At 36.9% G+C, this 51,628-nt stretch carries 42 protein-coding genes, 1 tRNA gene and 1 pseudogene (1 of these 44 cut by a window edge); 25 read left to right on the top strand and 19 right to left on the bottom strand.

Annotation, left to right across the window (positions count from 1 at the left end):
* The first annotated feature begins 144 nt into the window (after positions 1–144).
* Positions 145–1,305, top strand: coding sequence for an LPS export ABC transporter periplasmic protein LptC (lptC, locus tag ACM03V_RS01475; RefSeq protein ID WP_414618977.1), 1,161 nt, complete (start codon positions 145–147; stop codon positions 1,303–1,305).
* Between the two features lie 128 nt (positions 1,306–1,433).
* On the opposite strand, the gene ACM03V_RS01470 is transcribed toward lptC, so the two are convergent.
* Positions 1,434–2,756, bottom strand: coding sequence for a D-alanyl-D-alanine carboxypeptidase (locus tag ACM03V_RS01470; RefSeq protein WP_414618965.1), 1,323 nt, complete (start codon positions 2,754–2,756; stop codon positions 1,434–1,436).
* 1,285 nt (positions 2,757–4,041) lie between these two features.
* Here ACM03V_RS01470 and plsX point away from each other — a divergent pair.
* The 6 genes from plsX (at position 4,042) to ACM03V_RS01440 (ending at position 9,626) form a co-directional block, all read left to right on the top strand.
* Entirely contained in the window at positions 4,042–5,064 is a 1,023-nt protein-coding gene (plsX, locus tag ACM03V_RS01465; protein ID WP_414618964.1) for a phosphate acyltransferase PlsX, read from the top strand.
* A gap of 123 nt (positions 5,065–5,187) precedes the next feature.
* The gene (locus tag ACM03V_RS01460; RefSeq protein ID WP_414618963.1) at positions 5,188–6,180 is read left to right on the top strand and encodes a beta-ketoacyl-ACP synthase 3; all 993 of its coding nucleotides are present in this window, start codon (positions 5,188–5,190) and stop codon (positions 6,178–6,180) included.
* A gap of 218 nt (positions 6,181–6,398) precedes the next feature.
* Entirely contained in the window at positions 6,399–7,286 is an 888-nt protein-coding gene (gene fabD, locus ACM03V_RS01455; RefSeq protein ID WP_414618962.1) for an ACP S-malonyltransferase, read from the top strand.
* Positions 7,287–7,350: 64 nt separating this feature from the next.
* Positions 7,351–7,989 (top strand): lysophospholipid acyltransferase family protein, encoded by a 639-nt coding sequence (locus tag ACM03V_RS01450; protein WP_414618961.1) that lies wholly within the window; start codon positions 7,351–7,353, stop codon positions 7,987–7,989.
* A 145-nt stretch (positions 7,990–8,134) separates the two neighbouring features.
* The gene (locus tag ACM03V_RS01445; protein ID WP_414618960.1) at positions 8,135–9,172 is read left to right on the top strand and encodes an AI-2E family transporter; all 1,038 of its coding nucleotides are present in this window, start codon (positions 8,135–8,137) and stop codon (positions 9,170–9,172) included.
* Positions 9,173–9,323: 151 nt separating this feature from the next.
* The gene (locus tag ACM03V_RS01440; RefSeq protein ID WP_414618959.1) at positions 9,324–9,626 is read left to right on the top strand and encodes a DUF2288 domain-containing protein; all 303 of its coding nucleotides are present in this window, start codon (positions 9,324–9,326) and stop codon (positions 9,624–9,626) included.
* Positions 9,627–9,715: 89 nt separating this feature from the next.
* Here ACM03V_RS01440 and ACM03V_RS01435 read toward each other — a convergent pair whose 3' ends face one another.
* From ACM03V_RS01435 to ACM03V_RS01415, 5 genes are all read right to left on the bottom strand, one after another.
* Complete coding sequence (locus ACM03V_RS01435) at positions 9,716–10,261, bottom strand: YdcF family protein (protein ID WP_414618958.1); 546 nt, start codon at positions 10,259–10,261, stop codon at positions 9,716–9,718.
* A 582-nt stretch (positions 10,262–10,843) separates the two neighbouring features.
* Positions 10,844–10,917: transfer RNA gene (locus tag ACM03V_RS01430), tRNA-Arg, on the bottom strand.
* A gap of 26 nt (positions 10,918–10,943) precedes the next feature.
* Positions 10,944–12,041, bottom strand: coding sequence for a tocopherol cyclase family protein (locus ACM03V_RS01425; RefSeq protein ID WP_414618957.1), 1,098 nt, complete (start codon positions 12,039–12,041; stop codon positions 10,944–10,946).
* A gap of 1,348 nt (positions 12,042–13,389) precedes the next feature.
* Complete coding sequence (locus ACM03V_RS01420) at positions 13,390–14,217, bottom strand: metallophosphoesterase (RefSeq protein ID WP_414618956.1); 828 nt, start codon at positions 14,215–14,217, stop codon at positions 13,390–13,392.
* A gap of 295 nt (positions 14,218–14,512) precedes the next feature.
* Complete coding sequence (locus tag ACM03V_RS01415) at positions 14,513–15,340, bottom strand: metallophosphoesterase (RefSeq protein ID WP_414618955.1); 828 nt, start codon at positions 15,338–15,340, stop codon at positions 14,513–14,515.
* A gap of 335 nt (positions 15,341–15,675) precedes the next feature.
* On the opposite strand from ACM03V_RS01415, the gene ACM03V_RS01410 reads away from it, so the two are divergent.
* Entirely contained in the window at positions 15,676–16,134 is a 459-nt protein-coding gene (locus ACM03V_RS01410; protein ID WP_414618954.1) for an orange carotenoid protein N-terminal domain-containing protein, read from the top strand.
* A 193-nt stretch (positions 16,135–16,327) separates the two neighbouring features.
* On the opposite strand, the gene ACM03V_RS01405 is transcribed toward ACM03V_RS01410, so the two are convergent.
* Together ACM03V_RS01405 and ACM03V_RS01400 are read right to left on the bottom strand one after the other, a co-directional pair.
* Positions 16,328–17,923, bottom strand: a complete 1,596-nt coding sequence (locus tag ACM03V_RS01405; RefSeq protein WP_414618953.1) for a GMC family oxidoreductase — start codon at positions 17,921–17,923, stop codon at positions 16,328–16,330.
* Between the two features lie 302 nt (positions 17,924–18,225).
* Complete coding sequence (locus tag ACM03V_RS01400) at positions 18,226–20,394, bottom strand: DEAD/DEAH box helicase (protein ID WP_414618952.1); 2,169 nt, start codon at positions 20,392–20,394, stop codon at positions 18,226–18,228.
* Positions 20,395–21,052: 658 nt separating this feature from the next.
* On the opposite strand from ACM03V_RS01400, the gene ACM03V_RS01395 reads away from it, so the two are divergent.
* Positions 21,053–22,150: a mechanosensitive ion channel family protein gene (locus tag ACM03V_RS01395; protein ID WP_414618951.1), complete on the top strand. Its 1,098-nt coding sequence runs from the start codon at positions 21,053–21,055 to the stop codon at positions 22,148–22,150.
* Between the two features lie 17 nt (positions 22,151–22,167).
* Positions 22,168–23,349, top strand: a complete 1,182-nt coding sequence (locus ACM03V_RS01390) for a mechanosensitive ion channel family protein (RefSeq protein ID WP_414618950.1) — start codon at positions 22,168–22,170, stop codon at positions 23,347–23,349.
* Positions 23,350–23,472: 123 nt separating this feature from the next.
* Here ACM03V_RS01390 and ACM03V_RS01385 read toward each other — a convergent pair whose 3' ends face one another.
* Positions 23,473–25,077, bottom strand: coding sequence for a mechanosensitive ion channel family protein (locus tag ACM03V_RS01385; RefSeq protein ID WP_414618949.1), 1,605 nt, complete (start codon positions 25,075–25,077; stop codon positions 23,473–23,475).
* 903 nt (positions 25,078–25,980) lie between these two features.
* On the opposite strand from ACM03V_RS01385, the gene ACM03V_RS01380 reads away from it, so the two are divergent.
* Both ACM03V_RS01380 and ACM03V_RS01375 read left to right on the top strand, forming a co-directional pair.
* On the top strand, positions 25,981–26,613 hold the full coding sequence (locus ACM03V_RS01380) for a type I restriction endonuclease (protein ID WP_414618948.1): 633 nt from the start codon (positions 25,981–25,983) through the stop codon (positions 26,611–26,613).
* Between the two features lie 134 nt (positions 26,614–26,747).
* A complete protein-coding gene (locus ACM03V_RS01375) occupies positions 26,748–27,914 on the top strand; it encodes a cysteine desulfurase family protein (protein WP_414618947.1) in 1,167 nt (388 codons plus the stop codon).
* Positions 27,915–27,992: 78 nt separating this feature from the next.
* Here the strand turns inward: ACM03V_RS01375 and ACM03V_RS01370 are convergent, their stop codons facing one another.
* Both ACM03V_RS01370 and ACM03V_RS01365 read right to left on the bottom strand, forming a co-directional pair.
* Positions 27,993–29,324 (bottom strand): ATP-binding protein, encoded by a 1,332-nt coding sequence (locus ACM03V_RS01370; protein ID WP_414618946.1) that lies wholly within the window; start codon positions 29,322–29,324, stop codon positions 27,993–27,995.
* A gap of 215 nt (positions 29,325–29,539) precedes the next feature.
* The gene (locus tag ACM03V_RS01365) at positions 29,540–30,076 is read right to left on the bottom strand and encodes a methanogen output domain 1-containing protein (RefSeq protein ID WP_414618945.1); all 537 of its coding nucleotides are present in this window, start codon (positions 30,074–30,076) and stop codon (positions 29,540–29,542) included.
* A gap of 27 nt (positions 30,077–30,103) precedes the next feature.
* Between ACM03V_RS01365 and ACM03V_RS01360 the strand changes: the two genes are divergently transcribed.
* The 6 genes from ACM03V_RS01360 (at position 30,104) to ACM03V_RS01335 (ending at position 36,202) form a co-directional block, all read left to right on the top strand.
* Complete coding sequence (locus tag ACM03V_RS01360) at positions 30,104–30,241, top strand: hypothetical protein (protein WP_414618944.1); 138 nt, start codon at positions 30,104–30,106, stop codon at positions 30,239–30,241.
* A 956-nt stretch (positions 30,242–31,197) separates the two neighbouring features.
* The gene (locus tag ACM03V_RS01355) at positions 31,198–32,655 is read left to right on the top strand and encodes an aminotransferase class V-fold PLP-dependent enzyme (protein WP_414618943.1); all 1,458 of its coding nucleotides are present in this window, start codon (positions 31,198–31,200) and stop codon (positions 32,653–32,655) included.
* 106 nt (positions 32,656–32,761) lie between these two features.
* Positions 32,762–34,036 (top strand): sulfite oxidase, encoded by a 1,275-nt coding sequence (locus tag ACM03V_RS01350; protein WP_414618942.1) that lies wholly within the window; start codon positions 32,762–32,764, stop codon positions 34,034–34,036.
* Between the two features lie 67 nt (positions 34,037–34,103).
* Entirely contained in the window at positions 34,104–34,892 is a 789-nt protein-coding gene (locus tag ACM03V_RS01345; RefSeq protein WP_414618941.1) for a sulfite exporter TauE/SafE family protein, read from the top strand.
* A gap of 167 nt (positions 34,893–35,059) precedes the next feature.
* Positions 35,060–35,275 carry a hypothetical protein gene (locus tag ACM03V_RS01340; protein WP_414618940.1) on the top strand — a complete coding sequence of 72 codons (216 nt, stop codon included), beginning with the start codon at positions 35,060–35,062 and terminating at the stop codon, positions 35,273–35,275.
* 156 nt (positions 35,276–35,431) lie between these two features.
* Positions 35,432–36,202 (top strand): SDR family NAD(P)-dependent oxidoreductase, encoded by a 771-nt coding sequence (locus ACM03V_RS01335; RefSeq protein WP_414618939.1) that lies wholly within the window; start codon positions 35,432–35,434, stop codon positions 36,200–36,202.
* 84 nt (positions 36,203–36,286) lie between these two features.
* Here the strand turns inward: ACM03V_RS01335 and ACM03V_RS01330 are convergent, their stop codons facing one another.
* The 3 genes from ACM03V_RS01330 to ACM03V_RS01320 form a co-directional block, all read right to left on the bottom strand.
* Complete coding sequence (locus tag ACM03V_RS01330) at positions 36,287–37,018, bottom strand: SIMPL domain-containing protein (protein ID WP_414618938.1); 732 nt, start codon at positions 37,016–37,018, stop codon at positions 36,287–36,289.
* A gap of 60 nt (positions 37,019–37,078) precedes the next feature.
* Positions 37,079–37,240 (bottom strand): hypothetical protein, encoded by a 162-nt coding sequence (locus ACM03V_RS01325; protein WP_414618937.1) that lies wholly within the window; start codon positions 37,238–37,240, stop codon positions 37,079–37,081.
* 138 nt (positions 37,241–37,378) lie between these two features.
* Complete coding sequence (locus ACM03V_RS01320; RefSeq protein WP_414618936.1) at positions 37,379–38,788, bottom strand: serine/threonine protein kinase; 1,410 nt, start codon at positions 38,786–38,788, stop codon at positions 37,379–37,381.
* A 287-nt stretch (positions 38,789–39,075) separates the two neighbouring features.
* On the opposite strand from ACM03V_RS01320, the gene ACM03V_RS01315 reads away from it, so the two are divergent.
* Complete coding sequence (locus ACM03V_RS01315) at positions 39,076–40,182, top strand: DUF262 domain-containing protein (protein WP_414618935.1); 1,107 nt, start codon at positions 39,076–39,078, stop codon at positions 40,180–40,182.
* Positions 40,182–40,826 (top strand): annotated as a pseudogene (locus ACM03V_RS01310) (MAE_28990/MAE_18760 family HEPN-like nuclease). Before ACM03V_RS01315 ends, ACM03V_RS01310 begins: the two are co-directional and overlap by 1 nt.
* Before the next feature lie 76 nt (positions 40,827–40,902).
* Here the strand turns inward: ACM03V_RS01310 and ACM03V_RS01305 are convergent.
* The 3 genes from ACM03V_RS01305 to ACM03V_RS01295 all read right to left on the bottom strand — a co-directional run bounded on the left by ACM03V_RS01305 (position 40,903) and on the right by ACM03V_RS01295 (position 44,825).
* Positions 40,903–41,223: a YdhR family protein gene (locus ACM03V_RS01305; protein ID WP_414618934.1), complete on the bottom strand. Its 321-nt coding sequence runs from the start codon at positions 41,221–41,223 to the stop codon at positions 40,903–40,905.
* A 209-nt stretch (positions 41,224–41,432) separates the two neighbouring features.
* Positions 41,433–43,118: a SulP family inorganic anion transporter gene (locus ACM03V_RS01300; RefSeq protein ID WP_414618933.1), complete on the bottom strand. Its 1,686-nt coding sequence runs from the start codon at positions 43,116–43,118 to the stop codon at positions 41,433–41,435.
* 381 nt (positions 43,119–43,499) lie between these two features.
* Positions 43,500–44,825 (bottom strand): ATP-binding protein, encoded by a 1,326-nt coding sequence (locus ACM03V_RS01295; protein ID WP_414618932.1) that lies wholly within the window; start codon positions 44,823–44,825, stop codon positions 43,500–43,502.
* Between the two features lie 340 nt (positions 44,826–45,165).
* Here ACM03V_RS01295 and ACM03V_RS01290 point away from each other — a divergent pair, with 340 nt between their 5' ends.
* Complete coding sequence (locus ACM03V_RS01290) at positions 45,166–45,387, top strand: hypothetical protein (RefSeq protein ID WP_414618931.1); 222 nt, start codon at positions 45,166–45,168, stop codon at positions 45,385–45,387.
* A 57-nt stretch (positions 45,388–45,444) separates the two neighbouring features.
* On the opposite strand, the gene ACM03V_RS01285 is transcribed toward ACM03V_RS01290, so the two are convergent.
* Positions 45,445–46,773, bottom strand: a complete 1,329-nt coding sequence (locus tag ACM03V_RS01285; protein WP_414618930.1) for a tellurite resistance TerB C-terminal domain-containing protein — start codon at positions 46,771–46,773, stop codon at positions 45,445–45,447.
* A 167-nt stretch (positions 46,774–46,940) separates the two neighbouring features.
* Positions 46,941–48,254: an ATP-binding protein gene (locus ACM03V_RS01280; RefSeq protein ID WP_414618929.1), complete on the bottom strand. Its 1,314-nt coding sequence runs from the start codon at positions 48,252–48,254 to the stop codon at positions 46,941–46,943.
* Between the two features lie 153 nt (positions 48,255–48,407).
* Between ACM03V_RS01280 and ACM03V_RS01275 the strand changes: the two genes are divergently transcribed.
* From ACM03V_RS01275 to ACM03V_RS01260, 4 genes are all read left to right on the top strand, one after another.
* A complete protein-coding gene (locus ACM03V_RS01275) occupies positions 48,408–48,725 on the top strand; it encodes a TMEM14 family protein (protein ID WP_414618928.1) in 318 nt (105 codons plus the stop codon).
* 132 nt (positions 48,726–48,857) lie between these two features.
* The gene (locus tag ACM03V_RS01270; RefSeq protein WP_414618927.1) at positions 48,858–49,034 is read left to right on the top strand and encodes an MGMT family protein; all 177 of its coding nucleotides are present in this window, start codon (positions 48,858–48,860) and stop codon (positions 49,032–49,034) included.
* A gap of 969 nt (positions 49,035–50,003) precedes the next feature.
* Positions 50,004–51,245, top strand: a complete 1,242-nt coding sequence (locus tag ACM03V_RS01265; protein ID WP_414618926.1) for a phosphotransferase family protein — start codon at positions 50,004–50,006, stop codon at positions 51,243–51,245.
* 136 nt (positions 51,246–51,381) lie between these two features.
* Positions 51,382–51,628 carry the start of a T3SS effector HopA1 family protein gene (locus ACM03V_RS01260; RefSeq protein ID WP_414618925.1) on the top strand. The gene runs 845 nt beyond the window's last position, so 247 of the gene's 1,092 nt are visible here — the first part of the coding sequence; the start codon lies at positions 51,382–51,384; the stop codon falls past the right edge of the window.

The raw sequence follows: 51,628 nt of genomic DNA, 5'->3' as shown, positions 1-51,628 counted from the left end.
CGTAGTAGCGCTTCAGCGCATCCGGATTCCGGATGCGCTGAAGCGCTACTACAAACTCAAAATAAATCAAAAGCACGGATAATTTTAATTTTTTCTACGTCTGTTAACAGAGTATGGCGCAAAAAACTTTCTATAATATCCAGGATGAAAAGCTTAACTCGCAAGACTTTTAGCCTCTGCCTTCTGCCCTGCGCCTTCTTTCTTCTGACATTAGTTAGTTGTGGAGGTGAGAAGCCCAATCTTGACTCCGAACCAGTTGAAGACGAATCCGTACAAGAAGACGAAAGTAACTTTACTTTCCAAGGTGTAGCTTTAGAACAATTTGATGAAAAAGGTCAGCCAATTTGGAAGGTAAATGCTAAACAAGCTAAATATACCAAAGAAAAACAAATTGGTAATGCTGAGAATCCTTATGGCGAACTGTATCAAGACGGTAAAATAGTTTACAAGATTACGGCAGACAAAGCCGATATTAGGCAAGACGGAAAGCAATTATTTCTTAAAGGTAAAATTGTTGCAACCGATCCAGAAAATGGTGTGGTATTGCGAGGTAATGAATTAGAATGGCGGCCTAAAGAAGATTTAATGATTGTTCGCAATCAACTTAACGGTACTCACAAACAGTTACAGGCAGTAGCCAAAGAAGCAAGAGTTAAAACCCGCGAACAGCGGATTGATTTTTCTGGGGGAGTCGTAGCCAAATCGTTCGATCCCCAACTGCAAATGCAAACCGAGCAATTAACCTGGATGATTAAACAGGAAAAACTAATTGGCGATCGCACCATGCAGATTAACCGTTTCGAGAATAATAAACTTACCGATCGCGGTAGGGGAGATGCTGCTGAAATTTTCTTAAAAACAAAAATTGTCAATATTACAAAAAATGCCTTTATAGAATTATTAGATCCTTTGGTGCAAATAGCTAGTAATTCCCTAACTTGGAATGTAAACGCCCAAAATATTAAAACAAATGCACCAGTAAAAGTGGTACATCGTGCTGAAAATATAACTGTAACCGGGAATCGAGGTGAATTAAAAATACCCCAAGATACAGTTTTTGTTCAAGGAGACGTTAAAGGTATCGGAAAAAAAGGTCAGTCTATTCAATCGAATAATTTAACTTGGTATTTAAACAAGCAATTAGTAGAAGCTTCTGGAAACGTAACATACGCTCAAACAGAACCTCAATTAACTTTTAAAGGTGATTCTGCAACTGGTAATTTTAATACAGAAAATGTGGTTGTTAAAGGGGGAGGTTCAAATAATCGGGTGATAACAGAGATTATTCCCAACCTCAACAATTAACAGTTATCAGTTAGCAGTGATCAGTTATCAGTGATCAGTTAATAATCGGCTAAAGCAAGAAGTAAATTGTTCCTTCGTATCGGATCGATGATAAATGTTAGCTGTTCACTGTTCACTGATAACTGAATTCAGCTTTTATACAAAATGTCATTGCGACTAGCTTTACCTAATTCTGGTATGGCTTTTTCCCCTTCAGTAGGACTAATACCAGTTGAAGCGGTTGCTGGTACTTGCAATTCTTTGAGGGTTTTTTGCAGTAACTTGTCTTGTTCGGAACGGAAACCCGGAACGTAAACACCTTTGTTGATAACTGCGAACCAAACTAAACCGCGATCTTTTGTCGGCATTACTCCTGCTAAAGCGCTGACATCTCTTAAGGTACCAGTTTTAAAGGCTGTGTTTTTAGGAATGCGTCTGGCGTAAGTTGTGCCGCGATGATCTAAGCCGGAAGTGGGGAACAAGTCAGCTACCGTCAGATTATGAGGAGTTACTAAACGTTGAATAGCCATTAACATCGCAGTGGCAGCCCTGGGAGAAATGCGATTTTCTTGTCCTAAGCCGGAACCGTTAATTAATTGAATTTCTTCTTGCGGTACTCTGGCAAGTTTGGCAGCAATTGATTGGACTACACTTGCTCCACCTACTGATTCTGCAAGCATTTCGGCCATTTCATTGTTGCTGAAAACGTTCATTTCATTGATTAACTGTGTTATGGGCAATGAACGATGACGTATCAACTCGGTTTGAGAAATTTCAATCTTGTCTTTGACTTCAACAATTCCGGTAATTGGGACTTGAGGTTTTGGGGTACCTTTGGGCATTCGCGAATACTGAGAGGCTATACCTCTATCCCAAGTAGCAAAATTGAGCGCCCTTTTCAGTGCTTGCCCTGCTAATGTGGGATTGCGTTGGAAATTCATCGCAAATTTACCAACAACGATTAAATTTCCATTGACGCGCTTTATACCCATTTTGTTGAGCGTATTGCCAATAGTTATTGCTTCTTCCCAAACAAATAAAGGATCGCCACTAGCATTAACTACTAAATTTCCTTCTAATACACCGTTTTTAACAGGTCCGGTAGCACTTATTAAAGTTTCAAATTTGTGGTCGTAGCCCCATTTATTAAGAGCAGCAAGTGAAGTTGCAATTTTCGTTAAAGAAGCAGCAGGTAAAGGTTTTGTACCTTGATGGTTAGCCATTAGTATGGGACCTGACTGCATCCAAATACCCTGAACTTCGGTTTGTTCTGGTTTAATCAGTTTTAATGCCTGTAGCTCTTTGAGATATTCACGTATTGTATTGCTTCTGGCTGGGTTTGGATCGGGGCTGAGAACTAAGCCGGTACCAGCTTGCCAAGCTAACGTATCTAAAGCCTGCATTGGCTTAACTTGTACTCCTGCCATGTCTAGCCATAACGAAATTAAACCCGAACCAAACAATTCCAGCATTCTTTGCTCCTATACAAGTAACTGCTACCTTTTTCGCTGTAATATTACGCACAAAGCAAACCCATTAGCATGCTCGTAATCATAACCGTTGATTATTGCTTCTGGAAGAGTGCCATATAACAAAGTTTTGCAATCTGCCTCAACCATTATGCTTAAATTTTTAAGTAATGGATTTTATTATCACACTTCGAGGCGCGATCGCACCAAATTGATTGCGGAAAAAACACTTATGTGGATGAACCGGGGAATAAGCCCTTCTTCGCTATTAAATATAAATTTATAGTGTTTTTATAAGTAATATGGAGGGTTTTGACAAAGTTCATAAAATATTTGATAGACAATGCTTTGAGCAAAATTTGAGCCTTGATTTAATAGATATCTAAGACAGTAGGTTCCTCTATGGGTAAGATAAGCGACAGCGACACAGTATTAATTACAAGATATATATGCTCTCAACGGTACAGTTTACCGGCAAGCAAAAACTGAAAACGCCCTTTTTAAACGGATGTCATAGGCGTAACTGTGAACCTCTTCTAGATATTTAAGAGCAGATCGGGAAAATTTGATTATTTTTTCGATTTTGGATCGGAAATAGCGGTTTATTCGAGCTTTTGTTCAGTCGATCGCAATATGAAAAAAATGAATTAATGTCGCTCTTGATTTATTTCTTAGTTTTTTAGCAGCGAGTATGCGCTCGGTATCTATAAAAAGTCCCAAGCGTTTTATAATTATCGTCTTTTTTCCCTATTTGTTCTTGTAGGAATATTTAACAGCGCATAACAAGTCGAGTACAGAATAATACTTAAAAATAGATCGTATAAAAATTAATTTTAAATTTAATTATTTTAAAAATTAATACACACACAGACCGTATGTACTACAAATTATGTTAACCTTATTTATCTCGCTTAAAGACATTTATGCAAATTTATACAAATAAAATTTGAATTTTGGATCGGATAGATAACAATCATTTTTTCCTCAATGTAATATAACTACTGCCTCGTGCAATCTATGTATTCTTGCTTTTGCCTTCGGGATGGTTTAATAGTACTTCACGCAAGGGCAGCAATGTTGTTTCGGAACGCATTCACCGCCCTTCTATTGCTCAAAACATTTACCTGTCAAGAGATGAGAGTGGAGTGATAGAGGTGAATTCATGTTATGTTGAGCAAAAGTCGAAGTTGATGCCTTACTTAAACAAGTAAGATTTGGTAGTTAAAAATCTACTGCTACTAGTAGGGGCATCTGGTAAAATTTGTAAGGTTTCTGGAAGCTCTGAGCAATGGGATCGACTGGCGTAAGAATCGCTATTGATGCAATGGGAGGAGATAATGCACCTAGCGAAATCGTGGCTGGCGCACTGCGAGCCGTCGAAGAATTAGGTGTAAAAGTATTGTTGGTAGGCTCCCCCGAAGATATTGAACGAACACTGCCATCATCAATCAAGTCAGAACAAGTTGAAATTGTCCCTGCCGAAGGCGCGATCGCGATGGATGAGGAACCTTTAAGCGGCATTAGACGCAAACCGAAGGCTTCCATCAACGTGGCGATGAGCTTAGTGAAAAAGGGACAAGCTGATGCTGTAGTTAGTGCCGGTCATTCTGGTGCAGCAATGGCAGCAGCTTTACTTCGCTTGGGAAGACTTCCGGGCATCGATCGTCCAGCAATTGGTGCAGTATTCCCGACGATGGTGGCTAGCAAACAAGTCTTAGTACTTGACGTTGGCGCTAACGTAGACTGCCGTCCTAAATTTTTAGAGCAATTTGCCGTTTTAGGTTCGGCTTATTCTCAGTATGTTTTGGGTGTGGCAGAACCCAAAGTTGGTTTATTAAATATTGGTGAGGAAGAATGTAAAGGTAACGATGTTGCCATACGCGCTCACCAAATGATTAGTAAAAATACTCAAGTCACTTTTATTGGCAATGCCGAAGGGCGCGATGTGCTTTCTGGTAACTTTGATGTGATTGTATGTGATGGTTTTGTAGGCAATGTATTATTAAAATTTGCCGAAGCAGTCGGGGATATTATGTTGCAAATTATTCGCGAAGAATTACCCCAAGGATTGCGCGGCCAGCTTGGCTGTTCTATCTTAAAACCAAACCTGAAACGAATTAAACAGCGGGTAGACTCAGCAGAACATGGCGGTGGTTTACTTTTAGGCGTAAACGGCATATGTGTAATTGGTCACGGTAGCTCCCAAGCTCCTTCAATTTTCGGTGCAATTCGTCTAGCGAAAGAAGCTGTGGACAATCAGGTACTACAACGCATTCACTCTAATAATCTGAGCGAAAAAAGCGTTTTATGAATTAGCTTTCTTAGGCAATTAATATTACTAGTCTATAGTCAGTTTTTTATACTGGCTGTAGGCTAATAATCATTATCGTAGAGATTGTTACGTCCTTCTAGCGGATAGCTGCGGAGAGAATGAGTGCAAAATTTAGGAATAGCGATGACAGGAAGTGGCTCGGCTGTGCCAGCAACCTTTCTAGATAACCAGGGGCTAAGCGGGCTAGTTGACACATCAGACGAATGGATAACCAGCAGAACGGGAATTCGCCAGCGAAGATTAGCAATGGCGACTGAATCTGTTACTACTATTGGTACTGCTGCTAGTCTCAAGGCATTGGAAATGGCACAAGTTGAAGCAAAAGATTTGGATTTGATTTTGCTGGCTACTTCCACTCCTGATGACTTATTTGGTAGCGCTAGCCAAATTCAAGCTGAATTAGGAGCAAGCAGGGCAGTAGCATTTGATTTGACTGCGGCTTGTTCTGGTTTTGTGTTTGGATTAGTAACTGCCGCCCAATATATCAGGACAGGTGTATTTCAAAATGTACTCTTGGTTGGGGCGGATATCCTCTCTCGTTGGGTGGATTGGCAAGACAGACGCACCTGCATATTATTTGGCGATGGTGCTGGAGCCGCTGTATTGCAAGCCAATAAAGAAGACCGTTTGTTAGGTTTTGAAATCAAAAGTGATGGCAGCCTTAATAGCTGTCTTAAACTTGCCTATACACCTCAATCGCAAGAACTGACAAATGGTGTAAGTATTTCAAAAGGCAATTTTGGTAATGTCTCGATGAATGGCAAAGAAGTTTATCGTTTTGCCGTGAAGCGAGTACCGGAAGTTATTGACAAAGCTTTGTTTCGTGCAAATCTGACTGTCGAACAAGTGGATTGGCTGCTATTGCATCAAGCCAACCAACGCATTCTTGATGCAGTTGCCGAACGTCTTTCTATTCCATCAGAAAAAGTAATAAGTAATGTGGCTAATTATGGCAATACTTCTGCTGCTTCTATACCAATCGCATTAGATGAAGCAGTACGAGAAGGCAAAATAAAACCCACAGATACCATCGCTGCATCAGGTTTTGGGGCTGGATTAACTTGGGGCGCGGCAATTTTTAAATGGGGAAGATAAGAGTTAGGAGTTATGAGTTAAGAGTTATGATTTGAAAGCATTCAATCAAATCAATAAGTATTTTTGAACGTTTTGAAAGCTTGGACTTGCGATTGTTTTCTCTAACAACACTGTTCGGTTCCTGACTGTGTTAATTCGTTGAAACAAATATTGGAACAAATCTAATTTCCTAACTAATAACTAACAACTATTAACTAACAACTATTAACTAACAACTAATGACTAAAACCGCATGGGTGTTTCCCGGACAAGGTTCCCAAGCGTTGGGAATGGGAATGGATTTACTGGAATTGTCAGAAGCGAAGGAAAAGTTTGTTCAAGCTGAAGAGATTTTGGGCTGGAGTGTTAGCGACATCTGCCAGAATCACGAAGACAAATTGGCTCGTACTCTTTACACTCAACCTTGCTTGTATGTAGTAGAAACTATTCTTGCCGATGTTATCCGTAAAGCAGAAAAACCGGATTTAGTCGCCGGACATAGTTTGGGAGAGTATATTGCTTTATATGTAGCAGGGGTATTTGAATGGGCTGCTGGTTTGCGTTTGGTAAAGCGTCGTGCCGAACTGATGGAAAATGCTGCTGGTGGCAAGATGGCAGCTTTGATTGGCTTTGATAAAGAACAATTGGATCGAATTCTAGCCGAAACAAACGATGCAGTTTTGGCGAATGACAACAGTTCCGCACAAGTAGTAATTTCCGGTACACCTGAAGCTATAGAAAGCGTCTTGGCTCAAGTCAAAGCAAAACGGAAATTACCATTAAACGTATCGGGAGCCTTTCATTCACCGATGATGGCAGAAGCATCTGCTGAATTTAAAAATGTATTAGCAACCGTAGAATTTCATCAAGCTACCGTACCTGTTATATCCAACGTTGAACCAGTACCCACCGTAGAAGCCGATATTTTAAAGCAACGTTTAGTTAAACAAATGACCGGAAGCGTCCGCTGGCGAGAAACAGCATTAGCACTACCAGAGCAAGGAATTGAAAGAGTTGTAGAAATTGGGCCTGGAAACGTCTTAACCGGCTTAATCAAACGTACCGCCTCCGGCTTAAAATTGGAAAACGTGCGCTCTGCTGCGGAAACGGAATTAGTTAGGAGTTAAGAGTTAAAAATTATCTTCCCCTCTCCCATGCCCAATTCCCATGCCCCATGCCCATTTATCAAATATGTCTCGAAATCGCGAACCGTTTGTTAGCCTGCTACTTTACCGCGCGTTGAAATACTCGGTAGTAAATCCGATGCTTCTCGCTTACTTCCGAGGGCGTATTTATGGAGCGGAAAATGTCCCTCGCAATGGCTCATTGGTGATAGTAAGCAATCATGCTAGTAATTTTGACCCGCCAATTGTTTCTGTTAGTGTTCGTCGTCCGGTATCTTATATGGCGAAGGAAGAATTATTTAGAATTCCCGTTTTGAAACAAGCGATTCAGCTATATGGTGCTTATCCTGTAAGTAGGGGAAGTGGCGATCGCAATGCAATTCGTAAGGCTTTGGAGTATCTAAACGGCGGTTGGGCTGTAGGTGTTTTCTTGCAAGGTACTCGCACCAAAGATGGACGAATTACAGATCCTAAGCGAGGTGCGGCGTTAATTGCAGCAAAAGCAAATGCACCAATTATACCAGTATGCTTATGGGGTACTCAGGACATTGAGCAGAAAGGTGAGGCTGTTCCTCAAAGGGTTCCGGTAACAGTCAGAATTGGCGAATTGATTTCTGCTCCAACTTCCACAACCAAGGAAGATTTAGAAGCTGTAACCCAAAAATGCGCTGTAGAGATTAATAAAATGCACGATTTGGGACGTTAAGTTGGCAATAATCAAAAATATGCTTAAAGGAAGTAGTATTAGCAGTTAAAAATGCTTAGATTGAACTTTAGACATTTTTAAGATCCTAAATTTAATCTTATTTAATTTGTCTCCTGCTTCCTTGCTTCTACTTCCTTAATATCATATGAACGATTCAGACGGCAATAATTTTTTAAATCGATTAAATAATTTTTCTTTAGTTCGCTTTTTACTTTTCGCTGCTTGCGGCTGGACAATCGTACAATTAATCGCTTATTTTGAAGCGATTATCGTTATTTTTACGTTTGCCGCAATTTTAGCTTTTTTACTTAGCTATCCCGTGCAGTGGCTGAAACACTTTGTACCTCACAGTGTCGCGGTTATTTTTATTTTCCTAATTAGTATAGTTATTCTGGGCAGTTTAGCTATCGCGGCAGGCTTGGGGCTTTTATCTCAGGGACAACAATTAATTGATAGTGCAGCAACTTTTTTAAATGATTTAATACCTTTGGTACAGCGATTAGAGGAAATTCTCAGAAACCGAAAACTTCAGATAGATTTAAGTTACTTAGAACAGGTATTAAGAGAACAAGCTATTGCTAGACTTAGTAATATTTTATTTTTATTCCAAAGTTTTATTACTAATTTTGCGACTTTCGTTTTAATTGCGGTTGTTTCCTTTTTTATGCTCCTTGAAGGAGAACAACTTTGGGATTTTATTTTGAAAATAATACCTAAACCTCGACGTACAAAGTTTGAAAAAGTTATCAAACGAGCTTTTCTTGGCTTTTTTCGAGGTCAGTTATTATTAACATTGTTTCTTACAGTCTCAACATTCTTTGTTTTTGTACTGTTGCGAGTACCTTTTCCTTTAGTATTATCTGTAATCGTTGGTTTTATTGATATTATTCCAGGTATTGGTGCAACTTTAGGAATTGGTTTAATCACCTTAATAGTATCGTCTCAAGGTGTATGGTTGGGACTTAAGGTATTAGGAGCCTGTATTGTACTTCAACAAATTCAAGATAACTTAATTGCACCTAGAGTAATGCAGGATGCACTTAATCTAAATCCGGTTGTAATATTTTTTGCTTTACTAATAGGCGCTAGAATTGCAGGTTTATTAGGTATTTTTATCTCTATTCCCATTGCAGGAGTCATTGTTTCATTATTTGAAATTGATGCAATGAAAGCTGAGGTTTAATCAGTATCTATGAGTAAAATAATCCAACCCATAATATTTTATGATGCAGGCGGAACCCGATCTTTTTAGCCAAACTAAGTTTTTGAATTTTCACATTCACAAATAATTTAAAATTGTTATATATTAATTATTGAAGAATAAATAATGACTGATGACAAATCAAGATTTAAGAGCGCAATTAGATCAAAACCTTGATGAAGCTGAATGGGAATGGTTGATTCCTCACGCCCAAAAAGATTCTGTAATTATAGTAGCTTCTGAATTAGATTTATTAGATGTAGGTGAAGCTATAGCTGGCGATAAAGCCTCTGAAGTTCAAAATTGGATTGATGAAGCGTTGATTGCTAAACCTTCAGCAGTACAAATTGGAGAATGGAATATGCAGCGAAAAAAACTGTTTAACGCTTTGATCGTGGAGCCTTTTGTTTTGGTGCAAGAAAAAGCTGCGGCGTAAATTTTAATTTTTAATATTTATTTGCGATTATTTTTTGGTGTTAGGGAGTAGGGAGTAGGGAGTAGGGAACAATAATTCTTCCTCCGCTTCTATTTCTCCCCACCACCCAAACCAGTAGCAACCCACACGATTGATCTAACTCCGTCGCGGATAGACTTTTCTACTGGTTCGGAATTATTTTGTGAAGGCACGGATACTGTTTTAAAGTCAATTCCTCGACTACCTAAAACAATCTCGCCAACTACGCTAGCACGAGGCATATGGTAATCGGAAGTGACTAAATATAATTTCTTGATTCCTCTTTTTTTTAAATCATCTACTAATGTCGTAAAATTTTCTACTGTATTATTGGCTCGATAGTCTAAGTACAAACGCTTTTGATCGACACCAGCTTTGATAAATACCTTTTTTGTCGCACCTTCTGGACTTCCTCCCGAAATCCAAATCGGTAGGTTAGGATATTGTTTTGCAAAGTCAGCTGTGAATTTTTCTCTTTCTAACCTTTTAGTAGAACCTCCTAAAACCAAAATTGCTTGGGGCTGTACAAATACAGCTTGAACTTTTTTGTAACCCCATAATAAGGTTAGGGGTAGAATGATCGGTATTAACCGTGAAGTAATTCCTTTGGGGAGCATTTTATTTAAGAGTGTGTAGCTTAGACTATCTAGAAAGGAATTTTTTCTAGAAAAATAAAAATAACGCAGCAAGATATACGCTTCACATTTAATATGTCCAACAAAATATAAATATTTTGTGGAAAAATGCACAGGGGGTAACACCCCTTAGCGACCAATTATCGAGCTTTTAGCTTTTAGTTTTTAGCTTTTAGCTTTTAGCTACGAGAGGGTAAAACCTCACTGATAAACATAGGTGTAAGCCGTTTTGTTGGGGTTTAAATCCCCATCCAATTCCCTGGCTTAAGCTGATAGCTAATAGCTTTTAATTCGGTCGAAGTATATTCCCAAGTATTTGAAGAACCGTTCTTGACTATTGTTTAAGTAACGAGAACGTATTGTATTGCACCAGAACTAACTTGTTTTGACGAATAGATATCATCAATGTTCGCTAACGCGCAAAAATAATCATTTACTAGTTTATATGCACTGCCTATTGGATTGCAGCAACAAGGAATACCAGACTTAATCAAAGATTGTATCTGTTTTAGGGGGTGAAATAAAAAGTATATTGAATAACTTTATTCTTTTTTTTTCGGAAAACGGGACTGGCAAGGCTCGAACCTGCGACCTAGCGCTTAGGAGGCGCTCGCTCTATCCTGCTGAGCTACAGCCCCAAATTGTTATTTTTATAATAACATTTCTAGTCGCTAAGCCAGGAACTATCCCAGGGACCACCCCCTGTTTCTAATCCACATAAATTACTGGTTGCTTTCAGGATAGTTTTGGATTCAGCAGTATTTAATTCGCGCAATTCTAAAGTTAATTTTCCTTGCATGGTGTCGCGACAAGCAAATATTAAACCATTTTCGGTTGGCGCACGCAATTCTGTACCGGGTAAATCGGTAGTTCCCGTTAAAGTCACTTCGTATTGCGAATTTCTCGCGTGCATTTCCCATTTTCCCCAAGGTTCGATATTCCAACTAACTTGAGAATTCCAAGGTACAAACTCATAAAATTTACCTTGGTAATGCAAACCGATCATTGCTACAGATTCCATCCACCACAATACACCACGTCTACCTCCACCTGCGGTTAAAGCTAAATCTGGTTCGTCATCAAAACTATTACAGTTCAACCAAAACCATTTTTCGGGAAAAGCTCCTCCCCAGTTTTTTTCACTGTAAGCGGGTGCGTTGGTAAATTCATAGCGTTTACCATTCCAATCTATCCAACCGCTAGCGAAACCATGAGCCATCAAAATTTGCCATCCCGGCTCAAAAATCTGTAAGTAGGAGATCCAGCCTGCGGTTGATTGCTGAATGCTGCCTTTATTTCCCCAATAGTACACCGGCTGAATTTCATACTGCCAGCGACAGTAATTACCATTACTTGGATCGTAAATTATCCCTTGATTTAAAGTTGCTGTAGCTTGATAACCCTCTTGAATGTAGCTTTCAAACTCTACAGGAAGCAGATAAAGGGGTTGACTTTCTATATCAGTTTTCCCCCAATGCCCTAAAGCCAAAACATCAGGCTTTGCCCAAAATTTATTGACATCGGGAAAAGTACGCCACAAATATTCATCATTTGGGCCAAGAATTTGTGCTGCACCACCACTGTGAGGTTTGCCACCGATTGGATCTTCAATCGAATACATGAAAGCGAAAGTTTGATTTACAAAGGGTAGAGTTACTCGGTAATACCAACCTTCAAAAAAGCGACGTTCCCCACCATCCCAGTGGTAGCCACTATGAGGGGTTTGCGTCAAAGAAAGCGGGTTTTGGGGAAGAGGCAGCATAGAAAGTTAGCTTGAAGATATTTACTAGTATGAGCGATTATTTACAATTAATTAAAAGGTAATTTAAGTTGTTAATTTCATAATCTTATAAGAATAATAATAAATTTATTCTATGGTTATGAATACTGGTATCAAAAAAAAATTTACAAACTTTAAATCACTCTTCCGGATATATTAATCACCTTTCTAGAGATAGAACCACTTACTTCCTGCCAGAAGTTATTCTGAGAATATAGCAAGATGAAAGTTTAAAAAGCAACTACGAATCCTTCACAAATTAATTTATAGAGACGTGGCTTTTACTTCGTCTCTATTTTTTTTGTTAAGCAAAATCTTTGAAATCTGATATTTTCACTATTTTCAATTAGCCTTATAAACCGCCTTGGAATAAATTCCCAGGCTCAAATACAAAGTCTGATAAATCAGACTAGATAAGACTTTTAGTGCGTTTTAACGTACTTTGTATATTAGCCTTGAAATTGATTTCAAGGCGGGTGCTGAACCTTAAGGACAATGGTGCAAGATGTTAATTAAATAAGACTTACGCAAGCAGAACGACAAAACAAGTATTTCATAGATTTAGGATTTAGATCCCCCCAACCCCGCTTAAAGAAGATGGACTTTATGGAAATTCCTATTAAAAAAGGCTTTTAGCTATTTATAAGGCAAAAAGCAGGAGTAATTAATACTATATAAATTAGGAGTTACGCAACCGCAACGATAAATTAAGTATTCCCAACGTTAAGATCCCCCCAACCCCCCTTGAGAAGGGGGGCTTTGCGTAAGTCCTATAAATAAACAAACTTAGACAAATATTGCGAAAAATTACCAATAGTTACAGTCAGTAAAATAAGGTTTTAATTATAGAAAACAGGTGCTAACTTTATAAATAAGGCACAAGCGAGTTAAAACTCTAAAAAATAAATCTTTCGATTGGAGTTAGTGTCTCCCCCTCTAATCCCATCGCAATATCTCGATTGTTACATCCTTCAAACAAATAAATGCTATGTTTTCGCCTTTCCTTATATGAACAAGTGAGTTTGGAGGTTTTTACAAGCAGACAAAGAATACTGCTTGAATAGAAAATAACTCAGGATGTACATTGGGTAACAAGCGTTTCTAAAATTGCGATTCCGGTTCACCCTAGATTAAAAGTAAACTCTGATTTTCAACTCTTCTCAATTTACTAAATATTTAATAAACCGCTTTTAATTACTGACATCTTTCGGTCGTAACTAAAGGCGGTTTGTTCAGTTAGGAGTTAGGAGTTAGGAGTTATTAATTTTAGATTGAAAAGTTAATAGTTATAAATTAAGAGTTCTCCCCATCCCCCAATCTCCCCACTCCCTCACTCCAAAGTAATTACAGTAACTTCCGGCGGACAAAACAAGCGCCCTGGTAAATAAGTTCCTAAACCACGATTGACATATAGCTGATTTTTACCTACTTTGTGAAATCCCTGCGCCCATTCCCAATGTCGGAGAACTTTTACATAATCTGGTCGTAAAAATGGAATGAATTGCCGCACATTTTTGGGAATTATGCGAACTAATTCTTTGTAATAAACTACTAAAGGGCCAATATCGGGTAACACAATTTGTCCTCCGTGGCTGTGCCCTGATAGTTGCAAATCTACTCGCCACTGCTGCAATATTTGGGCTGTATCGGGATTATGGGATAAAACGATACGCGGTGTTGCATCGTCTAAGCGATCCATTACCGATGCCGGGTTAAATCCTCTTGACCAATATTCAGCTAATCCAACCAATGGTAAATCTTTTCCCAAAGGATAAGCAATTTCATTCCAAAGAACTTTTATATCAATACTTTCTAATGCTGCTGTAACTTCTGCCTTTGCAGTACGGTAGCATATATCATGATTGCCAAGTACGGCATAGATACCAGCGCGAGATTTTAAATGCTTAAGTCTTTTAACTAGTTTATATATTGGTGCGGGATCGTCGGTTACGTAGTCACCAGTTAAAACAACTAAATCCGGTTCAGCTTGATTGCTGGCGATTATAGCCTGCTTTAACATTTCTTCGGATAACCTCAAACCGTCGTAGTGCAAATCCGAAAGCTGCACTATACGAGTACCCCTAGTAGATGCTGGCAAACCCTCTATCTTAACTGAAAGTTTTTCTACACTTAAAGGACCAGTTAACAACCAATGCATAGGGCTAAAATTGCTTTTTGTACCAGCGCTTTTAGTCTATCACCAGTTATCAGTGAGCAGTGAACTGTTAGGTGTTAGGTGTTAGGTGTTAGGAGTTAGGAGTTATTAGATTTTGGATTATGTCCTTGCCGACACGCTGCGAAGACTGGATTTTGGATTAAAAGAGTTAGGAGTTAGGAGTTAGAAGCTAGGAATTAAGAATTTGGAATATTTTTCTACTCCCTCTACCCCCTCTACCCCGTCTAGCCCCTCTCCTTGTCCCCCAATCTCCCCATCCCCCCATCTCCCCATCCCTTCATTCCAAAGTAATAACGGTGACTTCTGGGTTACAAAAGAGCCTTCCCGGTAGATAAGTTCCTAAGCCACGATTAACGTATAGTTGATTGGTTCCGATTTGGTGAAATCCTTTTGCCCATTGCCAATTTCTGACTACTTTAAAAAATTCTGTTTTTACTAATGGCATCTTACGCCGCAGTTTTCTGGGCATACTGCGAACAATATTGCTATAAGTTGCGATCGCAGGGCCAATACCGGGGATTACAATATGACCACCATGAGTATGACCGGATAACTGTAAGTCTACTCGCCATTGCCGCAGGATATTGGCAGTATCGGGATTGTGAGATAAAACTATGCGCGGTTTTGCTGGATTTAACTGATTCATGACTAATTTTGGCTTAAAATCAGCAGACCAATATTCACCAAGCCCCACTAATGGTAATTCTTTTCCAAACGGATAAGCAATTTCGTTTTCCAGTACTTCAATTCCAACTCTGGTAAAAGCAGATGTAATTTTTGCTTTTGAGTGAGCGTAATGTAGATCGTGATTGCCAAGCACTGCATAGGTGCCGCAGCGACTTTGTAAATGCTTGAGTTGAAAGACTAATTTATTGATCGGATTTGGGTCATCAGTTACATAATCGCCAGTCAGAACTACTATATCTGGTTCCGCTTCGTTGCTAGAAATTATGGCTTTCTCTAACATTTTCTCTGATAAACGTAAGCCGTCATAGTGAAAATCTGTCATTTGCACTATACGGATACCTTTTAAGGATGCTGGCAAATCTGGAATGCGAACTGTTATTTTTTCTACAGTCAATGGTCCGGTCAGTAACCAGTGCATAAATAAATAAAGCCCATTACTTCAATACTCCTAGCGTATCAAAATCAATCTTTAGCAACAGTATATTAAAAAACTAGTTATGTCTATTGGTAGATGAAATTATCTTACTATTACAGTTTTTCTTTAACTAGTTTGGATTTCAATCAAAAAAGTAAATTAATTGATGAAAATTACGACTTGCTAAATACGACTTTGGTAAGAACCTATACTTTGCATCTGCCCTAAGCCATAATACCTATTTATGTCCCAAGCAGGGTTAATTCCGAGTTATCAATTTATTAAATATGTAAGAGAACGCAATTATTGATAATTCATCTTTCTCATAGGATAAATTCATGACTTTTACAACTGAAGAAAAAACAAGAAAAGCTCTAGAAGAATTTCGCGGCTTTGATGCTGATACCCAATTAGGTTTGTTATGGAATGGCTACTTGGAACTAAAAGACAACTTAACCCCTGTTAACCAAGATTCTGCACAGCAAACTGCTAAAGCTTTATTCGATAAAATCCAGGCAATGTCGAAGGAAGAGCAATTGCAAGCACAACGGGATATTGTTTCTGGTGCAAGCAGTGATATTAGTAGTTCATATACAGCTTTAAGCTCTAGCGCTAAGCTTGATGTATGGCTAAGACTTGCTCAAGGAATGGAAGGTGGAAGCGTTATTCAAGTACCAGATGACTATGAATTACCATCTAACACAGATGATTTTGTAAATTCCATCAAACAATTAGACTTTGAACAGCGCGTTAATTTTATGCGTAGTGCTGTAGTAGAAATGGGTGCTAAGTCTTAGTTAATTTTTAGCTAATTTTTAGTTAATTCTTAAATAACCTATTGTAGGGACGTGGTATTACTACGTCTCTATATTTTTAAAATATTTTAATTGTTTTTGTTTGTAGTAAGCGATTTATCCCTTTATTAAGTAGTCTTAAAACGAAAGACAAGGGCTAAAGTCTTTACTACGAACCGTCGGATTTTGATAATTGTTAATTGATAATTGATTTAATCATATCGGCGGCTTTTTCGGCAATCATAATTGTAGGAGCATTTGTATTACCGCCAATAATATTAGGCATTATTGAAGCATCTACTACTCTTAATCCTTGTACTCCATGAACTTGTAGTTTTGAATTAACTACCGACATTGAGTCATTACCCATTTTAGAAGTTCCGACTGGATGATATAAACTTTCTGCGGTGTTGCGAATAAAAGTATCAATATCTTCATTTGATTGAATTTGCAAACCGGGTATTATTTCTTCACCTCTAAATTTATCAAATGCTTGTTGCTGTAAAATTTTACGGCTGATTTTTACACCTGCTAATAGAATTTCTAAATCTTGTTGCTTTGCCAAAAAATCCGGTTGAATAACTGGAGGTTCTAAAGGATTGTTTGAGCGTAGAGTAATTTTACCTTTACTTTGAGGATATAAAAGTGTTGGACATAAAGTAAAGCCGTGTTCTTGACGATGACTAAAACCGTGATTTATTAAACAACCGGGAACAAAATGTAATTGGAGATTAACATTATCTAAATTTTTGGAAGTTTTTAAAAATCCGCCAGCTTCAGCTATATTTGAAGTTAAGGCTCCTTTTTTCAAAAGTAAATACTTGAGAATGTTATATGGCTTTTCGAGATTAGCTAAGGTAATAGGCTTTGTACATTTATAGGCGATTGGTACAAATAAATGGTCTTGTAAATTTTGCCCTACACCAGGTAAATCTATTAATACTGGGATATTTAATGATTTTAGATGTTTAGAACAACCAATCCCAGAAAGCATTAATAATTGAGGAGAATTGATTGCTCCGGCACTTATTATAAGTTCTTTGTTGATTTTAACTTCGTGTTCTATATTTTTGTTTTTAAGTTTATTTTGAAGTTCGTTTTGATAAATTAAACCAACAACTTGCTTTCCATCGAATAATATACGTGTAACCTGCGAATTAGTTTTGACAGTTAAATTTTTTCTAGATAATACAGGCTTTAAATAAGCAGTAGCGGCACTGTGACGTTGCCGATTTTTTTGATTAACTTGATAAAAGCCTACTCCTTCCTGCTCTATTCCATTAAAATCATCGTTGTGAATTAATCCAAATTCTGTGGCTGCTTTGAGAAAAACCTCAGAAAGAGGATTATGAGAAAGCAAATCGGTAGCGTGAAGAAGTCCTTTTATATCGTGATATTCGCTTGCACCTCTGGATTGATTTTCGGCTTTTTTAAAATATGTGAGTACTTCCTTACTACTCCATCCTTGATTGCCTAAATTCTGCCAGTTATCGTAGTCATCGGAATTGCCTCGAATATAAATCATGGCGTTAATTGAACTACTTCCACCTAAAACCTTTCCACGAGGAAAATAAAGCTGACGATTGTTAAGATTAGATTGTTTTTCTGTATAAAAAGCCCAATCATATTTGGTTTTAAATAAATCTGGATAACCCGCAGGAATATGAATTTTTTGGGATTTATCTGGGTTCCCAGCTTCTAAAAGTAATACTTTAATTTGAGAATTTTCTGTCAAACGATTCGCTAATACGCAACCAGCAGAGCCTGCACCAACAATTACATAATCGTACATGGGAGTTAGTTGTTAGAAGTTACGAGTTACTTAATAATTTACATCTTGCACCATTCTCGTTAAGCTTGAATAACCGCCTTGTAAGCCGGAGGCTTTCTCGCAGAGAAATAAATTTCAAGGCTCATATACAAAGTACGTTAAAACGTACTGAAATCCATGCCCAGTCTGATTTATCAGACTTCATATATGAGCCTGGGAATTTATTCCAACGCGGTGTTGAGAATCGTGCAAGATGTTAATTACTAATTATCCCCCCATCCCCCCATCCCCTTGTCTCCCCATCTTCCATCCCCTCATCCCCCCTACCAAAGCGCAACTTGCTGTCTAACTTCTTCCATATTCAAATAATCGGTTGCAAAAGCTGTTCTTAATAATGGATGAGGAATAAATTTATCGTATTTCTGTATTTCTGGTGCTTCTGCATCTGCTACTAAATGTTCATTAACTATGCGTTGTTTGCACAAAGATAAAATTTCGGGTTCGAGTTGTTCAAATTTACCTTTTCCTAGTTTTAGTATGATGAAATAAGGATTGACTCCACCAAGAGATTTAATTTCTAATGACTCTCGACAAAAATTATTTAATAATCTCTGGAAAGTGTTGTAAGCAACTGTACCCATCCAAGGGAAAATGCAGCATTTACCTTTTTCTAGTTTAATTATATTGCGTTTGTCTAACTCAAAGTCTGAAGCTAATTGACGTGCTTCTTGTAATCTGATTTTTGCGTTTGTTTGCAAATAAGCATATTCTGTATCTTCTAATAAAACGCGACGCATACGTTGTAATATTTTGCTATGAATTGTACCAGTTCCACCGCGCCAAAATATACCGGCTTTACCTTCTACTGGTTTAACAAATATTGTTTTTTTCGCAAAATCTACGTCTAAAACTTCCCAGGTTTTCCCTGCCAATCCGAATTGACTGCCTACTTTAGGCACTATAACAATCGTACCGATATCTGTTGAATCATGTTTAACGCTAAATTCAATAGTTTCAGGAAATACAGCATAAAACTGAAATCTCTTGACTATTTTTTCACCAGCTAACCCAAGGATTAGTTTACCTGATTCAGTTTTATTAATATGGTCGATGCTAACTAAATAACGCAGCAATAATTTATAATCTTCTTGAGAGATATATTGAAAAGATGATAAATTAAAAACCTTTTGGGCAAGAGCAGATGGTGAAATTTCTTTTGTTGCTGCCAAAATACTCATAGTTTGATGATAAAGCAGACTCAATGGATATTTTATGGGTTCAATAGGTTCAATCCATTTGTCTTCTAAATAAAGTTGAATTATTGCTATTGACTGTAAAAGTTGCCAGGGAATTTGTTTGGGAAGTGGTGCTTCTAAAGGTGGCTGTTTTTCCGGACAAACAAAGCGCATATCCGCAGGTTCTCCCCTTCTTCCGCTGCGCCCTAAACGTTGCAAAAAACTTGCTACAGAAGAAGGTGATTCTAACTGAATGACTCGCTGTAAATAGCCAATATCTACTCCTACTTCTAAAGTCAACGTTGCAGCCGTTACCGCTGGTTGATGGGGTTCGCGCATGGCATTTTCGGCGATTTGTCGCAGGAAAGCGGATATACTGCCATGATGGACGTGATAAATATCTGGCTGTCTTTCACTTGCAGCAATTTGACGTAAAGATGCAATGACAGATTCGGTTTGCGATTTATTGTTAGCGAAGATAAGACATTTACGAGATTGAGTTAAATTAAATATATATTTATCGCAATCGGTGATTTCTGAATTATCCGCTTTTTCCGGAACGTAAAAGTGTTCTAAAGCTAGTTTAATTTGTCGCTTTGCTGCCTCAATTTTTGGCGTAATTACGGATTTATTGGTACCGGAGCTAAGCCAATCTTCCGCAAGAGAATAATCGCCCAAAGTTGCCGATAAACCGATTCTACGGTGTTTATTTTTAGTTAAATTTGCCAATCTTTCTAACTGACAAAGAATTTGACAACCTCTTTCGGTACCCATGAAAGCATGAATTTCATCGATGACTACAAAACGTACATCGCCAAAAAGACGGATTAAATCTTCATGCTTATTAATTAATAAACTTTCAAAAGATTCTGGTGTTATTTGCAGAATACCCGACGGGTTTTTTAAAAGCTGTTTTTTTCTAGTTTGAGAAACATCTCCATGCCAATGGGAAACTGGAATATCGGCTTCTCTTAATAAGTCGTTCAAACGTTCAAATTGGTCGTTAATTAATGCTTTAATAGGACCTATATAAATTGCCCCTACAGTTTTAGACGGTTTTTCGTATAAATGGGTTAAAACTGGTAAAATAGCAGCTTCTGTTTTACCCGAAGCCGTACCTGCTGCAACCAATAAATGGGCATCAGTATCAAATATTACTTCGCAAGCGGCAGCTTGTACTGGTCTTAATTCCGTCCAGTTATTCTTGTAAATATATTCCTGGATAAAAGGTGCGAGTCTATTATATGCATCGCTCATAATTTTGATGCTATAACCTTAGTTGGTAATTAATTGATGCACCTAATACTTTAACTCGATTGGTGATAAGCCGGGAACTGACAATTGGCGTTAAGCGTTCACGCAGTGAGTTGTTAGATAATCGCTCACCTTTATGTATCGCATATAAGTAATAAGTACATTTTTTCTTAACGCTGTAATTATTGCCCATCACAGGCAATTTATGAACTCTATTTTCCTGGCACACATAAAATTGTCCACTGTACATAAGTAGATATTTTTACCTATGATTTTTGTTAGCTACTTAAAATAGTGCCTTTTAAAATGTATCAATTAATTTGACTGATATCAAGTTTTTCAGTATTAATAGTAAATAATATCGATGGCAGAGAAAAACGTTTTGTACTTGGAAAATAATTTATAGCGATGTAGCAAAAAGTAAGATTATCTAAAAATAATGTATTAAAGACCACGTTATACTGATTCAATACTTTCAGCGATCAATTATTTTAGGTAGTATAAAACACTATGAAATCAAAGCTATTTTTTTTATAATTTGTGAGAACTAAAATAAGTGCGGGAACTTGCTGAGACATTGTAGAGACACAATGACTTAGATTTTAGGGATTATTGGGATTTTTCTTTAATCACTCATAGCTCAAATTCAGGAGATTTTTTGATGATGGAATTGTTGTCGAATAATATTTTTTTTAGTGCCAAAATTCAATTGACATTTGTTGTCACAGTATTTAGCTTTATAGCATTTTTTACTGGTCGTGTCTTTCCTCAAATAGCGAAATCTTGCTTAAATTTGTTTGTTTCTTCCCAAGCTGGTGAGAAAACGGAAAAATTGTTGCTACCTTACAAACAATTAATTGGACTTGCTTTCGGATTAGGATTTATGGAGATTGTTGCCCTATTTGTCCCCGTACTCGATGATTATCCAGTTATAGAAAAAATCATTAGTCTAATTTTAACTATAGAAGCTTGCTGGTTATTTTCTCGCATCTTCGGAAAATATATTGATGAATATATTTTAGAATCTGCTTTAAAAAGCGGTCGTAAAGCTAACAGCGAACTATTAAATTTAGCAAAGTATACAGCTTACTTAGCCATTATTTTTGTTGGCTTTATTTTCTTTGCTCAAACTCATAATATAAATATATTTAGTTTATTAGCTAGTTTAGGAATTGGTGGTGTAGCATTTGCTTTCGCGTCTAAAACAACAATAGAGCAACTTCTTAGTGGTGTTGTATTATATATCGACCATCCCTTTTATATTGACGATTATATTGGCTTACCAGATGGTACTTTTGGGCGAGTTGAATCTATTGGTTGGCGCTCTACAAAAATTCGTACTTCGGGTAAAGGAACCGTGATAGTAATTCCGAATAATTCTCTAACTCAAATGAGTATCGAAAACTTTTCTGGTGCTAAAAAGGTAATTTCAATTCTTTCTTTAAACTTTACTCGCAAAATTGAACCCAAAGAACAAGCATTAATCGAACAGGTTGTTTTAACAAGTACAAAAGATATTTTTGGACTTGATTCACGCAGTACTCGTATAGATTTTAGAACTCTAAATAAAAACAGCGAACCAAAGACTCAAGCTCAAGTTAGCTTATTTATATTAGGTTCTGGTAAAGTCTCGATGGAATTGCGTCGGCAATTACTTGATGTGGCTACACAAACTATTAATCAGAAGTTAAAAGGATACGGTATCGATTTCAATATAGAAGAACCGACTATCTATGTAGATGCGCCCGTTACAATCTAGAGTTAACTATGAAAATTATGAATCAAATACTTGATTTTGTATTAAGAGAAGATATCCGTAACTTAGAAATATTTATTTTATGCGTTATTGCTTCTTTGTTTATCGGAAGATACACTCCCTTACTAATTAAAGTAGCTGTTAACCGTTTCTTGCCTCCACAAGTAACTGATATCTATGAAAAATTAATCTATACAAACCGTCAAGCTTTAAAATGGGCTGGTACTTCAATCTTAATTTTATTATCTTTAGGTCTAATTTCTGAGTATAAAGGCTTCTATGAATTTTTAAGTAACGTAGTGCAATTAGCAGTGATCCTCAGCATTGCTTTTTTAGCTTCCGGTGTTTTTCGGCAATTGATTAGAACATATGGTATTACTATTATTCGTAAATTGGGCTATCAGGCTGACGATTTACTATTAATTGTTGAAACTATTGTGAATCTGACTATAGGATTTATTGCTGTTTTAGTTTTTGCTAACGATAGATTTAATTTAGTTGGTTTAATCACTGGTTTGGGAATTGGTGGATTAGCAGTTGCTTTTGCTGCTCAAAAAACTTTAGAGCAATTCTTAGGTACTATTGTTATATATTTAGATCGACCTTTTACTACAGGTGAATATATTCATTTACCGTCATCGAGTAGCTACGGAGCAGAAATTTATGGAAGAGTTGAATCTATCGGATTTCGTTCTACAAAAATTCGTTCTTCTGGTAAAAGTACTTTGATGATTGTACCTAATTCTATATTAGCTAATGTAGAAATCGAAAACGTAACCCGTGGAAAAAAAGTCATGGTGTTGCTATACCTTGACTTTAATCAAAAGCTACTTGATAAAGGACAGGCTTTAGTAAGACAAGTAGTTGAAGACAGTATGGAATCACTTTTTGGGGTACAACCTGATAGCACAAAAGTAGTTTTTGAAGATTTAAACTCAACTTCTCAGACAACGAACACCGATCTTTCTGATAAAATTCATGCGACAACTACGGATCTGACTACCGACACAGATTTACAACCAGAACATACTAGAGCTAGAATTACTTTCTTTCTTTTAGGTTCAAACCAAAATTCTCTTGAGTTGAAAAAACAATTATTAAATTTAGCAAATGAAAAGGTTTCTTATAAATTGAATAATTTTGGTATCGAGTTTATCATGCAAGAACCTAATATTTATATTGAAGCTCCAGTGACAATTTAGGATTGGGAATTGGGCATGATTAGATAAGGAGAGGGGGTAGAGGGGGGAGAATTTTTAATTTATAAATAATTCCTAACTCCGGTGGTACTAACTGTTTAAATCCAAAATCTAAAATCTAAAATCCTATGCCCCATTCCCATTTTTCCCATTTTGCTGTACAGAATTTCGTAATAAAGCTTGTTCTATTTCTGGTGAAAGTTTGACGGGTAATTCGCCAGTGCGTAAATGTAAGTCTCTTTGCGGGAATGGAATTTCAATTTTATATTCTTTCAAAGCTGCTTCAATTCGGAAACATAAATCGCTTTTAATTGATATTTGATGGCTGGGTGCATTTATCCATACTAATAGTTCAAAATCTAAGGAACTGTCACCAAATCCGGTAAATAATACTTGGGGTTGAGGAACTGAAAGCACTTCAGGATGATTTTTTCCGGCTTCTAAAAGTGCTTTTTTGACAACTTTTACATCAGCACTATAAGAAACTCCTATTGGTACATGAATCCGGGAAATGGGATTGTGATGACTCCAATTAATTACTTCGTCTTCCAAAAAACGTGAGTTTGGTACAATTATTGAAACTCTATCTAAAGTACGAATCGTTACACTGCGGGCACCGATACTTTCAACATTCCCCATATAGTTTCCAACTTCAATAAAATCACCTACCTGAATTGGTCGTTCAAATAATAATACAAGTCCGCTACCAAAGTTTTTAGCAATATCTTGAAAACCAAAACCAATACCTACACCCAAGGCACTAGCTAAGATTGCTAAAGAACTTAAATCAACTCCGAAAATTTGCAGCAGTACAACCGAACCTACCCCAATAAACGTATATTTAAAAATAATTGCAATAACTTCCTGCGCTCCACGACTGATTCGCAGTACTCGCAAAATTCGCGATCGCAATATATTAGTTACAGCACCAGAAAGTATAATTAATCCTAGAAATAAACCAATTAAAACTAAAATACCTGTAACTGAGAAGTCTTTAAAAATTGGGGAAGTCAGGCTAATTTGTATACTAGCGGCAATATCAAAGCTCCATTGCCGCGTTACCGGAAATAAATTGGTAATATAAAGAGCTACACCTACCCAAAGTGCCGTTCGCACTAAAAATAAGGTCGCTTTTAAGAGTATATTTAAGCTACTTTGCTGTTGATTTTCATCGGCAGAACCTACAGAAGTTACAAGTGGGGAAACATTACGCTGCAATATTTTCCATACTTTTCCTAAAGCAAAATGAAGTGCAATTGTTAGCACCACAAGTATTAAACTTAAAATTAATGTCCGATTAATAAACTCTTCACTCCTTTCTTCTCGGGCTTTCTCAACTGTTTCGCGAATTATCTTTGCCCAATTTTCGGCTTGTATATTCGGATTTTCAGCAGAAACCGCGTCTTTATCGGTAACAGTGAATTGAGAATTTTCTCCAACTAAAATTTTTGCATATTTTTCGCCTTTTTCAACCCTCACTTGGGGTAGCTTTTCAGAGTTTACTGCTTCTTGAAGAATTTTATTGATGATTTCAGCCCTTTCTTTAGCTGTAGTACCTTCGGTACTAACAACTCGAAAAACTTCACTACCATCAATGTCTACAGGAGCAGATTGAGTAGACTGCGCCATTGCGTGTGTAAACTGCAAGCTGATTGCAAGCACCAAAATTACTATTGCTGCTTTTACTAGCTTAAAATACTTATTGTCGCGTAAGTTCGGTTTATTTCTCATATTTACTGGTATAACTAAATAAAATGGTATTATATGAAACTAAAAATTACGTAAAATCTTTTACGGATTGTACAAATCTCATATATGTTAAGACCATTAATACACAATGCCATCAGTCTCTAGGATAGGCTTATTGGTTTCATCTTTAAGTATAAAAAATGTTTATAAAACACTTGTACGATCCCTTCGGAATTGCATAAAGCTTCACATTTGCCCATATTTCCTTGCTGACAAGAACGCGGTAATCTGGATTTAGTTCCCAGGATTGAGTTATTAGTTATCACTTAGCAGTTATTAGTAACCAGTTATCAAAAATTAATTATCAATAGTTCTTCAGTAGTTAATATGCTGAAAATTGAGTTTAAAATCCTGAAACTTATATTAAATAAAAATTATCTATTTCAATAAGTAACATAATTTACGAATCCAATTTTCTTCATCTGTTCCCTTTTCTCTGTTCGTTCCAAACCTATAAATCCAACTGTTTAATTAACATCCCTTTGAACTGAAAAACCTTATTAATTAAAGGTTTATTATTAAGGTTCTTCAGTACTTGGTATGTTAATTAAATAGTCGTGAAAAGGCAGAAGGCAGAGGGCAGAAGGCAGAAGAAAAAAAAGGACGATATTAGTAAAAAAGGACGTAAACAAGAGACAAAGCCTTTGCCCAGCAAGTATTACAGCGGTTTATTACTTATGATTTAGCATACTATGTAATGATGAGCCATTATTAATAACTCCTAACTCCTCTTCACAATCTCCTCATGCTTCTTGTACAAAATTACTCTTGCTGATTATGTTTACTTCTAAAAAATAAGGATGTCACGATATATTGGCTAGAACTACAGTTATTAAGAAGTTATTTTTCGGTTATTATAGATAAAATTGCTTGTGTAAATAAACTATGGTTCAAATTATCCAAGCTCAAAATATAAATGTTGCTTATCTAGAAGAAAATTTTAAATTACATAAATCAGATAGCGAAGATTTTTTTTCCGAATGGTTGCAAAATTTACCTGAGATCAATGATTTAGAAAAAAAATTTTTAGATAGAGTCAAAGCTAACTTCTTACATTTAATAATGCAGCCACCATTTTTAGAAAATGCGGTGAAAATGGTGGTTTTATCTCCCTTATTAGATTTAGCTAGTTTCTATAACAATCCTTTTTATCTAGCAACTGAAAAATCTATCGAACTTGCCGTACAAGATAAAGATGAAATTGTCAGAGGTAGAATAGATGTTTTAGTAGTTCAACAACAATTATGGTTATTGGTAGTTGAATCTAAAAAAGCAAGTTTTTCTTTGTTAGAAGCCATACCCCAAGCATTGACTTATATGCTAAATAATCCCAATAAGGAAAAACCTGTATTTGGATTGGTAACAAATGGCAGCCATTTTACTTTCTTGAAACTAACAATCCAAGATAAACCCGTTTACGCAATGTCTGATGAATTTACATTATTTAGAAGACAAAACGAACTATATCAAGTTTTGAGTATTCTGAAAAAATTAAGCAGTATTATCAATGAGCAGTGAACAGTTAGGAGTTAGGAGTTAGGAGTTAGGAGTTACTAAGGTTAAAGCTTAAAAATCTCCTTGTCCCCATCTCCCCATCTCCCCATCTCCCCCTCTCTCCATCTCCTTGTCTCCCCCTCTCCCCACTAGCAACCATGTCTCAACGTCCCATCTACCTAGATTGCCACTCCACAACACCCGTTGATGAAAGAGTATTGAATGCAATGCTACCTTACTTCACCCAACACTTTGGTAATCCTTCAAGTATTAGTCATATTTACGGTTGGGAAGCGGAAGCTGCTGTAAAAAAAGCACGAGAAACAATTGCAGTAGCTATTAACGCAACTCCCGAAGAAATCATTTTTACCAGCGGTGCGACGGAAGCCAATAATTTAGCTATTAAAGGTGTTGCAGAAGCTTATTTTTCTCAAGGGCAGCATATTATTACCGTACAAACCGAACATAGTGCAGTCATAGATCCTTGTAATTATTTAAAAACTCTCGGTTTTGAAATTACTTTTCTTCCCGTACAAAAAGATGGCATTATTAATCTTAAAGAGTTAGAAAAAGCCTTTCGCGATGATACTATCCTAGTTTCAGTCATGGCTGCAAATAACGAAATCGGGGTTTTGCAACCGCTGGCAGAAATTGGTGCAATGTGTAGGGAACGCGATATCATTTTCCATTCAGATAGCGCTCAGGCGATCGGTAAAATACCCTTAGACGTACAAGCGATGAATATTGACTTGATGTCATTAACAGCACATAAAGTCTACGGTGCTAAAGGAATCGGAGCTTTGTACGTGCGTCGGCGCAACCCCAGAGTTAAACTAGCTTCCCAGCAACATGGCGGCGGACAGGAACGAAATATACGGTCGGGTACATTATATACACCGCAAATAGTCGGATTCGGTAAAGCGGTAGAAATTTCCTTAGAAACTCAAGCTACAGAAAACGAATTTTTAGCTCAATTAAGGCAAAGCTTGTGGGAACAGATTTCGCAATTAAAAGGAATTCATCTTAACGGACATCTTAATAAAAGATTAGCGGGAAATTTGAATATTAGCGTTGAGGGGGTTGATGGTTCGGCATTATTGTTAGGATTGCAGCCGATAATGGCAGTTTCCTCTGGTTCAGCTTGTTCGTCAATAAGTACGGCACCTTCACACGTTTTAACAGCATTAGGTCATTCCGAAAAATTAGCTTATGCTTCCGTGCGTTTTGGTATCGGAAGATTTAATACAGTTGAAGAAATTAATCAAGTTGCAGAACATTTTGTTTCTACAGTAGAAAGTTTGCGAAAACAAGCTGTGATGGTTTAGATATTAATTGATAGTTCGTAGTAGCGCTTCAGCGCCTCTGGAATCCGGAGGCGCTGAAGCGCTACTACGAACCTTTAATTACTTTTGACAAATGGGAATTTCAATAATAAATTCTGTACCATTTCCTCGTGAAGATAGATAAGATAATTTACCGTGATGTTTATCTACAATAATTTGATGGCTAATAGATAAACCCAATCCCGTACCTTTACCAACTTCTTTGGTTGTAAAGAAAGGATCGAATAGTTTAGACTGAATTGATAATGGAATTCCCGAACCGTTATCAGCAATGCGAATTACAATATTGCTTTTGTCAGATAATTCTGTAGAAATAAGAATATGAGGGATAAAATTTTGATTTTTCTTTACTTCATCTTCTAATGCATCAATAGCATTAGCCAAAATATTCATAAAAACCTGATTCAATTGTCCGGCATAACAATCAATTTTGGGTAAAGAAGAATAATCTTTAATTACCTCAATTTCATGATGATTGGATTTCAATTTCAAGCGATTGTGTAAAATTAGCAGGGTACTATCAATACCTTGATGGATATCTACCTTTTTGAATTCAGCTTCATCAACTCGGGAGAAATTCCGCAGCGATATAACTATTTCTTTGATTCTTTCTGTACCATGCTGCATTGAATCAAGCAATTGAACAAAGTCTTGTTTGATAAAATCTAGTTCAACCGCTTCGATTTCTGCTTCGATTTCTTTTGGGGGTTTGGAATAGTGTTTTTGATAAAGTTCAATAATTCTAATTAAATCTTGAGCGTATAAACTTGCAGGAACAATATTGCCATAAATAAAGCTGACGGGATTATTTATTTCATGGGCAATACCTGCAACCATTCTACCGAGAGCAGACATTTTTTCGCTATGAACTAGTTTTGACTGCGTGCGTTTGAGTTCGTCAAGAGTTTCTTCTAAATCTTTTGCTTTTTGTCGCAACAAAGCTTCTGATTGTCGTAAGGCAATTTCTGCCATCGACTCGTCGATTTTTTTATTCAGTAAAAGAAAGTTATTACTTGCTAAAGAGCGACTTTTTAAACGTAAAAGAATTGTAGCATTAGAATGGGGAGAAGACGGTTGAAACAGTGCGCCTTCACAACGACAACACATTGAAGTTTGTCCGTCATCTTGATAAAACGACAAACACCCAAGAACCATTTGCCGACTTCTTGAACAAGCTTGTAAATACTGAATAACTTTATTCAATGGCTCTGCTACTACATCAAAAAGCATTTTATTTTGTAGTTTTTTATAAGCTAAACCCAGCATTTTAGTTACAGCTTTATTGCTAGCTAAAATTTCACCCTCGCTGTTGAGGAGTAACATCGGTTCTGGCAAAACACGGGCAAGCTCAACAAACTGTTCGGGAGTTATTGAAATTTTATCTTTTAACATTTTCTTCTCTTATTAACTAATTGAGTTTAAATCCAAATAATCATGTCATTAAAAGTCAATTCAATCAAAAAAATAACTATTTATACTGACATTTGTAAAAGGCTAAATAGCCCAATTTATGAAAAGGCTTGCTCCTATTATTACCCTTTACTAATATTTCTTCTTCCCTGTTGCCTATTCCCTGTTTACTGTTACCCTATTAAAAAAGCTATTTTTTATCCCTTAAAATATTCTCTCCCAACGGCTTCTTCGGCTTCTTCTGTATGTTCTAAATAAACTACAACTCTGCATCCAGAATCACCATTAGCGATAGTTTCTTGCAACTCAACTTTGGCATAACCAAGATTATCGGCAGCTATCGAACCAAAGACGTTAGAAGTCATCATACACATTGAGGGGCGATCGAGAACTTTTTCACCAAAAGGACAAACATGGTTGCCAAAAACAATCTTTTCATCACTTTGCTCGATGATATAAAAATCACCTTGAATGCGTTTTTTTAAATCAACTAAAACCTCAGCAATTTGCTCGCGAGAAAGATTGGATAATTTAAGGGCTGATTTATATTCCTGGTTAATTTGTCCGCCCATAGTTTGCCCTACGACGCTGATAAACCCAGAAGCTTCTTCTAAGCCAACCAAATCCTGCAACGTACCAGATAATTCGCGAATTAAGGTGCTGAAAAATCCTTCACGCTCCAAGGGAAGGTTCAAAGTATTACTTGTATTTTCTGAAACTTTTGATTTAGTCATAATTACTTATATTTTTGAAATGAAAGTTTGAATTTACGCATAACTTTGGCGATCGCGTTATTACAAGCGATGAGCCGCATCTTAGTCATTGTTGAACGGGCAATTTTGGGATTGCTTCCTTATAGGGAGCCTATCCTAAAGCGGCAATGTGGTAGTAATAACTAATGTTTTTACGTAATTACTCAACTATTTAGGTGTCAGTCTTATATTTCCCAAAAATGTCTTGGGAATAACATTTACCATTTAAGATTTATAAAATTGTTAAATATAGTCTGGGTAAGCACTTAGGCAAAGTCTTTTGAAGATGGTGCAATTATTCCCCCCAAGTTAAATTACGAGAAAATAAAATTTATTTTCCTTCAAGCTTGGGCAGAAACTATAAGTATGAAGTATTCGAGGTATTAATCTCGGCAGCAAGTCTCTATGCATTACGAAGAAATCAGCATAAAAACAACAATGAGCAAAATTTCATCCTTCCTAAGTTATATTTTAATATACACCTAATTTAATATGCGAATAATGTACTCTTTAGTACATTAGGTGGATGCTTTTATGACTGTCTGCTGAATAGTAGTGATTTCAAAGCTTTTAAGATATTTGCCGCTTTTGTTTTACAGGTAAAAATCAATTTATGTGATGCGATAAAAGTCAATAAACGGACACATTTACGTAAAATACCTGAATAGATTAAGTTCAAAGCTAACGATCTTATTTTAAGTTAATATACGTAAGACATGCATTATTTATGATAATTTTATACTTTTACCTAAATAATAAAACTCAGATATAAGCTTAAATTAGCCATAATTAATCAAAACAGCCTATTCTTAGTTGCTTTTTTTTTAAATCGTTAATTTATTTTATTTCAAAAAAACTTAATCAAACCTTTGTATTATAACTAACGTTGTAATTATAGATACATTTATTTAAGATAATTCAATATAATTTCGGTTACATCTTTGGTTGAATTGTTAAAGAATCATTTCATACTCAAAGAATTCAACTAGCGAATAAGTATTGTTGAACACCATATTAGTAATAAGAAGTGATATTATAGCACTTTTCTTGACGGTGGTGAGAGTAAAGCTTGTGAAAAAACAATAATTAACGGGGTAATAGAAATGGCAGAAGTCCTTGCATTGAATGAGAAAGTTTTGCAAGAAGTAGTTAGTTTGCCATTGCGTAACGATCGCGATATTGATAATTTTTGGGAGCGGGAAATTAGACCGCTATTTAATTTAGAATCTTTATTTTTTAGAGTAAAAACTTTAGACGGAAATTATGTTAACTACGTCAATTTAGATAACGGAGCTACAACCAATCCCTTTGCCCAACTCAAGCAGTATATTGATGACAAGCTGGATTCTTACGGTAGCGTGCATCGAGGCTCTGGGCAGAAATCTATTATTACTACCCAAGAATACGATTCGAGTCGAGACGTTATCCGGGATTTTGTTAACTCCAGCGCTAACAACTATGTAATTTTTTCCAAGAATACCACCGAAGCCATCAATGGAGCAGCAACGCTTTGGGCAAAAAGAGCTGGAAAAATCTTAGTCTCCGATATCGAGCATTCTTCAAACTTACTTCCTTGGGTAACTAGAGACGAGGTAGTTCAGTATAGAACCCAACCAGATGGAAGCGTTGATTTAGCTGAAATCGAGAATATCCTCAAAGCACATCAGCAAAAACCAGAAAACGAACGAATTAAGTTGCTGACAATGACTGGTGCTTCGACAATTACAGGGTACAGACCACCTATCTACGAACTGGCAGCTTTAGCACATCGGTACGGTGCGAAAATGTTTGCTGATGTGTGTCAATTGATTCAGCACGAAAAAGTAGATATGCGTCCCGATGATGACCCATGTCATTTAGATTTTGTGGCTTTTTCAGGACACAAAATGTATGCTCCCTATGGAACTGGAGTTTTATTAGGACCAAAAGAATTTTTTGATGATTGCTACCCTTACCAAATCGGTGGCGGTAATTTACCTTACATAACAAGAAACTTAGAAATAAAGCGTTTTTATACCGAAAGAGCGCACGACCCCGGAACACCCAACGCAATGGGTGCGATCGCCATTGCTAAAGCGATTCATATTATCGAATCACTCGGACGCAAGCGTATTGCCAACTACGAGCATTCTTTGGTTGAGTACACATTTACCAGACTGCGCCAGATTCCCGATGTCAAGGTACATATTACAGGTGAGGACATTGCCCACGTAATACCCTTTGATATTGATGGATTTGATGGACGTTTGGTAGCGGAAATCCTAGCGCAGGAATACGGAATTGGAGTGCGGGCTGGGGCTTTCTGTACTTATGAATATATCCGCAAGCTGAAGAACATTTCCGATCAACGAGATTTAGAAATAGCTGCCGAAGTTGACAGAGGAATTACCCGCAATATTCCGACCATTATTCGAGCCAGCTTCGCCGTATACAATACTTTTGACGATTGCGATCGCTTTTTATCTGCGATTTCAGAGATTGCTCAAAATAAAGCCGAACACTATCTATCTTCTTACCAACAGGATGAAGCTACAGGTGTTTGGACGGTGATAGAGAGTTAGGAGTTAGGAGTTAGTAACAATGATAAGGTTTGTAGTAGCGCTTCAGCGCTTCCGATAAGATGCGCTGAAGCGCTACTACAAACAAATTTTTTTTGGGGATAATAGCTTGAGCAACAACGACTTTGATCAAGATGATTATTTGCAAGCAAGGGTTGATGAATACATCTGGCAAGAAAGCAGAAATAATGGTTTATCTCGCAAGCGTTTTCTACAAATTTTAGCCAGTATTGTAGGAGGAACAGCTATTGGGGGGTTGGCTATACCTGCATCTGCTCGAAGTCAGCAAAAAACTAGCGTTAAAAGTAACGGCAGTAAAATCATTAAGCCATTGCCACCAGGATATATTTCTCACACCAGTGGCTCGTTAGAGATGAACTGGGAAGCAATGTATGGACGCGGTTATATAGTTCCTAATGATTGGTTTTACGTCCATAATCGCAGTAAACCAAAGGCAATTGACCTTTCTACTTGGCGTTTGCGAGTTGAGGGTACGGGTATTGATACACCCCAAGAGTTTACTTACGATGACATTCTTGGAATGCCGTCAATTTCTGTTACTAGTGCCATAGAGTGCGCTGCTAATGGTCGAATATTCTTTGAAGAAGTTTACAACAAGCCTTTTTCTGGAACCCGTTGGAGGCTGGGTGCTATTGGTGTCGCTGAATGGACTGGGGTACCGCTTGGCTTATTATTAGAGCGGGCTGGGCTGAATAAAAATGCCGTAGATGTAAAAATTCAAGGTACAGATATAGATTCACTCGATTCAAAGGGAACGAAATCTAAATACAGCTTTGTAGTGCCAATTGCCAAAGCCAAAATGGATAATTCGCTGATAGTGTATGCAATGAACGGCGAACCCCTACCCATAGATCACGGTAGCCCATGTCGAGCCATATTTCCTGGATGGGCTGGAAACGCCAATGTTAAATGGATTGAGCAAATAGAAGTTTCTTCTGCACCTATATATAGCGAATGGATTACTAAGCAAGCATTTCTCCGAGGCTCAGACTATCCACCGGAAGGTAAATTAATTACTTCCCAAAACGTTAAGAGCGCTTTTGAATTGGCTTGGGCTGCGACACTTAGTGCTAAACCTTACCTGCTGCGGGGACGTTCGTGGTCTGGAAAAGGAAAAATTGTCCGCGTGGAAGTTAGTTTAGATCAAGGTAAAACTTGGCAAAGGGCACGATTGCGAGAACCAAATTTACCCTTTGCATGGGTGCGTTGGGACGTTGATTGGAACCCAACTCCGGGGGAATATTCTTTGCAAGCTCGCGCTACAGATAATTTAGGCAACACTCAGCCTTTAACAGTTCCTTGGAATGACAAAGGATTGCTTTATGGAGGTGTTGTTAGTCATCCAGTAACGGTAGAAGGTTAGGGAGTAGGGAGTTTTAGAACAACATTTTTAGCAAATATTTTACAAAATACTGAGAAAATACTTAATTATGATTGATTTTGTGTGGTTGATTTTGGCAGTTGGTGGCTTAATTAGCGGAATGATATCCGGATTATTGGGAATCGGTGGCGGTATTCTGACAATTCCGTTGATGGTTACATTAGGTTATACACCCGTTCAGGCGATCGCCACAAGTAGCCTTTTTATTGTAATTACTGCAATTTCTGGAAGCGTACAGAATTGGTTGATGGGTTACTTAGATTGGAAAAAAATCATTTATTTAGGAATTCCAGCCTTTTTAACTACCGGAGTTGGAGTATATTTTGCTAACCAAATTCCTCCCCATATCATCCTTTTTACCTTCGGAATTATACTACTGGCTAATATTTATCTTATTGACTTACGCAAGCAATTAGCTGCTGTGGAAGTAGAGAATACAGAAGTATTACTATTTAACCCTGTGGTTTCTAGAATTGGTACCGGAGGCTCGGCCGGAGTTTTAGCCGGTTTATTTGGTTTGGGTGGCGGTACAATTATGGTGCCGATGCAAATGTTGCTTTTAAAAGAAGAAATTAAAGTAGCTATCCAAACAAGTCTTGGTGTTATTGTCATCACAGCTTTAGTTGCCTGTATCGGACACACATTAAAAGGAAATATTTTGTTTATTCCAGGTATAGTTTTAGCTTGTGGCGGTATTTTAGGAGCGCAGATAAGTACTCGTACATTGCCAAAGCTACCAGATTCTACTGTAAGTCTTGTACTGCGTATCTTCTTAGGAATGCTATCAATCTATATATTTTGGGAAGCTTGGATAAATTATAAAATTATTGATATATAAATGGGATATAAAACTAACACCATCATGATACTTTTTTGTTTGTAATAAGGGCATTTTTACTTATTTTATTTTAAGCACCCGCATTGCTTATAAACCGCTATAAACCGAAAAGTCAGTAGCGTAAACTATAATTATCTACTACTTAATCTTACTTTTTTTATTAGATAATGACTTACTTCTTATTCCTGACAATCGGCTTTGCAATTATTTGGTTAGCGATAAATATTAAAGAAGAAGTTCTCCGTATATCCACCGTTATCATGGGAACTTTACTTTCAATTTGGGGTTTTTCTTTAAGCCCCACACCTTTTCAAGTCGCAATTGAAGTTGTAGGAGTAGTATCCGTGTTTTCTTTTTGCGTACAGTGTTGGAGTAAGGATTAGGATGGGGGATGGGGAGATGGGGAAAATTTAATATTATTAACTCTTAACTCTTAACAATTACCAATTACCAATTCCCAATTCCCAATTACCAATTACCAATTCCCAATTCCTAAACTCAACAGTTAATCTAAATATCAAAACGGATTCTTATAGATAATGTCAGTAATCGAAGAAATTAATCACGCAAATGCTTTAATTGTCGGTGCTAGCCAAGGGATTGGTTTGGGTTTTGTCAAAGCTTTATTGCAAGATAATAGTATTACTAAAATTTACGCTACCTATCGCAATGCTGCCAATGCTAACGAATTATTTTCATTGCAAAGCGAATATTCTCAAAAATTAGTTTGTCTTTCAATGGATATTACTCAAGAGTTACAAATATCCGCAGCAGTAGAAAAGATAAGCGCACAAACAGACAAGCTGCATTTAGTAATCAACTGCGTGGGAATTTTACATGAAGGTGAAATGCAACCCGAAAAAAGCCTGCGGCAAATTAATCCCGAACAATTGATGCGCTATTTCCAGGTAAATAGTATCGGAGGAATTTTATTAGCCAAACACCTACAGCCTTTATTTAAACATCAAGAAAAAAATATTTTTGCCTGTATTTCTGCGAAGATAGGCAGTATCGGCGATAACCGTTTGGGTGGATGGTACGGATATCGAGCATCGAAAGCAGCACTTAATATGTTCATGAGAACTACGGCAATCGAATATAGCCGAAGATGCCCTAAAACCATTGTCGTTACCTTGCATCCCGGCACTACAGACACCAATCTTTCACAACCCTTTCAACGCAACGTACCCCCAGAAAAGTTATTCCCCATCAAGCATACGGTTAAGTTATTGCTCGGTGTAATTGCAAACTTGAAACCAGAAGATAGCGGCGAGTTTTTCTCCTGGGATGGTAGCCGGTTGCCGTGGTAGGGGGATGGGGAGATGGGGGAGAAATTACCAATTACCAATTCCCAATTCCCAATTCCCAATCCCCAAAGCTCAATTCTCAACTTCTCATACGGAAACAGGAGCATAAAGAATATCCAAAGCAACGCTCGCTTCTACTGTTTGGGAACTGCCAAGTATCGGAGTTGTTGCATCACTTGCTACGCTTGCCTCAAAGAGGGGTTGAGGAAAAGGATTTGAGGCACCAAGTGATAAAATCTCAATGCCAACAATTTCTTGGGAAACTAAATTTAAAGTATCAAAGACAGTCTGAGCCTCGATTAGAGCTTGTTCCACGGCTTGAGTAAGTGCCTGTAAACGTGCCTGTTGCAATGCTTCATCTGAGGCTGAGAAGCTGATATTTTGCACCACATTTGCACCTGCTTCAATAGCTGCATCTATAGCGGCTCCGGCTTCTTCATTTGGCAACTCAAAGGAAAGCGTGTTGCGGGCTTCAAAGCCAGTTAATGTTCTGGTATCGTCTTCAAAGCTATAGATTGGAAACAATTGAACTGAGGTGGTTTCAAGTTCTTGAGCATCCAAGCTTTCTAGTACTTCCACTACATTTGCTGTCTGCCGAGCTGCTTGCTGTTGAGCTTCGGCAGCAGTTGCAGCCTGTACTTCAACTCCCACATCAACTGTAGTAATGGTAGTGGGAACGGTTACTTCTCCAATGCTTGTTACCTTTAAGATATTATTAATACCGTCTGTATCGGTAAAAGTAATGCCACCAGTCAAAGGATCGCGACTTTCTAAAGCAGAACCATTCTTACTGAGTAAAGAATCGTTACCTGCAAGCATCTTAATTTATCCCTGTTTTCGTATTTTGATGCCATAGTATCATCTGAGCGATCGCCTTGATCATGGAAATAGGATATATCTTCCATAAGAAATAGCCGTAGGGAATAGGCAGTAGGGAATAAGTAAGTCGGCAGAAATAAAACCAACTATGTAACGAAAAGTAATTTGCTCGAAACGGCTGGGATTGCGTCGTCGTGCCTCCATTCCCGGTGTAGGGAACACTCTTACCTATGTCCTACGGACACGCTGCGCTAACGGGCATACTTCGTGAACGTGAACGCTGCGGACAAAACACAGTTATGTTTAATTACGCTCACCTACTTAGGCAGTAGGCAGTAGAGGTAAAGAAGATTTCTAAAATTAATCAGATTTAACGATAGGTACTACTCGACGTTGAAAGGGTAATTTTAACGAATCGCTAAGTTCTTTAATCAGCCAATCTACTTCCGTTTGAGTGATTCCGGTAAGTTTATATTGTTTATTCCCAGCCCAAATAATGATTGCGGGTGAAACTTCTTTGTATGAGATATTTCCTCTTGAATTTTGTTTCTGTTGAATAAAAGAATTAATGTATTCCAGCTTAAGTATATTTTTGCGGAAAGATGGTTTGGTTCTCTCGTATTTTGCACCGAAAAGTTCATAGCTCAAATAAATTTTCTTTTGATTAATAACTAATCGAGTTCTTCCAAATAATTCAAAGATAAATTTTACCCAATTAATAGCTCCTGAGCAAACAAGCATTAGCGAAAAAATCCATCCAATCAGCGGTATATCCCACAAAATCATGACAACAAATAGTCCAATAAAAGTAGATACTATGTTGTGGGTTAATTTTCCTAACGAAGTAAAATTCCATCCAGCTTCGGGCTTAATAATTTCGACTTTTTCAGCATTTTTATGGAATAAAATTTTGGTATCAACTGGTTTAATCGCAAGATGATTTGCAAAGCTGAGATTAACTACTGGCTCTGGGTTTTGTAATGTTTCTAATGCTATTTGTGCCGAGTTAAATCTTTTTTCTTGACTGGGTTCTAATACCTTTTTCAACCAAGCTGTAAAATACGGACTTAATTGGGTTTTATCTTCAAACTGAATTTGTAAATCTTTTTGAGGGAAATCTGCTGGATGAATTCCGGTTGCCAGATAAATTAAAGTTGCTCCCAGACTATATAAATCGGAAGTGGGAACAGCACGCCCACCAAAATGTTCTGGTGACATATAACCGTAAGTTCCTACAACAGTTAAAGTACCATTTTCCACAACGGTAATATTTTGTACCGAACCGAAATCCACTAAATAAACTTCACCAGCGCTATTCCCAGAACGGTTTGTTAGTAAAATATTGCTGGGTTTGATATCTCTATGAATAATCGAAGGTTTGCGTTGATGTAAATGAATTAAGATATTTAAAATATTCTCGGCAATTTCTTTTAATTGTGCTTCGTCGAAAGTGCGTCCGTTTGAAACTTGTTCTTCTAAAGAGGTTGCATCGATGTAGCTTTGAACTAAAGCAAAACCCTTAGTGTCAGGTGAATCAACGTCAAAATAATCGAGATATTCCGGAATTGCAGGATGAGATAGATTTTTTAAAATTTGTGCTTCTCTCTCAAACAGTTTTAAGCTATCCCATTCAAAATCGCGATCGAGTTTGAGCAATTTGACGACGACTAAATTTTGAGTTTCTTCGTCAAGCGCTAAATAGGTGTATCTTCCTGGTTTTTTGCCAAGTTGCTTTTGAATAGAGTAGCGGGAACCTAAATCACTTTTCATGTTTTTTATACAGAAATTCCACAGTCTTAAACCCTGCTTTAATTTTAGCTCGTTCAGAAAAAGTGTGGATTCTTGCAGCATAGGACTTGTGGCAAAGTCTCAGTCCACTAATTCGATTTAAGTAAGGGTAAAAATTGATGTTGAACGGGTAATTCTAACCAATCGCTAAGTTCTTTTAGCAGCCAATCAGATATTAGCTAAACTTTCTTTTGTTAGCGATAGAATAGTTAAATATCACTCTTAAGAAGTAGTAGTTGTACAAATAGCATTTTAAAACATTTGAAATCATGCCCCTGCAAGAAGAAATTGACAAAACAAGGCAAGAAATTCGTACAGATGGATACTCAATGTCTATTGGTGAGTGGATTAGCCTTTATCAAAATGATGAGATTGATATTCATCCCGATTTTCAAAGGTTTTTTCGTTGGTCTGACCATCAAAAATCAACTTTTATAGAGTCAATTCTTTTAGGAATACCAATCCCACCAATTTTTGTCAGCCAAAGAGATGATGGTGTTTGGGATGTTGTTGATGGTGTTCAAAGATTGTCAACTATATATGAATTCGTAGGTATTTTAAAAACAGAGGAGCAACAGCAAAATAAATCAAGTGTAGCCTTACAAAAAACTACCTACTTACCTTCTTTAGAAGGCAAAAAGTGGGACGATCCAAATGATAAAGACAATTCTTTTAACCAAGCACAACGTTTATTGATTAAGCGAGCAAAAATTGCAGTCAATATCGTTGAAAAAGAAAGTGATGAAATGGTTAAATATGAACTATTTCAGCGATTGAATACAGGAGGAGCAATTGCTACACCTCAAGAAGTAAGAAACTGTATCCTTTTGATGTTAAATAAAGATTTATATGAATTGATGCGATCGCTTGCCGATCATGAATCATTTATAAGTTGTATAGCTCTCAGCGACAAGCTTTATGAAGAGCAGTACGATATGGAATTAGTATTACGTTTTATCCTTCTTTTTGATAAAGATGAAGGAAGTATTAAGCAGTTGAGGGGAGATGTCAGCGTTTTTCTTACAGACGGAATTCGTCAAATGGCTATTAGTAAAGAATTAGATTATAGCCATATAGAGAAAGCTTTTAAAACAACCTTTGATGTTCTGAATGAAGCTTTGGGTGATGATAGCTTTAAGAGATACAAGCGTGAGCAAGATAGATTTCTTGGAGGCTTTTTATTATCAGCATATGAAGTAATAGCATTAGGAATTGGATACCATTATCAAAATCCACCTCAAAAAACACAAATAGTTTCTCAGATCAAAACTATTTGGTCAAATTCAACTTATCAAGAATCGTCGGGAGCAGGGAAAAATGCTGCGAGACGTTTACGTCATCTTATTCCTCTTGGTAGAGAGGTATTTTCTCCCTAATGAAGGTTAGAACTGCTGAGGAACTGAATGATAAGCTGTCAAAGGATCTAATTTGGCGAAAAAAAGAGCTTTCAGAAGTTAAATCTTTGATAGAAACTAAAACTTTTTCTTCTTCAAAGCACAAAGCATTAATTCGGAGTGGGATATGCCTTCTTTACGCTCACTGGGAAGGTTTTGTTAAATTAGCAGCAAATTCCTATCTAGAATATGTCAGAATGCAAAAACTTTCCTATGAAGAACTTGCGAGTAATTTTTTAGCTTTAGCTATGAAAGAAAAGCTCAAAGAGGCAAAAGATACAAATAAACCTTCATTATATATACCTGTTTGTAATTTTTTTTAAGACGAATTAAATCAAAGATGTAAGCTACCGGAAGATGTAATTTCTACTGCATCAAACCTCTCTTCTGAAATTCTTAAAGAAATAACTCATATTCTGGGAATCGATTTTTCACCCTACTCTACAAAATCCGTATTAATAGATACTAAGCTTTTAAAAAAAAGAAATGAAATTGCACATGGCGAATATTCGATATCCGATCGAGAGGAGTATATAGAGTTACACGCAGAAATTATATCAATGCTGAATATATTTCGTAATCAGATAGAAAATGCAGCTATTAATAAAGACTATATGCGAAATTGACTGTTATCTAATCGAAAAAAATCTGTTTTTATAATTACTACATACCTCTACCAAAGAAATAACGAAAAAACCTTTTTCACTCAGCGATGTAGAAAGGAGAATTCATCCCAATATTAGCCTCTCCAGTAATATCGCCATCGAATATTTTGACACTAAGATTTCCATTAATTTGCGAAGCGAATGGAATCAATAATCCATCAATATAATTTTGTGCGTTCTCTACAGAATCAAATTCATAAAAACCCCCTACAGTATTGGTTTTAATCCCGCTTAACCAAGTTTTGGATTTCAATCCGGGAAATTTTTTCATTTCTAGATTGATGGATTTCCAATCAATTTGATTGAAAGGAATAGATACTTGATACTCAGCATATACAAATACTTTATTTGCTGACATTTTTAGTTCAACCCTGTATATTATGATAATTATTTTAGTTCAAGCTTTGGAAAATAATATAGAAGAGTTGAGGGAGTAGGGAGTCGCAACATTTGTAAATTAGTAACTAAGATTATTTATTAGTTTTCCCTGTTCCCTGTTGCCCGTTACCTATTCCCTACTTTTCGACAATTTAATTAATATCACTGAGTACCGCGATAACCCGCGCATTACACCTCATTCGAGTTTACATGACGCTGATTAACAATATTCATTGCTTTTTCTAACGCTTCCAAACGTGTATTTACTGGATTTTGTAATAATACTCGTCGTAAAATTGGCAATCGTCGTAATCTGCCTTCTACTATGCCGCTAGCCCCTATAAGATAAACCGTTCGCCGTTTCTCATATGCTTCTTTGACAATATTTTCTATAGCTAAAGTCGCTGTTACTCCCAGATAAGGTACTTCGTTAAATTCTAAAATTAATACATCATAATTTTCTACAATCGACATTTGCTGCGAGATTGCTTTTGCAGCACCAAAACTCATTGGGCCGCCAAGGTGAAATAACAAAATACGACCTTCCCCTCGGCTTAAAATCTGTTCTTCTGAAGCAGTTAAACCCAATTTACGATGATTTCCATCAGGGGTTGTTATTGCTCTAACTTCCTTAGCTTGCAAATCGGTTAAACGTTTGATAGTTAATAGATTTGCACAAAATACACCGACGGCTACAGCAGTAATTAAATCAACAAAAACCGTCATAAATAATACCGCGTACATTAATCCAGTAGCCTTCATTGATATTTTATGAGCGCGTTTAATAAAGCTCCAATCGATAATATCTATACCAACTTTGATTAAAATACCTGCTAAAACTGCATTGGGAATATTTTCTGTTAATTTTCCCGCACCTAAAACAATTACTAATAATACTATTGCGTGAACCATTCCCGAAATCGGAGTTTTCCCACCAGCACGGATATTTATAACGGTTCGCATTGTTGCACCAGCACCCGGTAATCCCCCGAATAAACCAGCGAGTAAGTTACCGATTCCCTGTCCAATTAATTCTTTATCAGAATCATGATTTGTGCGAGTAATATTGTCTGCAACCAAGGAAGTTAATAGCGAATCGATAGATCCCAAAGTTGCCAGCATCAAACCATAACCTACCATATCTCGCATTTGAGTTAGTTCAAATCGAGGTAATTGCGGTTTGGGTAAACCCATCGGAATTTTCCCGATGACTGGAATACCACTATCGGGAAATATCAAAACAGAAATTAGCGTACAAACTACCAACGCTAATAAAGGTGAGGGAATAATTCGATTTAGTTTTTGAGGGGAACCAAATACTATAACTAACGTTAGAATAGACAATCCCACAGCGACGGGATTGGCATTATTGGCATATTCAGAAAATTTTTGCAGCGATTCGACAACATTTGCAGAACCTTGATGTCCAAAAAAAGGTCCAATTTCCAGAAATAAAATAATAAATCCAATCCCCGACATAAAGCCGGAAATTACAGTGTAAGGAATTAAAGTGATATATTTTCCCAACCGCAGCAATCCGAAAAGGATTTGAAATGCTCCTCCCATCATCACCACGGTAAAGGCGATCGCCACACCTGTTGTTCCTGGATTTCTGTTGACAAAGGTAGCAAACACTGTTGCCATTACCACCGTCATCGGACCTGTAGGGCCAGAAATTTGGGATGGGGTTCCACCAAATAAGGCTGCAAAAAAACCGATGAGAATAGCACCGTAAAGCCCCATAATTGCACCATCTTCTGGTGAAACTGAAACCCCAAACGCTAGTGCTAACGGTAAAGCAACAATTGCAGCAGTTAAACCACCAAACAAATCTCCGCGCAAATTCCTAAAATTTAAGCCGTGAACAAGTTGCATAGAGATTACGAGTTATAAAATAGGCATTGAGCATTGGGTAACAAGTATTTAAACCTTTTATGCGAAGTCAAAGTCTACACTTACATCTTTTTAATTGTGTTGACTACCGAATAAGCTGAGTAATTAAGATAATTACTCAAGGCATGATTGTTTTTTTTTACAATCATCAAAGGTTTCTAAATTCTTTAATATAAATCTATTCATTTATACAATAAAATCCTATTTCGCTATAAATTTGAATAAAGTCTATAGCGAACAAATTTATTATCTATTTTTGTTATAGAAAATACTTTTAAACTAAAAATTAGGTTTATAAATTCTCATATAGAGTTATAAATAATATTCAGTTTTTGTTAAATAGCCCAATACCAATTACCCAATCTACAAACTAAATTCTGCAACACCATCTTCATCAACCTCTGTATCTGCACCTACCTTACTGGGCTTAAATTCAGAATCATGAATTATCTGACTTAAAGTCATTTGCGGGTTTTGATGCAAGATATTTAGGATGCTAATAAAATCGCGGACAATTTCGCCGGGAGTCAGTAAAGCTTCAGCCCCCAAACGGTTAACAATCTCTGTGACAAACTCTTTCAAATCAGTTTTATTTAAAGCTTTTTGATAATTGTAGTTAAGCGCGTGAATGTCAGCTAATTTATCTAATAAATTCAAAATTTCTGACTCACTCAAAGGATTAAGTTTGATTGCTGGGCCGTTATATTCCTGTACTCCAGCTTTTGCAACAAAACGACTTTCTTTAGTACGTCTTCGCCAAGCTGAATCGGAAAATAATCCCCGATTTGGATCTTCTAAAAACTTCACCGTTCCACCCACAATCACCCCAAGATGTTCGGCTTTACACTGCATTACATCATTGAAAATTGCTAGCAGTCTACTGTAGTTTTTCTGGCGACTTGCTGTAGGAGAAATTTGATATAAATGTACTGCTTCATCTAACAAAACCAAAAGCCCTTTGTAGCCAATTTCCGCAACAAATTTGGCTAATAACTTAACGTAGTCATACCAACTTTCATCGTCGATAATTACTCGTACTCCCAAAGCCGTTTTTGCTTCAGTCTTAGTATTAAATTCTCCTCGCAACCACTGCAATGCAGCATTTTTTAAATCGTCATCATCCAAACGATATCCTTTCCAATAAGCAATAATTACGCTACCAAAATCAAAACCGTGGACTAAATCTTCTATCTGTTGAACTACTTCTCTAATTTTCTTTTCTACCGTATCGTCAAAACCCTCATCGTTGGGCTTCATCCCGCTTTCTTTTACTACTTCCTGCTGAATTTTATTAATCCATCCTTCCAAAATCGAAACAAAAGCACCACCATCGGGACGAGTTTTTGTAGCAAGACGGCTCATCAATTCTCGATAAGTAGCCAAACCTTGATTATTACTTCCGGCTAATCGTCTTTCTAAAGATAAATCCGCATCGGTAACAACAAAACCCAACTCCATCGCTCGATTGCGAACAAGTTGCAGTATAAAGCTTTTACCGGAACCATAATTACCAATTACAAACCGAAATGCAGCTACACCTTCGGCAACATCTTCGATGTTTTGCAAAAGACTTTTTAGTTCTTTTTCCCTACCTACGGCTACGTGTTCCAATCCAACCCTGGGTACTACCCCCGCACCCAAAGAGTTAATTAAAGCTGTAGACACTTTTTTAGAGATTTTAGGCTTCATGCGATTTTAGATTTTAGATTATTGATTATCTGGTTGGATTATTAAATTCAATAATTGTAGGGTGTGTTGCTTGCTGCGCGCAACGCACCATCATCGTTAAAAAGTAATCATAATAATTTGAATATTTCACTACTCAATCCAATCATAAATTACAAAGAAAGCGGCAATCACCAATAAAACTCTCTTTAAGTAGGCAAAACTGCCCTGGGTAGAGTAAAATTAATAATTTATTATTTTTATACCGAAAAAAGTGATTGAGATACTTGGTGAGTTTTTGCTAGGGGCTATTGCCTGGATATTGGCAGAACTAATATTTTACAGGTTTTGCTATTTTACGGGTATGCTTCTGACTCCCTTGGTAACTTTTGGGAAATATTATCCTGGTAATGTGATTAAAAACAAGGAATTGCGTAAAGCTCACAGAGCTAAAGGAAATAAATTTATTTATGTAAAAGCTAAGAAGAAGTATCTAAGTTTTGAGACTGTATCATTAATTGGCATGACATTTTGGGTGATAGCTTTAGTTGTGGCAATGATATTCTTTATATTTTCGGCTAGCTAATTGAGTATAAGATTAGTTTTAGTTGAAATCAAAGAATTCAGTTTAATCTTGATAAATTTATTTAGAAGGCTGTTTGCTTTTCGCTTCTTCAGACACAGCAATCAATTTTTGAATATTCCGCTGATATTCTTCATAAATTTCGGGAATATCATTGCTCGTTGAAATTATTAATTCGCCAATTGTATCAGCCGCGCGTTCGTTGATAGAATCAATTAACAAATTTGGCATTGTGATATTTGTTTCAGCTATCTTCTTAATTGTAGATTTAACTTTTAGTTGCTTTAATATAGCTTTTAATACCTCAATTTCATATTCTGGTAAACTTTCCAGAAAATCCGTCCATTCTTTGGATAAACCTGGCGATTTACTCGATGTTTTCTCTGCTGGTTCAATAGAGATAGTTTCTATCAAATCAGCAAAAGGAAATTCTTCTTGTTCTGTTTCTTCTTGGGCTTCTACTTGAATAACAGGTGGCTGCGGATTCAGGTTTTCTAATTGTTGCAGTAATTCCCAAACCTGGTGTTGCAATACGTCTCTTTCTGCTTGAAGTAATGAAGTTTGTCCCTGCAACTGTTCTAACTGCTTACTTTCTTCTGCTTTCTGAGCTTTTAATAATTTTAGATCGGCTCTTAATTTTTCTTGTTTTTCGTTTCTACTAGAAAATAGCTCAAGAGAGTTTTTCTGTTCGTTTTCTAATTCTTGAACTTGTACCCGCAATTCATGTAGTTTCTCTTCTAACTGAGGCTTTAATCTATTTAATAAAGTTAAACTATTTTCTAATTCTTCCTGCTCCTGAAGAAGTTCGCCAATTTTTGCGTGTAATTGAGTTATTTCAGCTTTCGAGACACTGCAATTTAACTCCAAACGCCGCTTTTCTGCTGTAATATTAGTAAAAGAATTGTCAGCTTCTTGTTTGGATTTCTGTATATTCTTAATTTCATTTTGTAAATTAATAACTTCCGACTCTAAATGCTTCTTCTGAAGCGCAAAGGTACTTAATTCTCGGTTGAGTGAATCTCTTTGATTGCGGCGATCGCTCACTTGATGTTGCAGTTGTAAGAATTCAGTGTGCAACGCACGACGTGTAGCTTCTAATTGATGAATTTCTAAGTTAATACCGTGTTCTATATTTTCCAGTTCGTGAATTCGCTTATGAAAGGAATCTATTACCAATGATTCATAGTTTCTACGTTTCTTTTCTGCTTTTTTATCTACAATAAATGTCGCCGTGTACGTAGCAAGTATAGTTATGATACCCGTAACAAAGGCACTATAAAAATTCCACCAGGTGAAAACTAAAGTCAACCCGAAGCTCACCCCGAAGGCAACTATACCTATAATAAATCGATTGCTGACCATATCTTGCGCGTCGCTTGTTTTTAGCATAGTTCATTTATCAAAATATGTTATGTGTATCAAACCTCACATAGATTTTTTAACACCTCGATGCAATTATTTTACTTATCGACTTAAATATGAGTATAAAAGAATAACTAATAAGTCAATATATCTACTTAAAGATAATATTTATTTATATTTATTTATATTTATTTCTATTCTTCTGTTTCGTTTTGAGCAATTGTGTTTTCTGCTCTCAAAAAATCTACAAATTGTCGTGCAGTTCTTCCGGAACGTCCGTTATGACGAGTTGCCCATTGCAATGCCCGATTATTTAGTTCTTCTGTACTAATTTCAATGTTAGTTAATTTAACCAAATGTCGGACAATTTGTAAATAAGCCTTTTGAGAAGCGGGTTCAAAAGTCAGAGTTAAACCAAAGCGATCGCTAAATGAAAGTTTTTCCTGTAGGGTATCCCAAGAGTTAACTTCGTCGGCATCTTTGGGTAATGGTCTATCTGCAAAAAATTCTCGAATCAAATGACGACGGTTAGAAGTTGCGTAGACTACAACATTTGTCGGTCTTGCGGTAATAGTTCCTTCTAAGACAACTTTAAGAGCTTTGAAAGCATCGTCATCTTCCTCGAAGGAAAGGTCATCAACAAATATGATAAATTTTTGTGGCTTATTCCGCAGATATTCAACTATTTGTGGTAAATATTTCAATTCAGACTTTGCAACTTCTATCAATCTTAAATTGCGGTGTGCGTATTCATTTAATAAAGCTTTGACTAAAGAAGATTTACCGCTACCACGACTACCGTAGAGTAAAACGTTTAATGCCAGTTGTCCTGACAACAAAATTTCGGTATTTTTAATTAAAGTTTGCTTAGGAGATTCATAAGCCACCAGTTCGCTCAACTTTACTTTGTCAGGATAGCGTATACCTTCTAATTCTCCCTGCTGCCAGCGGAAAGCTTTATATTCTGCGAAGATCCCCGTACCATATTGCCGATAAAACGCTGTCAAATCTTCCACGGCATCAGTCCAATCTGACAAAGTTCGTAATTTTTCTATCAGCGGTAATTGTTCGTTGATTTCTATTTTTTGCTGTTCTGTATACCATACTACTGGCAAAATGGGTAGATGGGCAACAGACTGCACCCATTCACCAAGAGTTGCAACGCTGCATTCATGAAAGCTCTGCAAAGCCCGTAAATCGTGTTTAGCTGCTGAAATTAAAGCAGTCGGTAAATTTTCTAATCGAGAGCGATCGCTAAAAGGATTTTCTGAAGTCAAGATTTGAGAAATCAGATATTCTTCCCAGTTTTGATTTTTAGTAGCCAAAATTTTAAAAAAATCGCCGTAAGCCTGAAGACAATCTCGTGCTTCAGCATTAGGGTAGCGTATAGCCTGCAATAAGTTAAGAAAAGCTTTACCTACTTCCCCTTCAAACACAGACTGGTAAAGTAAAAGAGAAGCTGCTTGACGCTGGAGAAATTGAACCGATTCGATCGCTTGATTATTCATTTATTAAAAGGAGTAGGCAATAGGGAATAGGGAATAGGGAACGGGGGAGTAGGGAAGACAACTTCGAGCAACTGCCTCATGGAAATGAATGGCTGTTGTTAATTTTCCTTCTACGCCGAGGACAATAACTGCAAATCTACACAGGTTTTAACAATGCAAAGTATTATAGCCGCTAGTTTATACGGTATTTTATCAATTATCGGTGGCATCATCGGTTACAAAAGTGCAGGCAGCAAGGTTTCTTTGATAAGTGGAACAGTCAGCGGTTTATTGCTACTGGTTGCTGCTTACCTGCAATTACAGGGACAAACTTGGGGTCTAACTATATCGCTTATTCTTACGAGTATTTTGGTAGTTGTTTTTGCAGTTAGACTCGGCAAAACACGTAAATTTATGCCAGCTGGATTAATGGTTTTTTTAGGTCTGGCAGCATTAATAGCGATGTTTTCTCAATTAGTTTTTAGTGCTTAATTAGTTCGTAGTAGCGCTTTAGCGCCTCCGGATTCCGGAGGCGCTGTTAGCGGAGCGTGCCCGGAGGGCATAGCGCTACTACAAACCTATTAAAATCAATATCGCGCAATACTATTTAATAATTCCTTAAAAATGTCTAAATACGATCTGATTTATAAAACTGTTCGCCAAATTCCCTGTGGTAAAGTTGCTACCTACGGACAAATCGCGGATTTAGCAGGAATTTATGGTAAAGCGCGTTTAGTTGGATACGCAATGTTTCAGGTAGATACAGCTTCTAATGATATTACGAGGGCATCGAATCATTAATGCTAAGGGTGAAATTTGCTATTCAAACTTGCGTGAAGGAGGAGATAGGAAGCAAAAGCATTTGTTAGAGCAAGAAGGAATTGAGTTTAACTCGAAAGGGAAAATCAATCTAACTCAGTTTCAATGGCAACCTAAATTTGACGAGGAGTTAGGAGTGGGGAAGTAGAAGTTAGAAGTTAAGAGTTAAGAGTTAAGAGTTAGTTGCTAATCATAATTTCTTCCGCTCTACTTTCTCTCCCTATTGCTAATTAATTCGTTATTGCAAATAATTATAGGTATCGAGATTTTTTAAATGGTTTTTATTGGTGAGAACATCGCCCTAAAGGATTTTTGATGAAGTTTTGATTTAGTTGTAATAAATTTTTTCTATAGCAATAAAAGTACAACTTATCTAGCTTTTCGTCGTGGGGTAAATGTATAGTAATGTAACAATATGAAAATAAGATGCAACTATTCCGCTATTGGTAATGGTCGAAATTTGATGATTTTGCGTAGAATTTAGGTTATAGAGGATTGTTAATAGTTGGGCAAAAAATTATTAGCCTACGCACAAAGAAAAATATTTATATTCTTCCGGAAACTATGCAAAATTTCTTGTACTCCTAAAGTGTTAGCTGTTGTATTCAATAATTATATTAATGTTTGTTAATGGCACGGCTGTTCAAAAACGTAATCGCGAGGATAGAACAGGCATTAAAAGGTTAAAGCACAAATTTCTATATTCGCGTAAGTAAAAATTAAAATAATATTAAAGATTTCACTATGCTTCAAAAGTGAAATTTAAAGCGACGGTAAAGATAAATTTGGCAATTTGGCAGGTATTTGTCAGGGGAATTCGATATTAATAAAGCGTAGTCATCGTTTTTTTAAGATTCCCTAAAAAAAGGGCTTCGCTGGGGAATGCTGCCACAATTAAAGCCAAAACCAAACAAAGCTAATTTTAAAGGAATCTAAGGAAGTAACCAATAAATGAAACTTTCACTGTCTTCTCAAAACGTTATCCAGTATCTGCAAGAAGCGGGTCTGAGTAGCTTAGAAGATGGCGCAACCGCCGATGCAGATTTGCCACACAGTAGTAGCCGCAAGAATTTTAATATACTGGTTACTAAGAGTGGCGATCGCAAGCTTTTGGTAAAACAAGAACTAGCCCAAGAATTCAACGGTATCCCCCATGAATTCTTTAATGAATGGCTGTTTCACCAGTTGCTTGAATCTTTTCCTGTTCTCGGCAATATAAAAGCGTTATCTCCACTAGTAGTACATTACGATGAGGAAAACTCAATCCTCGTGCGTAATTACCTTTGGGAATACCAAGGTTTGGAAAGCTATTACAGGCATAACCTATATTTTCCGCCAGAATTAGCAAGTTGTATTGGCAATACTTTAGCAACATTACACCGTGCAACTTTTAAACGCCAAAAGTGCCGCGATTTTATGGCTACTGCTCCAGCTGGGCAGATTCGCTATCAGTATTTTAATCCGGCACAGGGGGTAGATTTTCTCGATCCCTCTATTTTTGGCAAAGTTAGCAGTGCGGGACTTTCGTTTTATTCTCACTATCAAAGCCACGACTTTTTAGAATCTGCGATCGCGGATTTAGCTTCTGCGTATAATCCTTGTTGTTTGACTCACAACGATTTGAAACTAGAGAACATTTTAGTACATTCTCGCAGTTCCAATTTGGATAACGCACAAGTCAAGATGATTGACTGGGAAGCTTGTGGTTGGGGAGATCCCGCTTACGATTTGGGAACTTTGCTGGCTGGTTACTTGAAAATTTGGTTAGAAAGTTTAGTTGTAGATTCCACTTTGGAATTAGAAGAGTCTTTGGAATTAGCGGCTATTCCGCTGGAGATTCTTCAGCCTTCAATGTTGGCTTTAACTGAAGCTTATCTTAAAGCTTTCCCAATGATTTTAGAGTACCGTAAAGATTTCATCCAGTCGATTATCAAGTTTGCCGGTTTAGCATTAATCAATCAAATCCATAACAAGATTAATAGTCAGCAAAACTTGCATCATACTAGTTTGATTGCTCTAGAATTCGCCAAAAATATCTTAACTAGAACTCCCGAATATGTAATAGACGTTTTTGGTAAATCAGAATTACAAATTCTCAAACCATTTGTAAAAACTGCCAAAATACCTGTGGCTGAAAGGGAAAATAATTTAATTCCCCTTTTCTACGAAAAAACCCGCTTGCGTGGGTGTTAGTCAGTTCGTAGTTAGCATTTACTAGTAAACAGTTAACAGTAACCAGTCATAAATGGTTGCTGTTAACTTTTCTTTTCTATCAAGGGTTGCATTTATTTTTCATAACTTATAATTCATAAATTTCGATAAAATCACCATGATAGCTTCTTCTAAAACATCTCTATCAAAGACTTTCTTAAAAATTGCCACTCAGATTGAAATAGAATCTAGATTTTCCATTTATCATCTGGACTATCAACCTTTTAGTTTGCCTGCCTTGATGGTAGAAACACTTGAAAAAAGTTCTACAGCATTACAAGACAAATATCTTACTTTACTGCTGCGAAACTTCCTATATGGTATTTATTACAACAACTCGTTACAAAGTGTTTTAGCAGCAAATA

Source organism: Calothrix sp. CCY 0018 (assembly GCF_963920925.1).
Lineage (GTDB): Bacteria > Cyanobacteriota > Cyanobacteriia > Cyanobacteriales > Nostocaceae > Rivularia.
This window is presented reverse-complemented; position numbering and strand designations above follow the sequence as displayed.

Coding starts and splice junctions, on each gene's coding strand:
- lptC (WP_414618977.1), top strand. CDS start 145: ATGAAAAGCTTAACTCGCAAGACTTTTAGCCTCTGCCTTCTGCCCTGC.
- ACM03V_RS01470 (WP_414618965.1), bottom strand. CDS start 2,756: ATGCTGGAATTGTTTGGTTCGGGTTTAATTTCGTTATGGCTAGACATG.
- plsX (WP_414618964.1), top strand. CDS start 4,042: ATGGGATCGACTGGCGTAAGAATCGCTATTGATGCAATGGGAGGAGAT.
- fabD (WP_414618962.1), top strand. CDS start 6,399: ATGACTAAAACCGCATGGGTGTTTCCCGGACAAGGTTCCCAAGCGTTG.
- ACM03V_RS01450 (WP_414618961.1), top strand. CDS start 7,351: ATGTCTCGAAATCGCGAACCGTTTGTTAGCCTGCTACTTTACCGCGCG.
- ACM03V_RS01445 (WP_414618960.1), top strand. CDS start 8,135: ATGAACGATTCAGACGGCAATAATTTTTTAAATCGATTAAATAATTTT.
- ACM03V_RS01440 (WP_414618959.1), top strand. CDS start 9,324: ATGACAAATCAAGATTTAAGAGCGCAATTAGATCAAAACCTTGATGAA.
- ACM03V_RS01435 (WP_414618958.1), bottom strand. CDS start 10,261: ATGCTCCCCAAAGGAATTACTTCACGGTTAATACCGATCATTCTACCC.
- ACM03V_RS01425 (WP_414618957.1), bottom strand. CDS start 12,041: ATGCTGCCTCTTCCCCAAAACCCGCTTTCTTTGACGCAAACCCCTCAT.
- ACM03V_RS01420 (WP_414618956.1), bottom strand. CDS start 14,217: ATGCATTGGTTGTTAACTGGTCCTTTAAGTGTAGAAAAACTTTCAGTT.
- ACM03V_RS01415 (WP_414618955.1), bottom strand. CDS start 15,340: ATGCACTGGTTACTGACCGGACCATTGACTGTAGAAAAAATAACAGTT.
- ACM03V_RS01410 (WP_414618954.1), top strand. CDS start 15,676: ATGACTTTTACAACTGAAGAAAAAACAAGAAAAGCTCTAGAAGAATTT.
- ACM03V_RS01405 (WP_414618953.1), bottom strand. CDS start 17,923: ATGTACGATTATGTAATTGTTGGTGCAGGCTCTGCTGGTTGCGTATTA.
- ACM03V_RS01400 (WP_414618952.1), bottom strand. CDS start 20,394: ATGAGCGATGCATATAATAGACTCGCACCTTTTATCCAGGAATATATT.
- ACM03V_RS01395 (WP_414618951.1), top strand. CDS start 21,053: ATGATGGAATTGTTGTCGAATAATATTTTTTTTAGTGCCAAAATTCAA.
- ACM03V_RS01390 (WP_414618950.1), top strand. CDS start 22,168: ATGAATCAAATACTTGATTTTGTATTAAGAGAAGATATCCGTAACTTA.
- ACM03V_RS01385 (WP_414618949.1), bottom strand. CDS start 25,077: ATGAGAAATAAACCGAACTTACGCGACAATAAGTATTTTAAGCTAGTA.
- ACM03V_RS01380 (WP_414618948.1), top strand. CDS start 25,981: ATGGTTCAAATTATCCAAGCTCAAAATATAAATGTTGCTTATCTAGAA.
- ACM03V_RS01375 (WP_414618947.1), top strand. CDS start 26,748: ATGTCTCAACGTCCCATCTACCTAGATTGCCACTCCACAACACCCGTT.
- ACM03V_RS01370 (WP_414618946.1), bottom strand. CDS start 29,324: ATGTTAAAAGATAAAATTTCAATAACTCCCGAACAGTTTGTTGAGCTT.
- ACM03V_RS01365 (WP_414618945.1), bottom strand. CDS start 30,076: ATGACTAAATCAAAAGTTTCAGAAAATACAAGTAATACTTTGAACCTT.
- ACM03V_RS01355 (WP_414618943.1), top strand. CDS start 31,198: ATGGCAGAAGTCCTTGCATTGAATGAGAAAGTTTTGCAAGAAGTAGTT.
- ACM03V_RS01345 (WP_414618941.1), top strand. CDS start 34,104: ATGATTGATTTTGTGTGGTTGATTTTGGCAGTTGGTGGCTTAATTAGC.
- ACM03V_RS01340 (WP_414618940.1), top strand. CDS start 35,060: ATGACTTACTTCTTATTCCTGACAATCGGCTTTGCAATTATTTGGTTA.
- ACM03V_RS01335 (WP_414618939.1), top strand. CDS start 35,432: ATGTCAGTAATCGAAGAAATTAATCACGCAAATGCTTTAATTGTCGGT.
- ACM03V_RS01330 (WP_414618938.1), bottom strand. CDS start 37,018: ATGCTTGCAGGTAACGATTCTTTACTCAGTAAGAATGGTTCTGCTTTA.
- ACM03V_RS01320 (WP_414618936.1), bottom strand. CDS start 38,788: ATGAAAAGTGATTTAGGTTCCCGCTACTCTATTCAAAAGCAACTTGGC.
- ACM03V_RS01315 (WP_414618935.1), top strand. CDS start 39,076: ATGCCCCTGCAAGAAGAAATTGACAAAACAAGGCAAGAAATTCGTACA.
- ACM03V_RS01305 (WP_414618934.1), bottom strand. CDS start 41,223: ATGTCAGCAAATAAAGTATTTGTATATGCTGAGTATCAAGTATCTATT.
- ACM03V_RS01300 (WP_414618933.1), bottom strand. CDS start 43,118: ATGCAACTTGTTCACGGCTTAAATTTTAGGAATTTGCGCGGAGATTTG.
- ACM03V_RS01295 (WP_414618932.1), bottom strand. CDS start 44,825: ATGAAGCCTAAAATCTCTAAAAAAGTGTCTACAGCTTTAATTAACTCT.
- ACM03V_RS01290 (WP_414618931.1), top strand. CDS start 45,166: ATGCTTCTGACTCCCTTGGTAACTTTTGGGAAATATTATCCTGGTAAT.
- ACM03V_RS01285 (WP_414618930.1), bottom strand. CDS start 46,773: ATGCTAAAAACAAGCGACGCGCAAGATATGGTCAGCAATCGATTTATT.
- ACM03V_RS01280 (WP_414618929.1), bottom strand. CDS start 48,254: ATGAATAATCAAGCGATCGAATCGGTTCAATTTCTCCAGCGTCAAGCA.
- ACM03V_RS01275 (WP_414618928.1), top strand. CDS start 48,408: ATGCAAAGTATTATAGCCGCTAGTTTATACGGTATTTTATCAATTATC.
- ACM03V_RS01270 (WP_414618927.1), top strand. CDS start 48,858: ATGTCTAAATACGATCTGATTTATAAAACTGTTCGCCAAATTCCCTGT.
- ACM03V_RS01265 (WP_414618926.1), top strand. CDS start 50,004: ATGAAACTTTCACTGTCTTCTCAAAACGTTATCCAGTATCTGCAAGAA.